This window comes from Bacillus sp. JJ722, from assembly GCF_036963345.1.
GTDB lineage: Bacteria > Bacillota > Bacilli > Bacillales > DSM-1321 > Bacillus_AD.
The window spans coordinates 29158-86080 of the sequence record NZ_JBALMO010000040.1 but is presented as its reverse complement, the minus strand read 5'-3'; the positions used below and the strand labels follow the sequence as shown (position 1 = coordinate 86080).

Here is a 56923-nt window from a genome sequence, read left to right as displayed (position 1 = left end):
TGAGTACCGTTGTTTATATCCTTAATAGCCTTAGCCCATTCTTTTTCGATTGCATCAAGTTGTTTAGCTGTCTCTTTGTGAAGTAAGTCAATTTCTTTCTTGTTCGCTTCACGCAATCCTCGCATTTCCCAAGTAGCTTGGTCTTTAGCAATTTGAGTCTTTTGTTTCCAAAGGTTAGTGAATGTGTTTAATTCGTCCTCTGTCATGTGATTAAGAGCGATAACTTCATTGATAGAGCTAATACCAGCCTGCTCTAATTGGTCAACCAAGCCCTCATCTAGACCTTTTTTAGCTAACATTTGTATACTAGCTGCCCAAGTCTTCATTTCGTCCACTTGGTCTTTTAGGTTTCCTATCATAACTTCACTAGACTTAATCGAGCGATCTGCTACTTCATCGAATAATCCATACGAACTTTCGATAGCTTTGTAACGTGACTCCCAAAGAGATTGGTAGTTGTCGTTAATAGCCTTCTCCTTGTCGTATGCAGATTGAGATAATTGAGCGATTTTATCTGTGTACTCTTGGTTAAGAGCTGTAGATTTGTCATATAGCTCTTTCTTTTTGTTCATGACCTGTTGCTCGAAGTAAATACGTTGCTCGCTACCAGCTTTGTATTTATTCATGTACTCTGTATAAGCTTTAATTTGGCGTTGAAGACCATTCTCGTTATTAGCTACTAACTTATCCATGTACTCTTTTTCTTTTTCGAATTGAATACGAGCCGTTTCTAATTTGACGTTATTTAAACCGTCCATAGCTTCTTTGTACTGTTCAGAGCCTTTCTTGGCTGTTTTAAGCATCTTGTTAAAGTGAGCTATTTGACCTTTTTGTGTTTCTTCAGCAGCCTTCTTGAAATCTGGAACACTAGCAATAGCTAATCGGTTAGCTGCTTTCCTAACTAATCCCATAGTCCAATCAATACCTTTAACGATACCTGTAGGGATGTGTTGACCAACTAATTTCGCTACAACACGAGAAGGTGATTTTATTCCAAGCTTTTTCTGCATCCAATCAGGGATTAAACTAGCTAGTTCTGCTACTTTTGTCTTAACTCCGTCGAACATATCGCCTATTCCACCGATTAGACCTCTAACAATGTCCATACCAATATCTTTAAGGTTGATACCTTCAAGGAAAGATTGAGCATCGTTCCACTTCTCTTCTACAGTAGTGGCCACTTTACCCATCCACTTAGAAACGCTCTCTTTCATTTCTCCGTATTTCTTACTGACAGTAGTAGCTTGTTTACCTGTCCATGTCTTAGCGCTTTCGTATGTGTCTTTGAAGCCTGTTTTAGCTTTCTCATACATTTCTTTAGATTTTGTAGCCACACTATCTTTCATTACCTGCCATTTAGACTTAACTTCGCCTTCAGTCCAATTGACTTCATTAACATGCTCTTTTGCTTGCGCTTTAGCTTCCGAAACTACTTTTTTATGCATATCAGTAGCTTCTTTAACACTGTTATCCTTTGTACGTTTGGCTTCTTTAATCATTGCATCTGCTTGTTCGGCAGTAATTGTTTTAGACTCGTCACGCATACGAATAATCTCAGCGACAGACTTCTTATATTGATCTTCCGCTTCTTTTACTGTCTCTTCTTTCTGCTTCTTAGAGTTTTTAACAGTTGCAGCCGCTTGCTCAGCCGTAATTTTCGTGGCATCTGCTTTCATACCTTCAAATATCGCTTTTTGTTCAGCTGCAGATTTAGACATTGTTTGAACTGCTTGCGTCTTCATTTCTTCGTTAATAACAGCTAATTCGTGTTTTTCAGCTATAGTTAATTCACGTTTTTCTTTTATTGCTTTATCAACAATTTCATTAACACGTTTCATTCCATCTTCGACCGCTTTCTTTTGGTCTTCTTGGAACTTCATTTCGTTTTGTAATATCTGTGCTTCTTCTGTAGCTGATAAGGCTTTACTATTATTAAAGAAGTCCTGAGAGCTTTGTAATTGCTCTGCATGCTTTGTATTCATAGTCTCTAAGATACTAGTACCCATTTGTTCATAAGCTTGTACCATAGCCGCCGTATTCTCTGTAGTAAGTGTTTGCATGCCCCAAGCTAACGTTTGTAATTCTGTAGTAGCTTGTGTACTCAAGTTCATGAAAGCACCAACAGCTTTTTGGGTGTTAGCAGATACTTTTTCCCCGAATATATCACTCTCTATAGCTGGTTTTCGTAAGTCTAACGCTGTTTTAACAGCTAGTGTGCCTAAAGTGGCGATAGCTAGTCCTGCTGCTCCTACTGGCGTAATTAAGAAACCAAGTGCGCTACCTAATAACGGCAGTGCTCTAGTTGCTATTTTCGCTATTGTTCCACCAAAATTAGTAAATAAAGGAGTTACGAATGTGATCGCTTTACCCAAACCATTCATAATCACTCCACCTAAGCCTTTAAACAATGAACCCATAGCAATAATGTTAGGTAGAAAAGCCATTACGATACCACTAAATGTAGTGATGCCAGCTATTACAGTGCCTATCCATCTGTTTGACTCCATAAGTCCGTTGATCCAACTAAAGAAGCTATTAGCTAACTCTAGGATGGTTTTACCCAAAGGAGCCATACCGATACCCAGATTAACTAAGAATTTCGTTAACTCACCAACTAGACTTACAACTGTAGGTGCTGTAGATTGCACATACGCAAGGAAATCTTGGAATCCTTTACTTTGAGCGAATGTTTCTGACCACGCTCGGAATGAAGCTGCCGATTCTTGCATCCAAGTCATTAAGTCCGAAGACATACTTCCGAATGCGGTGAAAAAGTTAACTAGACCTACAGTTACGTCAGCGAATGCAGATTTAAGCTTAGGCATATTAGTTTGAACATAGTCCATGAATGCGGCGAACTTTTTAGATTGGTCTAATCCGTCAGCCCATTTAGCGAAGCTTTCAGTCATTTCTAAAAAACCTTGAGCTGTGCTCTTAGTAAGTGGCGCAAACGCAACGAACATAGAACCCATACCTTGCATTACGTTACCAATTGATTTACCCATTGTTACGAATAGTGGTGCTGCTTCTTTATTCATGTAGTCAAAGAACTCTTGAACTGGTGGCGTGCCTAATGATTTATTAAGCGATGCCATTAATTCGTCCACTGCTTTAGCACTTGCAGTGAATAAAGGTCGTGCCATTTGCATCATCTTTGTAGCTGCTTGCATACCCTTAGTAAATCCTTGTAATACAGGTTTCTCAGTTTCTTTAACTATCTCAGCGTATACATCTTTAAAACCTTCAAATGATTTTTTAGCCGCTTCTTGTTCTTTAGTTAACTTACCTGTTTCCTCAAAAACATTTTTAATGTTAGGTATAGCAACCGCCGCAAACGCACCAGCTGCAACGCCAGCACTTGCAAATGCAAATCCTAACGATAATGTACTAGCTCCAACTGTAGCTATCACAGGCACTAATGAAGCTAATAACGCACCTAAATTTGCAACAACAGGAGCGATTGCAGGGACAAGGGCTACAAATGCACCTTGAATAGTATTGGTAGCTAATTCGGAAAAAGCCCTAATATTGTTTGCTAATCTAGCGATATTCTTTTGGAAGTCTTGAATTCTTGCTTCTATCTGGATAACGACTTTGTTACGAGATAAAGCTAAGTTTTTAGCTTGAACCTGCGCTGTCTTACGTTGATACTCTGTAATATCGGCTTGCACATTAACAGTAGCATCCTTGGCTGTCTTTTCGATTTGGTTATTAACCTGTTTCATCTTTGCCATAAACTCTTTAATACGCGCGCCGATAATAGCCGTAAAGTTATGATTCAAACTATTTTCCCCCTTTCATGCTTAACGCCCATGCTTTCAAATCACTCTGAGCTTTCTCGAATAAAGCTGTATCCATTTCTTTGCTTTCTTTCCAATCGTCTGTACCGTTTTCTATGCGTTTTCTAGCTGTCTCTGCATCGAATAAATCCTTCTGTACATTAAGTTTTTTCTTGTTGTTAGCAACCCTATAAAACAATGCCATTCGAGCCATATTATCGTACTCATCAACTATTCTTAATTGTGCACCTTTGATAAACGCTTTGTACTCATTAGGAGTCCATGAATCAATTAGATCAATATCATAGACATCCAAATATCTAGCACATTGCGTGTAGATTATTCCGTACTGGAGGGAATCGTCTCTCCGAGCATTAACGCTCTTGATTCCTTCGTCATTTCTACCGCTTTTTTGTTCTGCAATTTTTCTTCTTCGTTCTTGCCAACTTCGCCAAAAAGTTCCATGTTCTTCCAGTATTTTTTGACCGTCAGTTTGAAAAAACCCGATTTGTCCAACGCACGGAAAGCTTCCTCAAATAAAGGTGTAATGTCATCTTCCGCTTCAAGCTTAGTCTCAAGTGCCTCTTCGATTTCATCGACGTTTGGACGATTGCCTTTAAGATGGGCAAAAGCGCAATCCCAGAATGCTACTAAGTATTTGTGTTTTGCATCAAGTAATCCCATGTAGATATTAGAGAATCCACCTTGTTCTTCACCTTTTTCATTCTCTTTGCTGTACTTTAAGTCTGCTAATTTATCAAATTTAAAAGTTACTTTCGCTTCGTAGTCCTTGCCGTTGACAGTTAATAATGCCATTTTCCATTCCTCCATATAAAAAGACACCGCCTAATGACGATGTCTTGAGTTTTGTTTTTCGAATTTACTTAAAAATTGCATCTAATTTTCTCAGATAGCCTTCTAGCTACTATTTCACGAGCTTCTAATGTAAAGTGTGCTCCATCAGATAAATATTGAGCCCAATTAGTAGCATTTATACCTCCTTCATAATATAAGTCTAAAACAGGCAACTTAAATTCTTTCCCTAACTCATGAGTTGCATCTATATATTCGGGTAGTGTTTTGTTTACCGGTTTATCGATTTGTAAAGTATCACTTGTCTCAGTAAATGGTGATACAACACCTCTAAATGGAGACGTCATAAGTAATACTTTTATCTTTGGATTCTTTTTCAACAATTTTTCATAGAAGTACCTAAACCCGCCTTTAAAAGCGTTGAAATCCTTTAAGTTATCGGGGTTTTCTATCTTAGTGTCATAGTTTGTCCAATCGTTCGAACCATGACATATTGCTACATAATCAATTTCTTGCCAGTTTATTACTTTTATAGTATTCAAGGATTGTCTAAAAGTTGACGGCAATTCAGGATGTGCAGTAATTTTCGACTCTTGCAATGCCCAATTACCAGTTTCAATACTATCAGCTAATGAGTGCATGCAAAACGCTTCGTATTCAGCGTTAGGGTGTGTACTCATTCTAGATGCACCGAAACCAACATTATAAGCTTTTATACCCAATTCCGAGGATAGTAAAGCTGGAACTCCATCAGATTGAAAGTTCCCTATATTGCTATCTCCGAACACAACAATCTTTTTATCTTTGTAAACATTTGAATCACCCGGTATTTTCAATTTCGGGATAGTGATATAAGTTGCTGTTTCGCTAGGGTCAACCATCTTTTCTGGTTGATTAAAACCCTCTCCACTTGTCATTTTTGCATTAAAAACAATATATGCCGTATTAGGCAATGTTTGAATGTCATAGTTTTGATTATTAGAAACAATACCTAAAGACGTTTGAACCCCAATTTTCTTAGTCGAATCAAACAATATATAGTTTAAGGAACCATACTTCCCAGTTAAAACATATTTCGTATTTGGCTGAACAGGGATGAAAGAAGAGTGTGTCCAATCAACTAAAGTGTTAGGATTCCCATTAACATTCATTGTGTTTCCTTTTTCAGACCAAGTAATTCCACCTAGATAGTTAGTAGGTACAAAATTAGGGTCATGATGTTCTTCAGCGAACGTTGTTTTTTGTGGATTAATCGATAAGTTACTTCCACTAAACCGCGACATAGCTAACACCCTCACCATTTACTGATGCATCAATGTAAATCAAATCAGTATTATTAACAGCAATTGTAATACTTTCATTTTCTAATAATTCAACACCAAAAACAGTAGACGAGACATTAGCCCCGCCTACATAAATAGAACCTGTATTGCCTTTTAGAGCAATTATAGTTACTTCTCTGCATGGATTAGCTGGTAACTTCACTCTAGCACCTGAAGTTGTTACCTTTGCTACGTTACCAGTGAATTTACTTGCACCTTTTACGTGTACATCCGTAATAGGCTTGCTATCTGCATCTTGTCTAGCAGATGTATACACATCGCCATCTTTATTAAGATAAGCCATTCATTTCACTTCCTTATGCTTTAAATGCCCCTCCTAAATCGGCTGAGTAGAGGGGATTATTAGGGTGTAGGAGGTTGTTCTGCACCTAATTCACCTGTTTTTTCACCCGGCTTTTCGAATCCGTAACGAGCAAACTCGATAACACTATCTGGTAATTTAGGCAGTTCACCTTCTTGTGCTTCTCCTAACACTTGTAACGTTGCTGAAATTTCCTGGAATCCATCTTGTGGTGATTCCTTTCCTACTGATTCAACAATGGTATATGCAAATAATGCATGATGCATATCGTTTTCCTTAAGATTTAAATCTACTTCCCATACTTTAAGCTGCTTTTTCTTCCTTATTGCGTTCAAAACTGCAACTTGACCTGGATCACCTGTTTGTCCGTAACAAGTAAGTTCAAATGCTTCACTATTTGGACCATATGCAACAATACGACCAAACTTTGTCTGTTCGTCCACAATCTCGTTCTCGATAGAGTAATTGTTATCTGTTAAGTTACCTATGATAAATCCATCTGTTCCGATTGCTGCATCATGAGGTTGTACTAATAAAATCGTATCTTTACCACTATTCATTATCCATTCACTCCTTCGTCAATATAAAACGCAATGTGACAACACCGTGCTTTTTGACACCATCTATGTCATCAAACACTTTAGCGTTCTCCCATTGCGTTCTTTCAACTTTATAACCTTGTACATCTAATTTATATTTCATAGCATTATGACAAGCATTCAGGATGTCATATGCTTCTTTCTTACCTTCGTATTTGCTCCAAACGTGTATAACTAGTGATATTTCTTCCACATTTAAGATTTTAACCTCAAATGGGTTTCCGATTGGTTCACCTATAACGACATAAGGAAAAGGCGTATCTTCTGGCACATGGTCGTATACGCCTGTTATTAATTCATTCAGTTTAATATCACTTGATAACCTTTGATAAACTGCCGTTTGTAGCGACATAAACGCAAATGCCAAAATATCACCCTCCTAACTTCTTGACCTCTTTACCGAAGTGCTTTCGTCCACTGTCGACAGCTTGCATCCAGAATGGTTGAGCTTTCATTCCTTTTGTAAATACGAATCTACCGTATTTATCGGAATAATAAACCCAAGGATCTTTACGGCCATTTCCTTCAACGGCAAAGACGCCTGTACCATATTCGATGTAGATAGCGTATTCAGCTCCAACAGTGACCTTAGCTGTTAATCCACCGTTTAGTATGTCTACCTCGATAGATTGTCGTAAATACCCACTGTCATGAGGTGCTAACGCCCTTGCTTGTGCTTGTATAAGATAAGCAGTCTCAGCAACTAACGCTTTAGCATCTTCGATAATAGCGTCGCCAAACTTCTTTAAGGCTCTTTGTAGTGCCTTATCTCCAAACCGATTAACGCCCATTATGTCACCAACTTTAAAGCGACACGCATTACCTCATCAGCTCCGCCTTGATCTTCAGGTCTACCAGCTAATTCATACAGGTCGCTATTATGTTTAATACGCATAACAGATGTTAAATCGGCGCCATATTCGAAATACATATATCTATCAAGTGGATTAGATAACTGCTGAGCTTCATAACGTTCTCGGCTTGTTGGTGTATCAACAAAAGCATCTAAATCAGACAATTTAGCCCAATCACTTATATATCCTCCAACACCGTCAGGAATACGTTGTTTGGTATGAATCTCTACTTCATGAGGGAAATCATCTGCCATTAAATTTCAACCTCCTATAAGGAGCTATGAACTTATAAAAGGATTTCGGTACTTCAACTTCATATGCTTCTGATACAGTCCCCATTTTACGACTAGATCGCCCTGCTTTTTGTTCGTTGAATTGGGTTACTTTAGCAATAAAAAGTTTTACTTTCGGTGGAATCATTTCGTGTTCAAAATTCTGATTACAATAGCCACTAGCAATATCAAGTACGATAGGGATCATGCTACGGTAGTAATCATCTTTCTTTGCTGATTTCTCCTGATTAAGCCGTTTATATTCTGCTACTTCTTCATTTGTAGGTACCCACATATTAATCACCTACTTCTTTTGAGTAGCTTTTTCTATTTTAGGTCGTGCTTTTTTAGATTGGTTTTGCTCTACTTCTTTAGCTTCTGATTTTGCTATTTCTCTTCGTCTACGTTGAAAAGCTGTAACCGACATACAATCCCTCCTCGTAAAAAAGAGAGGCAACAGCCCCTCTAATTATCCATTAGTCACCAGAGCGACCATTTTAATATGTTTATCTGAGTATACTTGTTCCCAGTTAGCTGCTATTTCTAATTCAGCGTTTGTTGGAGCTGTTTTAGCTACACTAGCATTTGTGAATTTAATTCCTCTTGGATGGAGAACAAAATGTTTCCGATTAATTAGAATATCTTCACCTGCTAGTGAATCGCGATCTGTTTCTGTTGGTACTTCTGGAGAACCTTCAGCATATCCAATTGCCCCATTACCAAATAGGTAAGTTGTGTATTTCTTAACCCCTGAAGTCACATTCACAACAGGAACGCCATCATCAACAATGATACGTTTGCCGAGATACGCTTTATAGAGTACTTTACCTTCAGAATCACGAACATCTTCAACTAAACCTTGTTTAACAAGATTAAAGTAAGGAACACTATGCATCACAATACCTGTTAACACTTCATGAGCATCTCCAAGTTTAGACATTGTATCAACAATAGCTGAACCAGAAATCTTTGTTGTATCTGTCACAGAAGCAGTATCTTCCACAGCAATTGTATTAACGTGAGTATCAGCTATTGGAGCAAACGCCCCTTTAAGAGTTGAAATTAAGGCGGCTTGCATACGTCTTGTCCAGTAAGCAGCTGTTAAATCACCAATTGCACCGCTAGGATCATCCCCCGACATTGTTGCACTAAGATCAGTAACACTCCATGATTTACCTCTAAATAATTGTGTGGCCATATCTTGACCAGATGTAATTTTGTCAGGTGTTAAAGCGAAATCCTTAGTATCTTCTAACGATTCATCATCGCCCGTTAAATCGTTCCAAAACGGCATGTTGAAATATCGATTTCCTTTTCCTAAAGCCCCTTGCAATTCTCCTACTGATGCAACAATACCTGATTGGTAAAGTGCTGATAATTCCATTGTTCGGTTTACCACATACGGGTTAAATACTTCTGGTACGATAACATCTGCTATGCGAGTAGTCATTTATACATCATCCTTTTCCTTTTTATTTGGCTTGTGTCATTAATGTTTTTGCTAATTCAGGGTTTTCTCGTAAAATACGCCCTTGCTCTGTAAGATTGATAGAGCCTTGTTTCCATGGATTAGCCTTATCATACGAACCAGGTACACGAGGAGGTACTGCTGGTGGTGTACGACCTGATAGATTGTCAGATTCAAAGAGATAATCTTCTGTTTCTTTTAACTTCTCTAGTTGGTCAGATAACCCTAATAGATTCTCACCATCTAAAGTAATAGCTTCAGTATTCAGCAATGCTCGCACAGCTTTCGGATTCTTTGCTTTTGCATCATGTAGCGCGCGTTCAAGAGCAAAATTAAAATCCTTTGCCTGCAGCTTTCCTTCATATTCAATTTTAGTAGTTTCGTTGGTAGATTGAAGTTCATCGATTTTAGTTTTCAATCCATCCACATCAATCTTCTTCAACTCTGCTAACTGGCCATCTCTTTTGTCTAATTCAATCTTCAAATCCTTAGCTTCTTGGATTTTGTCATCAAGACGAGATTTAGGAATCATTGTGCCAAAACCAGCGATTACCTTATCTGCTTGCTCCTCCGTTAATCCAATTGCTACTAACTGTTCCTTATTCATGTAACATCCTCCTATATACGTTTTTAACGCCCAACGAGGCGGTATAGGTAAAACAAAAAAGCCTGTTTAACGTCTATTGCTTAAAGACGAGTGTTAATTAAAAGTATTCCTTATCTAATCGAACATATAGTGCTTTCATCTGCTCTAAAGTCCCTTTAGTTGCGTAATCTAAACCATTAGTCTCTAAATAATTTTCGCCAGCCAATATAGACACCTGTAACGATGCTTGAATTACACTTAATTCATCATCCGTTAAGTCTACTTTATTATCCACATTTTACATCTCCTATTCTTTAGTACAACCTGTTAGATATTTAATCTCATGAGTAGTGGGATAATCAATCCCTGACTCAATAACGACATTCTGCCATCCCGTTACTTCTTTTCCATTTTGATAAAGACGATCCACTTCATTTACACTAGCGTTTTGATTATAGACAAAAACTAAAGATGGAGCCTCATCAAATTCCAATGTGAAACTTTTCTTTTCTAGTATTTCTTTCAAAGCATGTAAATTATGTTGCCTCCCATCCATGTTGCTAGATTTTCCACTTTCTAAAATATCATCGCTTATCGTTCCCTTTAACTTATTTAACATTTCATCATTTTCGTCAAATAGAGCAATAGACTGTCTAAACAGGAAAACAAATATCCGTTCTTTCGCTTCTTCTTTTGTAATATTTCCAGCCCTATACTCCCGAATAGTGTTATTTAATGCGAAATGTTCTATGCTCATAATATATCTCCTATCCTGCTAATTTCTTAAACCACTCATCATAAGTTACATAATCAATCACCTTAGAAGGTGGAAGCACTTCCTTCTCTGCTTGTTTAAGTGCTCGAGCATAATCAAGTCCTTTTCCCATGTACTTCTCAACACGCGCTGTTAGTTTCTTCTGGTATTTAGCATCTGTGTAATCTCTACCTCTTCTGTATTGAGGGAGCATGTTATTAATTGTGTGAATAACAACACACCTACACTGAATATCCATAGCAGCCGTTCCCCACATACGAGGGTATTGTGATTTCATTCCTTCGTAATGGAAGTAACCTTCTTTGTCTGCTTTCTGGCCATCTAGAATTCGATGTGAAGCTCGTACACGTAAATCTAATGAACTCATCCAAACTTTGCCCATTTTCACGTATTTACTGGCTTTATCGTACACAGCTTTATCACTCATAGACATTGAGCGACCGCCTTCAGTACGTGCAACAAGACGCGCCTTCTTATGACTAAACCCTACAGCCTTTTTAATTCTTTCAGTCATCTTCCAGTAACCTTCACCAGCTATAAGCGATTGACTAATCTCAATGTTAATCTTTCGGATGATTTCATTGCGATGACCTTCTAGAATCTTAGGTAATCTTAAAAACTCTATAGGATTAAATAGTGCTGTCTCGATCATTAGCTGAGTTGGAATAGTAAAGCCCATCTTTGTACCGGAAAACATCTCGAATAGATAAGCCTGTTTAAGATAGTTTTCAATATAAATCGTTGCGTTAGCAGCTAGAATAATCATCACTATTTCTTGATAATCCTCATTAAGTGTTTCTGCCATTCTCTCAAACTCTTTCTTGAGACGATTGTACTTATTAAGTTCGGTATAGGATGGATCTTTGCCATTCCCATACTTAATAAACATGACTTCGATTTGCTTTAGGATAGTTTTCAATCGACGAGCAAAAACTACCTCAATATCACTCTCGGCTTTTGCGATTAACTCATCAACTCTTCTTTGGATTTCCCTTTGATTCATCGTGTTATCACACCGTCTCCGCCGCATTTCTTACATTGAATCATGTTATCTGTTACATCACTTCTTACTTTCCCAGAGCCACCACACTCAGGACATATTTCTTCATTTTTACCAGGCTGTTTCTGATTCGCTTTTTTGTTCTTTTTGTTGTATTCCTCTGCATTTCTCTCATATGGGTCTAATGGTTCTAAATCATTTCCATAAAGCAAGTTGTCTTCTTCCAATCTTTCTTTCTCAAGCTTCACATCTTTTACCCATGGATGGTTTTCAAGAATAGTAGTCCTTGAGATAACACCTTCAGAATCTCTTGCCATTTGAACAATTTCAGGTTCATTTGTGAGTATCATCTTATTAAAAGTAAAAGTGATATCTCTATAATCAAAGTCACCTCTCTTACTTAAACGCGCATATTCAGCAATAAACCACATAAACTTTCTCAATGCCAACGTGAATTTACGTTCCATGATACTTGCCTTCATATCTAACAATGAATACAAGTTCTGTAACGATACACCACTCGGGGCATCGCCGATAACTTCTGGTGAAGGATTAACACCTTGACCAAAATCATAAATGTTTTCTTTTAACTTATCTGATTGTGTTTTATAGGCATCAACTGGAACTTCTGCTCTCAGTGTTTTAACGTCTGAACTATCTTCACCATCAAGTTTAATAGCTTTATACCGTTTTAATTGAGTTACGAATTCTGCTAGGTCAGTTCCTTCATAACCTTTTAAAACATAAATAAGAGATTGCATATCTTCCAACGTATTTTGTCCGTCAGAGACTAATCGATCATAAGCATCTATGCTATCCTTAACAAAATGTAAGTCAGATACACGTTCCTCATTGTTAGCATACTCTACAAACGGAACTTCTCCCCAACTTACACCACTATCCCCTTGCCAAAAATGAGGTGAAGGATTAACAAGTTCATTAGCATCTAGAACTAATTCATCTTTAATTAACTCATAGTATGTCACATCTTCATCTGTCCAAACTTCTAATTTGGTTACATCCTCACTTATAGGGTAAAAGCGAATACCAACAGATAGCTTCTTTTTCTTTTTCAAATCATAAATAGGGATAAACTGTTCAGCTGGAATAATCGTATAATGAAATTCTCCATCTTCATCTACATAAGGATGCAACCATTCTAGACCTTTGTTGCTTGCATTTTTAATTAGCTCAGGTAAAACATCTTCAAACTCTTCACCGATTAACTCTTCAACTAATTCTAATGTTTTTTTATTATCACTTTTAGAACTGAATACCAATGGTTCACCAGCTAGATATGCTACCTTCTGATCTACCAAATTTTTATGAAATCCTGATGCGATTTTATTATTTGTAGCTTCATTATCCGGTACAAAACTACCACTTTCATCTACAGTCATAATCTGACGTTGCTTAATTTCAGATTCCTTAAAGTAATAATTCACACCTTCTAAAATAGGCGCTGGATTGAAAGAGTTATAGAGTTCTTTAATAATGTCTTCTTGCTTGGGTGCATTTTGCTCAATCAATTCAATTAACTCTTCACCATGCGTCATACTAAACGGGTCCATGTTTACCCTCCTTTCGCTATTTTAAGATCTCAAAGCTATTTCGTTTCATATCACCCTCACACGCATAACGAGTGGAATCAATTGTATGATTATCTTTATCCTCTAATTTAGGCTTTGGATTCCCATCTTTATCGGTTTGATAGTCAATATTCTCGAACTCTTTCGCAATGTTAGGCGTTCTTTTAGCGTCGATAACTATTTCATCAAGATCATCAAGCCATTTCTCACCATACTCAACTGAACCTGGTCCTTTTTTAGCTCCCTTGATTCGAATTCCATATGATTTCATTTCTGCTATAGACTTTGGTTCAGCACTATCAGCGATTATCATTTCATCTTGATAGTTCTTTTTCTTAATCCATTCAGCAGCCTCGTGGTTACTGATTTTAACACCGTAATATTCATCTATTGCATATAGTCTTTTCCTTGTCTTATCATAGTGCCAACGAACAAAAGAGAATGGGTCTGTAGCGTAACCCCAGTCAATGCCTTGCCTTATGTTATCGAATGATTTGTATTCATCATTTGTAATCCTTCTGAATGATAGATTGTCGAATGGAACGACACCAGAGCCTATTGCTTTTCCTTCATACTCCCATTGATACCTTAATTCATTTCGCTCTTTAGCTGCATTAGCTTCTTCAATGAACTGTTTTGAAATAAAAGGATTATCAAAAAAAGTAGAATGATGTACAAATGTGTTATCTGCAATGAATTGTGTTTCATATTTCTTATTCACCCAAGATTGCTTTCTTTTCGGTGGGTTATATGAATAAAAGAACTTATAAAAAAGACCATCTTCCAACTCTCCACGCAACAATGAGTTAGTGATGATCGTTACTTCATCTTCTGTTTTAAATTCAGCTAGTTCCTCAATCCACGCTATAGTAAATGGGAAATTAGCAGACTTCAATGACTTAATTCGTTCGGGCTCTTGAGCACCACGAAACACCATATAATTCCCTCTAGGGATATACGTTATTCTCATAGGTGATTTATTAACCTTAAACAAATGACCAACACCTTGCTCGCTGATGGCCCATTTAACCTGTTCGAATATCGATAGTTCAATTGTGTTATCTATCTTACGAATACCAACAGCATTCATTGGATAACGCATTAATAACTGAACTATGATATGAGCTATATCAGATGATTTACCAGAACCACGACCACCCTTACAGATGATGTTTAAAATATCAGGGTTGATTGCTGCTCTCCATACAGAATGAAAGGCTTTAGGTATAAACTCTGATAATTTACGTTTCATCATCATCGCCTATGTCATCAAGAAATGTAACAGCTCCTTGAACCTCGATATTTTGTTTATCTGTCCAAATACCATATCTCTTACCAATCAATTCAGCAGCCTTTAGTCGTTCCTTTTCATCTGGAGCTTTATTCATAGTCCTTGCTTCTGACATAAAATCACCTATATTTTCAACAACAACCACTTCTGATTGTGTTTCACCACGCATTACACCCGTTAGATACTTCATTACTTCCTCGGCTGTTGCAATGCGTTCTGAATCCATCTGTTTTAACCGTTCGTCTATATATGTTCTAACACTAAGTTTTTCTAAGTTTTGACTACCTTGGACATGTGGCTTTTTATATCCTGCTTTTCTAGCTGATTCAGTAGCGTTACCAGTCTCAATATAATAATCGGCAAACCGTTTCTGTTTTTCTGTAAGTTTCACTACATCATCACCGCCTCCTGATTTATATTTTCTGAAAATTATAGTATAATCAAATTACCTTAAGAGATTAGCCCAGAGGTTAAAGGGCTCGACCTGAACTTATCGTGCTTGAAACTTAGAGTGCGAGAAGGAGGTACGCGATGGAACAGCGCAAAACCGATTCCCTCATGGTACTGTTAGTGGTCATGAACTACTTAACAGCATACTTTGAGCTAATCACAACCCTAATCTCTTAAGATTTGGGTTTGTGATTTTGATACTTAATCGAATAATGAATATCATATAATTTAAAAACGATAGCTATTAATGCTGTGAATACCGCATTTAACAAATACCCATTTTTAAATAATAATATCGCTGCTATTATCCACATGAAGCCAAACACAGTATTTATACGTTCCAAAACTCTCACCCATTTATCCAATAACAATCCCTCTTTCAATGTTTTCTCTAAACTATCCACAATGTTTAATACGTTCATGAATAGTTTACAAACAACATAAAAAGACGATACCGCATTTCAGGATGAAAGCCTGTTGCAGTACCGCTTTTTTCACTTTATAAACCCAACGAATAAGAACCTAACGAATATATAAATATAGTCACCTGATTTTTTTAGAGCTAATCTATCGTGTGCACCCTTCCAGAAAAACTCTATACTATCATATTAACACGTTTGTATTGTACTGACTCCGCCCAGTTTGTGCCCTCATTTTAACCTAATACCATCGACTCCAAACATCAATACAACTAAGGTTTCACTCGCTTTATCGATATCCTTATAGACTGTGCGTGGATGAATCGATTGTCTTTCAGCTACTTCGTCTATTGTTTTTTTATCACCTGAGATATACATTTCATACACCACTCGGTATCGTCTCATATCTTCTGGATCATCTGACTTCTCACAAATTAGTCTATAAACTTCTAAAGATTTATTAATGTATTTCACCATAGCTAAAGTAAGCTCTTTAGACTTTAAGATACTTCTAATTGCGAACTCATCTGTATCGATTTCATCGAGTTCCAACTTTTGATTTAATTCATTAATGTTTAATTTAATATCTTTACAGTGCACAGCAAATGAACGATAGTTTCTAAGGAGTAATTTTATATTTCTCAATCGACGATTATATTTCTTCGTCTCTTGTTGTTGTCTCTCTTTTTCTAGATGTTCATAGGCTGCTTGTGCTACTGCTTTTGAAATCACTTCTAATTGTTTATCTGATAGATTCATACTTTCGCCCCCCTATAGTTCATCCTGGTATTTACTGATAGTTTGGTATGTTGATTGAATAGCTCTTAATGATCGCGCGCCTTCTTTGGCTGTATCTAATCTCGACTTTGCTAAATCCCTTTCAAATCTTAAGCCTGCTATCTTTTCATCACCTTTAGCTAGTTCTAATATCAATGTCGCTGGATAACCTGCTGTTTTTAGTTCCAATATCTTATGGTGTAATGCTACTTTGTAATTTCGTTCGGCATGAGATAGTAGTGTACCTTGCTTATACATTTCAGCAGCAGTATCACTTATACGTTTGTTAGTCTCTCTCATTTCTCGGATGATTTCAGATAGTTCAATCGAGCGTTTAGGTTGAGCCATTACCTCACCTTCTTCATCCTTTTTGGCTTGGCTTTTCTCTTAGGCTTTATTTTCTGTAGCTCGTGCCAATCCATAAATCCGAGCTTCCAGTCATAACCGAGTAGGATTAATTTATCTAAAAACATTCTTTCGAATAGCTTTCTTTTTATAGCAAACTCTTTTGTGATTGCACCTTTTATGTCAACGATTTCCACTGTGTCATCAAGATTAATAACTTTAAAGTCTGCTATATATTCAATCTTTCTGAATGTCTTACCATTCTTTTTGAAAGCTTCTTGCAATAAAAACTTAGGTTGTAACTCAAAATCTTTTATCTGCTTATTAGCCTTCATCCACTTTAATTGCTCATAGTATTTTGCTTCAGCTTTACTATCAAATATTACTCCGTCTACTGTTGTTTTCTTCGCTCCGTATTTGCTCAATATCCAACATCCTGTCTCTCATGATTGATTTTGTTTTTATCGTAATAGGCTTGTTCGATTTGTTCTTCTGAGAAACCTAACATTTCGCTAAGTCCTAGAAAACTACTCCAAACCTCTTCGAAATCTGCTTCAATTTCTTCATCTTCATAACGAACTGAAGAATTCAGTATACAGACATTATTTAACAACTCCACAAACTGTTTATCGATACTCTCTAGCTTATATTTTGTCTTCCTTATACCGTTTTCCAGATTTAATTCAATTCCTATTTCTAAAACAAAATGTAAGCAATCAACATATTCTTCAAGAAGTGGATTACTTTCACCTAATATTCCTGTTGCATCACAATCGACACATGGTTCAAAATCATCTTCACCGAACACTGAAAAACTTTCATTTCCTGTTCCTTTGCAAGTTGGACAAAGATGTTGAATAAAGTTCCTAGGCTTCTGGTCCTTACTCCAAAACTTAAATCCACGCCATTCATTCGCACATTCACCAAGCTCTACAAGTAAAGCAAGTACTAATTTCTCAAAACGATCTTTTTCGTTGTAATCAATCCGTTCACGCAGCACCTTCTGTGTTTCAAACATCTTTTCTAAATTCATCTAGTCTTACCTCCAATTCAAGTAAAGCTTGGCTTCTATATTCGGTGTATCTAGCCAAGTAAATTAACTCAGCTAGATTACAGTTTGCTAGATTCATACAAAGTCGCTCCAAGACATTCCTACATCATGCATGTGACAGGTACTTGAACAATAAATATATGAATACTTTGTATCTTCATCAGTTAAGTACCTTTTATCCATCAGATACCCACAACTAAAACACTTATATTGCTTACCCTTCGTAAATCTCCATCTTTGCTTTTTCATTGTCTATCCTCCTAGAAAGGTAAATCATCATCATTTATATCTATTGTTTGTCCGTTATTTGCAAACGGATCATCATCAACACGTGTATAACTACCTCTATTTGAGTTATTTTGTCTTTGACCAGTATTTGTATTAGATTCATTGTTTCGTTGCTTATTAGGGAAATCAAAGCTATTTACAACTACTTCTGTCACCCACTGAACTTCGCCGTTATCCTTTTCCCACTTACGAATTTGCAGACGACCAGTAATACCGAACTTATCACCTTTCTTAATATGATTAGCCATTACTTCACTTAACCCACCCAGAGCAACAAAATTAATAAAATCCGTTTCATAATCACCGTTCTGATTTTTAAAATCTCTTCTTACCGCAATAGTTCCACTTGCCACACCCTTACCATTCGGTGTAAATCGAAGCTCAACATCCTTCACTGCATTTCCTGTTAACGTAATTACATTCATGTATTTTCCTCCTGTTCGATTGACTGTTCCCTGTCCTATTGACATATAATTAAAATGTTGTATTTTTGCGTCTATTTTAAATAAGCATAAGAATGTCCGTTAGGCACCAACACTTGATGCTTTTTACTAAAACCATTCTCTTTCTTCACCCGTTCTTTATTGATACCTTCTTCGTATATCGTAATGATGGTTAACCGTTCATGATCTATAGTGTTAAAACCTTGTTCAAGTATCCTTCTTGTCATTTAATTAACTCCTGTAAATCATCACGAACTCGCATTTTATAAGTACGTTCGCCATGTTCGTTCGTTATTCTTCTGACATCACCTAGAGCTTTATTTATGATCTTATCCGAAGGCTTTTGCTGATACTTATTTAACTCCATAATTGGCTTAAGTAATTCAATGTTGTTTTTTATCTCTCTGCGTTGATTTCTGACCCTTTGAAGGTCTTTGCTATACTTATATCCATCTGATGCATTAAAAGCCTTAAATTCAATTAAATGGAGCAAATCTTGCTGTTCCATCTCCAAATTCTTTAAATCACTTTGAAGCTTTTCGTACAATCTTGGAAAATTCACATACACATCTCTAACGTGCTGTATAGCCGCATCTAGATTCACATTATCAACTCCTTTTATTTTTTCTACCTAAACCAAATTCCCTTTCAACACGACAATAATGACTGTAACTGGCGTTAAAATACTCTGCTCTTTCATGCTTATTTAAACCTTTTTCTATCAGTTTTTCGCATTTTTCTTTTGTTATATTGTATTTTTTCATTTTTCTTGTAATACGTAACCCTTTATTTATTTCCCATATCCTTTGAGCGTTTATAGTTTTACCGAAATATTCAGCCTTTTCTCTAAGGGAAAACCCTTTTTCATTTAGTTTTTTGCATTCTTCAACCGTAGCTTTCTTTTTTATCTCTTCTACATCTTCCATTTTTTTAATGTTTAAATATCTCAATATTTCATTTAATTTTTTATTACCTATCCTTAAAGCTTTTGTAATTCTTTGTGCAGAAACGCCATAAGCTATCAATTTTTCTAAATCTTTAGTTGTTATGTCTTCGCCTTTTTTTAATATTTTACTTATTTCTTTTTTGTATTTTGATTTATTTCCATTCTCATAATCTTTAATTTTACTGTGCATTTCCGTACATATTTCGCAACCTTTGCATGTATAAAACGATTCGCCGTGTTTATCAAGGAAATGCATAATCAGTTCGCTGTTATTTGCCACGCTATTTCCTCCCACTTAACTCGTCTAAGTTCTTCGTATTGATTTGTTCTTTTTAGGTAACATATACGATCAACAATTGACCTTTCTGTTTTTCCGATAGACAACGCAATTTCTTTGATGCTGATTTTATCGTGCCAATTGCAAATATAAACCGTTTCTTCAAAAGTAAACCGAACATTCTGGTTGTAATGTATTAATTCGTTATAAAGCAGTTGGTTGTGTGCATTATATTTGTATACATCATTGTTAACAGACCCATTAATGCCGCCTTCACGTTGTTTTAACATTGATTTGCTATCTAAGTCTATCAATATCATTAAAACCTCTTGTTCTCTCATTTCCAACCTATGAGCAATATCACTATATGACCAACCTTTATCCCAATACTTGATTACTTCTTCAAGTTCTTCGCTTGTCCACTCCTGTCTGAACTCTTTGAGGATAGTGATCTTATCCATGTTTATTCCGCCTTTTCTCTAACTATTTTTCAACTGCAACTTCACAACACTTAAATCATAGATAAATCAAATCGTTTGCTAGTTAGATGCTCTTTCAATTTGTTTAGCGCCCCTCTGTAAACCCTACTCACTTGCACTTGAGACAAATTATATAATTTTCCGATTTCTGATTGAGTTTGTCCTAAATTGATAAGTCGGTTCAAGACATCCTTTTCTCTAGCATCTAAAGTAATAAGACTTTCACGAATCATATCTTTTATTTCAAAGTCGTACTTATCTTCAATTCCAATGAAATCCTCTAAAGTTTGAGATTTAGAATCTCCTTCACCGAATTTAACTTCAAAATCCAAACTAACAACATGACCGTTTCTTTTTCCTCTTTTATAATATCTAATTCTTTTAAAAACTCCTGATTTTGCATTTACGACAAACAATGTAGAAAATTTACCTTTTGAAGGATCAAGATTCTTCGCAGTATACATTAAAGCGAATATGCAAATATCATATATATCCTCTTTAGGAATATAAGGAAATTGTTTTTCGAATGAAAGAATATACTTATAGGCTAACTTCATATTATTTTCAACTAATTGTCGTTGTTCAGAGGTTAATTTCTCCATGTTCATCCTCCTAAAATGGTAATTCTATAAACCTACGATCTTTGCTATTTTCAAATTTGATATATCGATAATCCCTAAACATTCTAGAGAAGGTTTTAGCATCGTAAATCTGCTTTAATTGACCTCCAGTGAGGTTTGTTGTGCATATGGTAGTTTTACCTTGCCTACCATTGAAAGTATCCTTCATGACCCTTCCTACGAAGTCTGATGCTTCTTTTTGTGTGTCTATATTCCCAACCTCTGCACCAACATCATCTAGTACAAGTACATCAACACTTGTTAGCTTTTTGATGATTGATTGCTCTGTCTCATCTGATTTGTTATTAAATGTCGCTTTAATACTTTTCATTAACTCGGACATTTCAATAAAGAGAACTTTATATTTACCGACCTCATTTATTCCATAAGCGATTGAATAAGCAAGATGACTTTTCCCTGCACCTGGTTTCCCTTGCATCCAAAGTGTAAATGCTATCTCATTCAAAAAATCTTTTACCGACACCTTCGCTAATTGAAGATTCTGTTTTTCTTCATGCACTTCTTGTTTAAAGTTTTCAAACCTAGCTTTTAAAATGGTTTCATCCGTTACCATTGATTCTCTGAAGAATACTTGTTTATCTGGATGCTCAATAATATCCTTGTGGATCTCATACTGCTTATCCTCTAATTCCTGTTTACGTTTATCCGATTCACATAGGGGACAAATAGCTTGCCCCTCTATGTTCATAAGCTGCACTTTCTTAATGTGTTCTACTCCGTCTTTAACATAACGGTGTTTATCACATGTATCAGAAAGGTAAGTCGTAATCACTGGCATACCTTCTACCTTGATTCGTTCCATTTGTACCTCCCTCTTCATAACCATCGATAAAAGAATCGTTGTTTAAGAATGTTGTAGGATGTTTGATATATTGTTTATCTGTTTTTTGGACTTGCTTTGCATATTTTTCTGTGCCGATTAATATAGTTTCTAAAGAATGATTTTTAATAGCTGTCTTAAATGATTTGAATGCTTTTTTCTTATCTACCTTTCTTGGATAAATAGACCAGAATTGCTCAAATTCATTTGAGTATATATCTTTATTCTCTTTCTTATTCTTATCTATATCTTCTTCTATATCTGTTGCGTTACCATGCGTTACATGTAACGTTACATTTGAGATACTTTTTTGTTGGCGATGTTTAGCGACACGAGTTTTAGTCTGTTCTCTTATTTTTTCAAGCCCAGCAAGGTTTTGGTGCTTATCCCAGTTAGAAATACTTATGAATTTATCCTCTGAAATCTCAATCATCCCGAAGTCTTCAAACGTTCTCAATGCCAATCTCACTGTCGCAATGGGACGATTAAAGATAGTCGCAAGCATCTCATCTGTGTACGGAATATTCTCACTGAGATAAATGTAACCAGTCGCATTTGTCTTACCTGCTTGAGCGAGAAGTTTAATCCAAACTACTAAGATCGTGTCGGCATCGGGCATTGTTTCTATTAATCTAATTTTTTCATCATCAAACATATGAGTGCTTAGTTTGATCCATTTCACATCTGACATACAAAACACTCCTTGGATGTGTTATAATTCTGTTTAATCAATTCTTTTTGGTCCGTTGTTAGAGCAACGGGCTTTTATTTTTCTCCATATACATCAATTGAATGGCTCCAAGCTATTTCCGGACTGTAGCAGAACGGACATCCGTTTGGATCTTTACCTTCTCTAACAGCAAAATCTTCATTACATGTTTCGCAATAATGTATAGCTAACATGGCTTTGATTCCTTAATGACTTGCTTGTACAACACTTGATGCTTATTGCTACGTTCAATTGCAGTTAATTTACCTTCTGGCAGTTCAGTTTCGACAAATATACATTTTTCTAGATTTACAAACCTTACTAAGTATAAATTCATAGTTATCCTCCCTTTTTAGTTGTTTTAAGTGTTGTAGATTATCACCACCTTCCGTTATTCAGGTGTTATTTCATGCCTTTTCCAAAACACTTAGAACAACACACTTTGGATGATTTCTTAAATATGAAACCTTGTCCATTACAATTCTTACACTTACCAACTAAGCCGCGTCTACGAGTGGAATTTTTGCTACTCATGAAAATTCTCCATTTCTAAATTTTCTAAGAGCATCCTTTTTACCTTTGTCGTATGCATTAGCTGAAAACATACACATAATCACTACTCCAATAAATGTTCCAACTATTAAACCAATAAAACAACATACCTTTCACCTCTATTAAATTTGTTTACTCATTAGTTATGCCAAGCCATAATTGCACATATCACCATACAAATCCCAGCAATCTTCGCACATATATTTTTTAAGATTTTCGCTAAACTCTACATCCTTATTGGATTCTCCACAACATTCACATGCTTTCATGTTAACTGAGCACCTCTTTTACTCTTTTGTTTCTTAACGAATTTTAATATTTAACATTCCGGCTATAATACTCAGCTGTTCTAATGATAAATTTGATAGTTCTCCAGCAATTCTTGATCGCAATACTTTTTTATCCTCGGCTCGTTTTACTGCATCCCAATAATCTTGAGGTCTTAACCAAATATATTTTGTATAACCGAATCCCGTTTTATGTTCCCATTTACTTTTGTCAAAGCGATACTCTCTAGAACCATTCTGTCTTCTAGCATAAATACTTTTTGAATTTATTTTAGTGACCTCGTAAGGGACAGGATCACTTGGTTCATCTTTGTAAAAGTCACACGATTCTTCAATATAAACAATCTGACCTACAATTAATTCTGGCTTCTTTTTACTCATAATCTCACCGCCTTTGAAAACTGATTCAGCCTTTTGTTTCCTTAATTCTCGATAAGCCATTTACCTTCAATTAACTCATCTAAATCTATACCATCATCAGCTAATTGTTTAAAATGACCATATTCACCATGTATGAATCTATACTGTAAATCTTCAGTTTGATACAAAACGACTGTCCTCTTTTCTTTTACATGTGCATGTTGAGCTTCTTCAAAACTTACAAAATGATAATTAATTTCCCATATATCTTTATTTACCCACGGAAAATATATAGAGAATTCATTGCTTTCTTTAGAAGTAGGTTTTTCTTCATCTTTATCCCAAGTTAACAAATTCCCTTTATGGTCATAACCGACCATCCATCCCTTTTGATTTACAGCAACATCATTTAGTCCTAAACGGTCAATCATTTGACCTGTTGTAAATTTTCCAGACATTCTTTAACCTCCTTAGGCAACTAAATAATTCTTGTGTTTAGTAATCATCCTCATCTGGAACCTTAATATAAGGTGCTGCACTCTCAATCATTTCCTCAAATACTTGATCAATGCATTCCTGGAAGAACGTTAATCCACTTTCACTATTTTCTGATAATCCATTAATTAATTCTGCAAAACCAGTTGCAAATTGGCGTTTGAACTTTACTTTAATATCATCATGATATTTTTCTGGATAGTGATTAAATGCTGTAACAAGCAAATCAATCGGCAATTTTATTACTACGTTTTGACCACTTACTTTTGCATAATCCACATTTATTCCCCCTCTGTTTGTTCACTCTTACCTTTTAGTCGCTCAATAATCTCAAGATCATCCTCATCAAAGCAAAGTGAACCAGATGGAGAATAATCATCCGAATCCCAATCTTTAATAAACTCCTCATGATCATCTATATAACTACCGAACACCGGATCTTGTTCTGCTAGATAAGTATAATCTCTGATTTTCTCGGCATCTTCCTCATTCCAGCCAATCAATGAATAGCTATCGTCACCGATACCTTCCACGACAATAACTTCTAAACCATCAATTAAGTTATAAGCTTTAATCCATGTTTCAATTTCATCAGTAGTCATTTCAGAATCATCCCATTTTGCCTTTAATTCTTCGACTGTTTTCCCGCCTGTATTTAACTTCGCTCGATATAATCTTAGTATCACACCGGTTCCTCCCCTATAATGATTGAACTGCTGAAGCTATGATATTACTAGCCTTAATAAGCCCGTCGATTTTCCCTTTCTCATACTCTGTATTTTCTTGATGATTCATTGTGCAATGTTCCGTATGGATAGCTCTTTGAATGTTTTCAATAACATTTTTATAATCGTCAATTCCCCCCTGCAATTCCGCCCGTTCATTTTCCCTTTTAATAATTTCTTTACCATTGCGGATTAAACATTGATCCATTTTACTGTTTACATTATTCAAATGTTCAATTACCTGTTGCTGTTCCGATAGATCGACCAGTTGCAAATACTTAGTATGAAAAGAACCACTAAACCCTTCAAGAAAAACAAGCTTTTGCTCATATATGCCTTGACCTTCGAAACTTACATATTCATCATTCTTACAAGTCCAAATCTTACCGTTGTAGTGTTCAGCTTCACCACATGTATGCATAACAACTTTATCGCCCTTCTTTAGCATCTTTCTTCCTCCCCTATTTCAACATCTCACATCGTCTGTGGGCTAACTCTTCGAAATACTCCTTGTCAGTTGTATCAATAGCAAAGTTTATTAATTCTTCCATATCTTCAAATGTTAAAAATGAAATACTCTCGTCTTTGACAATATTTTTAGCTCTAACAACAATATGAAAGCCATCATAAAAACGAATTTTATAAAAATTTCCTTCTTTATCTGTAATCGTTGCTAAAGTTCTGATTCTATTTTCTATATTGCCTCTAATTCCATTAGAGCTAATCAATACAACTTCATCATTTATATTAAAATCTGTTTCTGAAAAGGATTTTTTAATACTTGGTTCTTTTGCCCTCTCTAGGTCATCTTCATAAACCAATAATGACTTACCATCTGGGAAATTTACGATATAGGTACGCTTACCAACATAGATTTCATAATCCTTTACTTTACCTTCAATATTTAAATACTTTTCTAACGCCTTGTTTTTAGTTGTATTTCTAATCAGCTTTACTTTCATTCCTCTTTTAAAGAGATAGCCCATAATGTTTAATCTCCTTTCTTTCTTTACCATAAGGAAACATAATACAAAATATGATTATTAACCTTCTGGCACATGCACCAACTTACCAGTAAGCTCTTGGATCTCTTTCTTAAATAATTCTTCATCACTATTGTTATCGCTAAGATGTAGAAGCCAAATCTCTTGTACTTTCGATAGATCATTAGCTTTAAAGAACTCTTTCAAATTCTCTAAACTAAAATGTGACTTGATTAACCTCTTTTTCATCATCGCTGGTACTCGTCCAGTAACGATATTCGCATCTAATATATCCATTGAATAATTACACTCAATCATGATGTGAGTAAGACCTGTGAACTTGTATTTGATGTAATAGGTGTCAGTGGCGAATAGAAGCTTTTCACCTTCTTGATTTACTAATAAGAAGCCATACGGTTCGCTTACATCGTGGTTTACGTCAAAAGGTAAAATAGTCCACGTACCAATTTGAAATTGTTCTTTGGCTCTTACAGGTTTAATACGATGATGTTTGATGTTTATAGCTTCAGCAGTTCCAGAACTCATGTAACAATCAATTCCTGCCTTTAAAACATCTTTTAAACCTTTGCAATGATCGCCATGCTCATGTGTTACTAAACAACCAGCTATGTTAGATGTTTGAAAGTTAAGTTTGCGTTGGATCTCTTTGAATTTGATTCCTGCTTCCAACAGGAGGGGAGTTTTGCCATCTGTAATGTGATAGCAATTCCCCTTGCTGCTAGATGCTAATGCTGTTATAGTAATCACCAGCTTGGGCCGCCTGTGTTAACAGGTTCTTGTTCTTTTTGCGTTTGTTCAAAATCAGCTACGATTTGTTCTTCGTTATCATCTATTGCTGGTTGTTCTTGGCATTCACTGTATTCAACATCAATTATTTCGGAGTTAGCATTTTCATTTAACTCAGCTTCCAATTGAGCTTCGGTTGATAGATCATCTTCACGATTGATATGCTCCATAATGATACTTCCATCGTCACTTGAGTTTAGGAACTTTTTACAAGCACGTTGTATAACGGTCTTCTTAGCCATCTCCTGTTTAAACTCGTCGTGAGTACTCCCTTTTGCTTCTTCTTTTTGGTCTTTTCCCCAAAATTGAGCTTTACTCCATGCTTTTCGTAATTCATCGATAGTCATTAATTCAGTGTAAATGTCATCGTCATTGATAGTTATAATGCAATAAGCTCCTTGTATTTTTTCTTTATCGATGTTTCCAAATTTTTGTTTATGAGATAGATTCCGAATCCTGCCATTAATCATCTCGTATTCAACTTGATCACCTTCGTAAATAACTGCTGCATCAATTGATTTAGCACCAGTAACACGTTTAGTTACTGCCATTGTTCCAAAATAAGAACGTTGAAAAGTTAATTGTTTACCATAAGTGATAAAGTAGCCTTGTTTCTTCATTGGATTAAGACCTTGCACGACCATATCGAGTAAACTGTTGGCAATACTGTCTTTTGTGCAAACTTCTAATACTGGTTTATAACCATCATTCTTTCCTGTTTTTGTGTTTTGAAGAATTAACCAAGCAGACTTCATAGCGTTTTCTGGACTGTAATTTGCAGGGAAACGGATTTCTCCGTTCTCCTGGAACTCTTTAACTTTCTTAGCTACTACATCAACAGTGTCTTTCTTTACCATAGCCAGTTCATTTTTTTGTTTTTGATTAGTCATTAAACAAGACCTCCTACTAATTCAGATTGTTCCACACGTAATTCCTTATCTGCTTCACTAACGATTAAAGAAATAATCTGTGTATTCGTATCTATTAACTTGGTTACTGCTTCGGCATTGTCCACGAATATCGGTACTGCTATACCGTAATGAGCTGATAAAGTATTAATGATATCTAGACCAACATTTATACGAGCAGCGTTATTCAATCCTCCTGAATAACCAACACCTTCGTAAAGTGTTTCGCATGTTTCTTCTAAGCCACCGTTGATTTGTTGCTTAAATAGCTTAAACTTAGCGTATTTAAAACGATTGTTAATCTTTTCTTCGAGCATATTAACTTGTGCTCTTATAAACTCTTCAGTTAAGTACAACTCTTGTTCTAACTTTTCAAACTCTGCAGCAAGATCACGTTCTTGTTGTTTAAGTTGCTCCATGCGGTCCTTTGATTGTTCGGACTGAGTGAATTTACTAATTTCCTGTTGTAGTTGCTCACGTTTAGATTTAAGTTCAACGATTTCTGTTTGTACTGCCTGGACAGATTGCTCTGCATCATTTCTTAGTTGCTGGATTTCGTTGTTAATGATTTGCTTTTCTTGTAATTTATTTGTGTAATGAATATTTTCTGTAATATCAATGACAGAAGATTCTACTTTAGTTAATTGTTCTTTAAACTTTGTAAGTGCTGCTTGTTTATCTGCGATTTGACCATTTAACTTTTCGTAGTCTTTTGCAAGTGTTTCATTTTGATCCACTATACTTTGTTTAAACTCTTTCGTTTCATGACCTTTAGAATCTATTTCAGCTAAGCGATTAGATTTACTAAGATTAAACTGAGCTAACGCTTTTTCTTTGGCAGCTTCTACTTGCTCTTCTGGAAGAGATTGACCACACGTAGGACATTCACACTCAGATTCATGTTTAAACTCCTGTACATCAATTTCAATCCATTCAGCACGTAGTTTTTTAAGCTTCTCTTCTGCGTTTTTAACGTTTTGGTCGTTTGATCGTTTACGGTCTTTGATGTTTTCTAACTTTGAGTTTAATAGATTAACATTCGACTCTTCTTCTTGGATTTTCGCTTTTAACTGATATACTTGTTCTTTTGATCCAGATTCATGTTCGCGCTTAATATCTATAAGAGCCATTTCAATTTCTTGAATTGCTTTTTGTTTTTCTAATACTGCTGATCCGTTGCGTATGTTGCTAATATCAGTAAGCTTGTTATCAATCATATAATTTAAATCCGTTACTCGAACTTCTAACGATGCTTTATCAAGTCCTTCTGTTTCAGGTAAAGAACGTTGAATCTCGTCAATACGTACCGGAATCTTTTCAAGCTCATTGTTGATTTCGGTACGACGAGCAGCGATGATTTTACGATGGTTTTCGATTGTTCGTCCATTTAGAATGCCTGTTAATGCTGCTAGTTTTTCATCTGAAGCAATTACTTCTTCGTCCGTAATATCTCCAGCGATATCTAATAAGGTTTTACGACGTTCTTTATAATGCAGTTGCTCATTAAAGAAAGATGGATTTGTTAGTAACTTGAAAATATCTTCATCTATGATTGCTGCAACTTCATCCGTGTATTCCTTTTTCTTTACTGGTACATCATCAACATGATAATCGGTTGTATGACCAGTAAATTCAGCAGTTGCAGAACCACGCTTCTTGCTCCATTTTTCCTTAAACAACTTACGGAACTTCTTTTCTTTCCCATCGATTAGAAAGATAACTTCGACCTCATGCTCTAACCCATGAATTTCTTTATTGTTTTTATCAAGAGTTTTAATTGAAAAATCCTTTTTATTTTGACTATCCTTATCAAAAATGGCCCATAAAAAACCATCAAATAGTGTTGTCTTCCTTGTTGCATTGTCACCGTATGCCTTTACGTTATGTCCATCAGCTTTTAATACAAAGTCTTTTAATCCTTTAAAATTGCGGTAAGAGATAGATTGTAAAACTATTTTTTTCATATATATCCTCCTGATATTGTGTTATACTGACGTTACATTTATTTTTTTAAGCGCTCATGTTGGCGCATGAGCTTGTTTTTATGCAATTTTTCGTGGAATCCATCCACTCACATAAGTTATAGCTGCTTCAAGTTCATGAGATTTTATATCTTTGTAACTACTTACAGCAAATCTATTTTTAAGCTCTCTATAAAGCTCCCTGAATAGCTTCGTTGCTTCTTTTTTATCATGAGTGATAGAATAAACCTTCTCTGCTACAGCCAGTTGTAAGCGACGTTGCTCACCACTTTCTAATGTAATCCGTTCCTTAACCTCTGTTTCAAGCTTTTCTACGCGATCTTCTACGTTATTTAATTTCTGTTCATGTTCTAATGAAAGTTTTAACAATTCTACACGTTGCTCATGTTCAGATAACATAGGAGGCTTAGACAACTTTTCTCTCATTCTCTTAAACTCTTGTATAAATTTGATTTTTGTTTGTACGGCTTCTTTTGTGTTATAAGAGAAAACAACTAATGTGAATGCTTCTTCAGTAAGTGATTCTTTTGGTCTTTCTTGATTGTTTTTATCGAGATAAGAGCCGGGCGCAAAATTGCGCTGGGTAAATTCTTCACCTGCATAGCCCATTTGAGTACGAATATCCCTTAATACATCTTTATGATTCTTTCCAAACATTTCGGCAATTGTTAAACTATCTGTAACTGCTTGTCCGTTTTCTACAAAAACTAATTGATTCATCTAAACACCCTTTCTATTTTTAGAACTAAAATCACCCTTAAATTATGCAAATATTACAAAAATAAACAACCTAATCAAGCTCTAAGCTTTTCGTTCCTTGTGAAGGTTCTCTCCTAAGACGCTACCGATAAATAGAGCTAATAAGACTAAACAGTAAATTCCTCCAATCATCCCTATACAATCAACCTTTCTTCACTTTAGAACAATTTTTGTTCTTCAAATTTCGCGAAAGTAGTAAAAGAGAAAGCCTTTTGGGGCTTTTTAAACACAGAAATTCTTTAAATTCTTTTATTTTTATGCACCTTTACTTGCGTTCAAATCAATCTTTTCATTTGAACTCTGACGTTTCTCTGCTGCTATTCGCTTAAAATCTTCTATAAAGAATGATATGAATAAAGTTGCTCGTTCCCCGGTTAACAAGATTTCTTTAACAGCCATGCAATCACCTCATGTTTAATATATGAAAGGGAAGAAAGTGGACAACCCTATTTTTTCGCTTTTTGATCAAGTAGTTTTTCTACGTCTTTTAAATCATGACCATTTTCCTTAATCATATTAAGAAGAATGTTAACTCTTGGATCCATTTCATCACCTCCAATAACCATCGGTTAACAGTAAACCATAGGTTAACACGAATATGGAAAATTACTGGCTCTTTGATAATTCTCGTAAATCTATGTCGAGAATATTGGCCAGTTCTAATAGTTTATCACCAGGTATTTGCTTTTTTCCATTTTCGATATAGTGAATGCTTGTCTTACTTTTATACCCAAGCTTTTCAGCAACTTCAAGTTGAGTTAACTTTTTCTCCTCCCTCCGTTCCTTTAAGTATTGATAGTTTAAGCTCATAAAATCACCTCGCTAACATGATGTGACACCATCATAACACCGCTGTAAACCATAGGTCAACAAAAATCTTAAAAAAATAATAAATATTACATTTTATTACAACGAGGTTGACTGTTGGTTTACTTATATGTATAATTTAATTAAACAATTCTGGAGGTAAAATAATGATTGCTATAACAAGTTCGCGAATAAAGGCGCTACGTGAAGCGAGAAAATTAACTATGCAAGAACTAGCTGATAAAGTTGGTATCTCAAAATCGATGATTTCATATTATGAAAACGGAAAGAAAACTCCCTCAGTAAAAACTATAAACATAATTGCCAGTGTGTTAAATGTTTCTGTTGATTATTTATTAGGAAAAACTGATTCATTTGACGGAAACGAAAACACAAGTAACGATATTAAATTACTGATAGAAAAATATGAACGACTTGATCCATCGAAAAAAGAAGCAATATTAAAAATTCTTGATACGCTAGCTGAGTAAAGAAATCTTGTAAAATTACTATACCACAATAATCGGAACATTTGTTCCTTTTTTTATAAATTTTAGGAAAAACACAGAAATTTAACAAATAAAGGTGTGGAAATATTGATAATAGTTGGCAAATGCCGACTAAATGAGATTCTTAAATCTAAAAAAATGACACAGACTGAATTAGCTATCAAGGTAAATATGAAACGGCAGCAAATAAGCGCATATGCAAATAACGACAGAGAGATGAGTTTAAAGACTGCTGCAAACATCGCATATCAACTTGATGTTGCTATTGAAGATTTATATGATTTCGTTTTGTCGAGAGAGCAGTGAGTTTTCTCACTGGATCCCATTGTCAACTATGTAGTTGCTAACTATATTATTTTCCACATCCAACTAAATGTCAATCTAAGTCTTAATAAAAATATTAAGTGAGGATAATTAATATGAGAACAGGTCTCTATAAAAGGGTTTCAACTGACATGCAAGTAGAAGAAGGGGTATCTCTTGATAATCAAGAAAGTAAATTAAAAGCTTTTTGTGAATCACAAGACTGGGTTATAGTAAAAGAATACGCTGATGAAGGAATTTCTGCTAAAGATATTGAAAATCGACCAGGAATACAACAAATGATTAAAGATATTAAAAATCAAAAAATTGATGTTGTTCTGGTTTATAAGCTAGATCGCTTAGTGAGAAGAGTAAAAGATTTACATGAATTATTGCAAGTAATGGATGAATATGATGTTAAATTCAAATCGGCAACAGAACCGTTTGATACAACAACACCTGCTGGTCGTTTGTTTATAACGATGGTCGCAGCTATTGCAGAATGGGAACGCGAGACTATCGCTGAACGAGTGTACGATAATCTGAAATATAGAGCAGAACAAGGATTGGTAAACGGCGGACCTGCTCCGCTTGGATATGACTGGGAAGAAGGAGATCTCGTTGTTAATCAAGAAGAAGCTAAATATGTTCGATATATATTTAATGCTTATTTAAGTAAGGGGATGACTAGTATTGCTATAGATTTAAATACCAAAGGAGTAAAAACAAAAAACAACAACAGATTTTCCCAAAAAGCAGTTGAACGTATTTTGAAAAACCCTATTTATGTGGGTAATGTGCGCTGGAGTAGTAAATCACGCAAAACAGGTAAATTGATAAAAACTCCAGAACAAGAAATCATTACGCCAATTGGTCAAGAAAACTTTGAACCAATCATAGATGAAAAAACATTTGAACAAGTTCAGTTACTTTCAAAAAAGAGACTTAAAAACAACTTTAAAGGAGATAATGATTATTTGTTTTCAAGGTTACTTGTATGTAACAGATGTAATACGCGATTAATCTCTCACAAGAAAAAAAGAGCTAATGGTAATTATTATAGATACTATACATGTAGAGAAAAAGACCACTTTAAAGGATGTAATTTACCTAGTGTATCTGAAGTATCTGTCGAGAAGAAATTTCTTGAACTACTAACCCTCGGTGAATTTAAAATAGCAGATACCGATAATGAAGATGTTCATGAAGACTTACAAAACGAACTAAAAAAACTTTTAAGAAAGAAAGATCGAATCAAAGAGTTGTACTTTGATGGCGATATTGATAAACAAGAATATACAAAACGCACGCAGCCTATTCTTGAATTAGAAGCAAATATAAAGAATAAATTAGAGTCTAAATCTGTTCGTACCTCTAAACAAGAAATTATCGAAATGGCTGAACATGTAAAAGAATATTGGGATGTACTTTCTCGTGATAATAAAAAGAAAGCATTACAAACAATTATATCCAGTATAAAAATTGAAGTTTTAAAATCCGGCAATCCTAATGCTAAAACAACTGAAGAAAGGTACTCTACAATAGAAATAACCGATATAGAATTCTCTTAATGACTACCGTCCCCTTTGTGTGACGTATGAATGGGGCTATAGCGGTGGACCCGCTCAAGCTGTCTCTCCTATTGGACCTGTGCGCGACGTTCTCACTTATGCAGCTAGTGAAATTCCTTCTCAAAAAATTATGATGGGGCAAAATTTATACGGTTATGATTGGACATTACCATATAGACCAGGTACAACTGCTAAAGCCATAAGTCCGCAGCAGGCAATAGATATCGCTAGACAATTTAAAGTAAATATTGAGTATGACTACACGGCTCAAGCACCTTTCTTTAAATATCGTGATGAATCTGGAAAAGAACATGAAGTATGGTTTGAAGATGCCAGCTCTATCCAAGCTAAATTTGATTTATTAAAAGAACTAAATCTTCGCGGAATGAGCTATTGGAAACTCGGATTAGCTTTCCCACAAAACTGGCTACTTCTAGATGATAATTTCAATACTGTGAAAAAATAGTTCATTTAATATCATAAATTATATTCTTTAGATTATTTTTCAGTTCATACAACAACATAATCGGAACTTCTTTATTTCCATTCCACTCTTTTCTTAGACAAGAGATTGGCGGATTTGTTTCGTCTACTAACTCACACATCTCAATCGTAAATGCAGGCTTATGAAAGGTTGTAATAAACCAGTCCGTATAGCCACCACCTACAGCATTCTCTTCAGGGAGATCCAGTTTATAGCCGGTTGTACGGGCGATTTTCTCTGCTAAATAATAATCTCGTTCAATATCCTCTTTCTTCGTATGATAATACCAAAACACTTGTTGTCCCGACGTATGATAAGACAAAGAAAGAATAGGCTTTCGCTCCATCGTAAAACGAACTAATGATTTTACTTCCTTTGCTTGAACAGGCTTCTTACCACGATAGTGTTTATATGATGGCCAAGCAGGTATCTTCTTCAACTTATGCCAACCAGCAGGATATTGGCGATTTAAGTCCACACCTTTTCCATTCGCCTTCCATCGATTAAACGATGAGTGAAATGAATTCATACTAAGTAACTTCAATGCTTGAGATAGATCATGCCCTGCTAACCCCTTCTGTTGAATAGTAACTCCATCAGGGTTCAACATCGGAATAAAGATTAGTGATATATCATCAAATATCCGAGCTGAATAGCCATTAATAGTAGTATCTGCCGAATAAGCATGAACATACTCCTTCATAAGTTTCATTAGAAATTGACTCGTTATCCATTCACGACCATGATGTGATCCGATAAGGAATATACTCTGTTTCCCTTTACCAATTTGAATATAAGAAAGATCTTTTCCCCACTCACTTTTACCAATTGAACCAATTTGTATTTTTTCACGATAAATATTTTGTAAGTTGAACACTTCTTCTTCCATTTGTTCATATGAATAATAGGAAGCATCTGCCCTTATAACACTCGTGTTCATGAACAAAAATAATAAGCAAAAAGGTATAACTACTTTCATGAATATGCTCCTAACATGTTGGTAATATGTTCTCACGTTTGTCCAAGTTTTTCATAGCAAAGTTTTGATGATACGGTACAAAATAAAGTTAATCTCCTTATAAAGGAGGCAGATGCCATGAACAAAACTGATTATGATCGAGCACTCTATTATACGCATCGTTCCGAGTGGGATAATTTATTGATTCTGATGGTTAGGACAAAAGATCATTTTTTATCCAAGAAGATTGAACACTTCTTACATGCGTATCGTTTTGAACATGACTACACCACTATCCAACGAAATCTCTACACGCTACTTCGATATCTCGAACATGCATCATGCATGACACAACATGATGTACTATATGAATCCTATTCATAGTTTCACGATTATTAATGGAAATATACTTGATTGACCTTTCGGAAATGTTTGGAATGAAGAAATAAGCTAATTTAACGAAACAACATATATGGACTAAAAAGAGCTAGAATTTTCTAGCTCTTTTTTACAATTTAACTGTTTATAGATAGACACACTTTGCCACCCCATACTATAATTTCTTATGACATACTATGGAGGTGTGACAATTTTGAATCATAAACAAAAAGAAAACATTTTGTTTATAGCCTGGGCAGTGTCCGTAATTGCAACTTTCGGGAGCTTATACTTTTCAGAAATAAAACATTTTGAACCTTGTACATTATGTTGGTATCAACGAATTGTTATGTATCCATTTACTGTCATATTAGGTATAGCATATGTTAAGAAAGACTTTCGTATTAGCCTATATACCATGATTTTATCTGGAATTGGAGCAATGATTTCAACTTATCATTATGCGCTTCAGAAAGTTCCTTTTATTTCTGATGCCGCTAATATATGTGGGCGTATACCTTGTACAGGACAATATATTAATTGGGCTGGCTTTATAACCATACCACTCCTAGCACTTACTGCTTTCATTATTATTTTCATTTGTAGTTTTGCTATTTGGAAGAATACTAAGGAGGCTAATTAATGAAGAAAATCATTATTTTTTTAGCAATTATTATTGCACTATTTGCAGGAATCGCTTTTATGAATAGCGTGCAAAATAAAGAAAAAACAGCTGACAATCCATACGGAAAAGAAGATTTGGAACCATTAACAATTGATCTACTCGATGATGAAAATTACCAAAACATTATTACACCAAAAAATCTTGAGAAAAAATTAGAAAATGAAAAACAAACTTTTGTTTATTTCTTTCAACCAGATTGTTCTTTTTGTAAAATAGCTACCCCTAAATTAATGGCAACTGCTAAAGAACAAGGTCTAGATATAAATCAATACAATTTGATGGAATTTGAAGAGGGCTGGGATCAATATGATATTGAGGGCACTCCAACATTAGTTGTATATGAAGATGGCAAAGAAGTGGACAGAAAAGTTGGAGACGATTCAGAAAAAGGCTTCAAAGAATTCTTACATACACACGAAAAATAAAACGACAAAAGCGCCGTAAACGGCGCTTTTTAACATATTATTTGATTTTTAGCTTCTGTAAATGTAACCACGCAATTTTTTGTTTGAATCCCTTTGCGGAAACATTGTAAAGTAAATGGAAAAAGCAAACCAAAATGATTTATAATTTGAGCATTACGTTTAAACAATTCGTCATATTGACTGTAATCTAAAGATTTGCTTACATGTTCAATAATTGTTGTTATAACTTGCAAAGCAGTCATTAGTTGATATGCTTCTTTTAATGTCCCATGGTAATTGTTTTCATAGATCGAAAATTGCAGTAACCCCATCTCATCGTACTTGTTAAGATCTTGGCTAGTAATATAACTTGGAAGAATGGTTGATCGTAGGTGAAACAAGGCTGTTTCTATTTCTCGCTCTTGTTCCTCCGTTGAAGAGAAGACGATTTTCAATTTTACCCCCACCTTTAATTCGTATGTTAAAAAAAAGCATCCCTTGTAAGAATAACATAAATTATCAAAATTTGGGTTAGGAAATAAAACTATTTTTAATTTTAGTAGTACAAAATTCACATTAAATTACTATTGTTTTACAATAATATCAATCGAGAGGTAGGTCTATTCACCATGATACAAACAAAGAAAAAAGGATTATATATAGAAATTCTCATACCTAAAAAGTGGGTAAACAAGTCCATAGATACACTTCTGAAAGATTATTGGAAAGTGCCCAAGAAGCTAATGCATGAGTGGCGCATGAACAAAGATGTATTAATTAATGGGCAAGTTGTTTCATGGAATATCCCATTACCGACAGACACTAAGCTAATGTTGCCCGTATATAAAAGCAACCCTACTTCAATTGAAACAACATATATGGATTTAACGGTTCTGTACGAAGATGATCATCTACTAATTGTTAATAAACCTGCAGGAGTTGAAACTCATCCTTCCAAACCAAATCAAACAGATTCTTTACTAAATGGTGTTGCATATCACCTTTTAGTGGAAGGACATAGTGGTGAGTTTAGACATATTCATCGACTTGATCAAGATACAACAGGAGCGATTGTTTTTTCAAAACATGCTTTATCTGGAGCTATTCTTCAAAGAATGTTGGAAGAAAGACTTATAAAAAGATCTTACAAAGCACTAGTCCATGGCAAAGTCCTAAAGAAAAAAGGCACAATTAACGCTAATATAGGAAGAGATCGTCATCACGCAACTAGAAGACGGGTTTCCCCTTCTGGACAGCACGCAGTAACTCATTACAAAGTTTTACACTATTACCCTAAGAAGGACTTAACACTTATTGAATGTCAGCTAGACACAGGTCGAACACATCAAATTCGTGTCCATTTAAGTCACCTAGGGCACCCACTTGCTGGCGATACGTTGTATGGTGGACAACCTATCTATCATCGACAAGCATTGCACGCATATCAAATAAAACTCACGCATCCGATTACTGAAGAGCCTTTACTAATTGCAGCTCCATTCATTGATGAAAAAAGCATATTTCCTGAATAACTCTTTTATGCAAAAAAGGCATACCGCAATAATGTGGATATGCCTTTCCTTATAACTTTGTTTTCTATCATATGATTAAGCTTTTCGCATGCTTTTCAAAATAAGACTTAAAAGGAATACAAAAATAATGGCGCCAATCAATGCTGGAAAAATTGCAAAACCCCCAATATCTGGCCCAAAGTCTCCTAATAATAATCCACCTAGCCAAGCTCCGATAAACCCTGCAATAATATTGCCAATAATCCCGAATGGAACATCTTTACCAAGAATAGCACCAGCGATCCAACCGATTATACCACCTACGATTAAAGTCCATAATAAGCTTAACATAACATTACCTCCATTTATTTGATGAATAAAGTGAAACTTTAATCGGTGGGGGTGTTCGTCCATCCCCCACCGATTATTAGTTGAACCAATCGGGTTCTTACTGGCGCTTAATCTCCCTCTTAAACGTCTCGCTTTTACTTTCGTTTTGAAGTGGGAGGCTTAGCGCCAGTTTGAACGGGATACGTTTATATGTTTACCACTATCGAAAGATGTGAAACATAAAGTAGAGAACTTTATTCAAGAGCAAATCGGTCTCTGATTTCGGCATAATTATTACAGTTTTATTACAAAATTAGACTGCATCATACAATTTATTACTCAAATACATGCATATTGTGTAAATTTAATGTAAATTTGTTAAATATTCAAACTCTCTTTTGTTAAGATTATGTAAATTTATAATTTATTTCTTTATTCCAAAACGATTTATAAGTAAAATTACTACGGTGAGTTAGTTTTCTAATTTATGTTATAAAACTAATCATCATTTTTTAACGAACTTGGATAGTGGGGGTATTAACAATATGGTTTTCAATTCAAAAAAGGATAAATTTACTACTCTTTTGTTTGAAATTGCAGAGAATTTAAAACAGGGTGCTGATTATTTCGCAGATTACAAGCTACAAAACATTAGCGATTTAAAAGTATTCACTGAGAAGATGAAAGAAATTGAACATAAAGGGGATAGTTTTGTTCATGAAGTAATCATGGAGCTTAACAAAGCATTCATTACTCCAATTGAACGTGAAGATATCCTTCATCTAGCAATGAGTATGGATGATATTCTTGATGGATTAGAACATTGTGCAGCCATCTTTGAAATGTATTCAATCACAACTGCAGATGAATATATGTTGAAATTCGTTGATGCAATCCGCAATAGCACATATGAAATCGAAAAATCCGTAAATTTATTAGCTTCTAAGAAGTTAATGAATATTCGCGATCATGCCATTAAAATTAAAGACTACGAATCCATCTGTGATGGTATCCATCGTCAAAGTATTAAAAACTTATTTGCTGTTGAGAAAGACCCAATTCGCATCATTCAATATAAAGAAATATATGAAAGTCTTGAAGAAATTGCAGATTGTTGCCAAACAGTCGCAAACACTCTTGAAACTATCATTATGAAGAATGCTTAAGGAGACTAATTTACAATGGATACACTACTAGTCTTAACCATTTTAATTGTAATTTTCGCATTAGCATTCGACTTTATCAATGGTTTCCACGATACAGCTAACTCAATTGCAACAGCTGTATCAACAAAAGCATTAACACCAAGAAGAGCCATTATTTTAGCTGCTACAATGAACTTTGTGGGTGCTATGACTTTTACAGGGGTAGCAAAAACGATCACGAAAGATATCGTTGACCCATTTACTTTAGAAAACGGATCTGTTGTTATTCTTGCAGCCTTAATCGCAGGTATCACATGGAATTTAATCACTTGGTATTACGGTATACCAAGTTCTTCTTCTCACGCGATTATCGGAAGTATTGCAGGAGCTGCAATTGCAGCAGCAGGTTTTGAAGCACTTAATTTTCAAGGTTTCTTAAAAATCTTACAAGCATTAATACTATCTCCAATACTTGCATTTACTGTTGGTTTTATCGTATACAGCATTTTCAAAGTAGTATTCAAGAACAATAATCTACCTAAAACGAATAAGCGTTTCCGCTATATTCAAGTTGCTACTGCTGCATTACAGTCATACACACATGGAACAAACGATGCACAAAAAGCAATGGGGATTATTACGATGGCGTTAATCGCTAACGGATATACAGACTCTACAGATATTCAAACTTGGGTCCAAGTATCTTGTGCCCTTGCAATGGGACTTGGAACTGCTGTTGGAGGCTGGAAAATCATTAAAACAGTTGGTGGAAAAATCATGAAAATCCGCCCTATTAATGGGGTTGCAGCTGACTTAACTGGAGCAAGTGTTATCTTCGGTGCAACAGCAATCGGATTACCTGTAAGTACAACGCACGTTATTTCTTCTTCTATTCTAGGTGTAGGCTCTGCCCACCGTTTAAAAGGAGTAAAATGGGGTACTGCTCAACGTATGTTAATTACTTGGGTTATTACATTACCAATTTCAGCAACGCTTGCTGCAATTACCTACTACATTTTAAATATCTTTTTCTAAGAAAAAGATCTGTTTTCGACCTGCCTTGAACCGCTTCAAAAAAGAGCTCGTGAATTACAATCTATGGATTATAATTCACGAACTCTTTTTTTGTGGTCAAAATAGGTAGCTCTTAAATTAGCGATAAAGATGATAAAAACATATGGTATTATATAATTCTCAGGCGTAACAGACTGATTATTATGACAATAACATACATATATATTAAGATACTTACAACGGAATAGGCAAAGGGGGAATAAACGTATGAATAGTCCACACCCAAGCAGTATATTCAAAGGCATCCATGGTGATTTAGTAGAATTCGCCGACAGAATTAGTAATGTTCTCGGCTGCCCCATTACAATTGAAGACGCAAACCATCGAGTATTAGCATATAGCATCCATGATGATTTAAGTGACCCTGTTCGGATAACAACGATTATGAATAGAAGAGTTCCTGAAAAAATCATTAATAGTTTATGGAAAGAAGGCGTAATTCCCTCCCTATTAAAAGATGATTCGCCAATCATCATCCCTTCCATGAGTGAGTTGGGATTTGGTAGACGAGCCGCGGTTTCCATTCGAAAAAACCAAGAAGTAATAGGATTTATATGGGTTTTAGAAATTAATAAAACATTTTCTAAAGATGATTTGCACTTTCTAAAGCTTGCTGCTAAAGAAGGCAAAAATCAACTTCTCCAAGCTTTTGGCAAGAAAAAACGAAATCAAGAAAGTCATCAGGAACTTCTATGGCAATTGCTAACGGGCCATTTTGACACAGAAGTTGAAATTAAGAGTATCTGTTCTGAAAACGCTATCTCGCTACCTGCCAGTTATAGCATCATTGTGTTTACATTTCCAAATACAATTGATGCAACCATCGAACGTAACATTTCATATACATTAGGTACTACCCAAAAAATTAAAATATCTCTATACACAACAGACCAGCAACGATTAATCATCGTCGCTAGCCCGTCCAACCAAAATGATTTTACACAATCTCTTACAGATTTTATTGAATCATTCCTATCTCAAATGAAAGTGCGCTTTGAAATCACAAATATATATGGAGCATGTGGTCCTACATACTCTACGTATACACAAGCGAAAGCTTGCTACCAGGAAGCACTTTATACGTTATCTTTACAACAGGCTTTTCCTAATAAAATAAAGCATTTATTCAATTATGCTACCTTAGGCATCTATCAATATGTACAAACTATCTATCACAGCAGAACAACAAATATATATAAACAAAGCATAGAACAATTGCGTGATTATGATCATAAAAACCATTCAAATTTAGTCGATACACTAAAGACTTATTTAGAACAAGATGCAAATCCATATGATACGGCAATCGAGCTACATTTACATGTTAATACTATTCATTATCGCCTTAAACGAATTAGTAGTATAGCCAAGATCAATCTAAAAGACCCCTTACAAAAAATGGCGTTATACCTAGAATTCATTTTCCAACAATACGAAAATTATATAAATTCAAAAAAAAGCGACACTTTTTCATCTTAAAAACGTACTTGTATCAATAAAGTGAAACTTTAATCGGTGGGGGTGGTCGTCCATCCCCCATCGATTATTAGCTGAACCAATCGGGTTCTCACTGGCGATTCATCTCCCACTTAAACGTCTACTTTCGTTTTAAAGTGGGAGCCTTAGGCCAGTTTTGAACGGGATAAATTTATGATTCCAAATGCAAAGGAAATGATGGTAATGGAGAATAAAGAAACACTCACGGAAGCTTTACAATTCGTTGAAAAATGGGAAAAAGATCAGAAAGGATTGTGGTTCTGGGAACGATTAGGCCGCCTTCCTTTTAAATTACTAGATAAACTTACACCCGCTTTCATCCAAAATAAAATGGGAGTTTTACTTGATGAAATTGGCGGCTATATTCAAAATGGTGGCCGTTATTTAACGCAAGAAAAAACATTATTAAAGAACATAAAAAACGATAACCCTTCCCTACCTATTGAAACGATAGATGATATTAAACATGTACCTATACAACAAATGATTTCAACGAGTGAAGCATTGAAAAACGATAGATCCAAGTTAGCAACCGTTCAAGGAGCATCCACAGGCTTCGGAGGAATCTTCACCTTAGCAATCGACATTCCTGTCATCCTCGGATTATCTCTTAAAACATTACAGGAAATAGCCATCATTCATGGTTATGATCCAAATAAAAAAGAAGAACGTATTTTCATTATTAAATGTCTGCAATTTGCTTCTGCTGATATTGTGGGGAAAGAAGCGATTCTTAACGAATTGTCAACAGCTCATCAAAGAAATACTAAATCACAAGAAATGATCTCTCAATTACAAGGCTGGCGTGAGGTTGTATACACTTATCGCGATCAATTCGGCTGGAAGAAACTCTTCCAAATGGTGCCGATTGCCGGAATGATTTTTGGTGCTTTTACAAACCGTTCTATGATTCAAGATATTAGCGATACAGGAATGATGCTATATCGAAAAAGAAGAATTCTAGAAAAATTAGAACGTGTTGAAACGCTAGAGCAATCAGAAAAATAAAGTCTGGTTAATCTGGTTAATCTCCGTTCTTTCGAAAGTGGTGTTTGTAGAATTCTACAAATACCACTTTTTAATTTTTTCAAAATTCACAAATAAATAACATTAAATAGTGATTATACTTTTATTAAGATTTCTAAACATTAGATGGAGGTTATAGAATCATGCGTATATGTATACCAAAAGAATTAAAAAATAATGAAAATCGTGTGGCAATAACCCCAGCAGGAGTTATCGCTTTAATAAAAAGTGGACATGAAGTATTCATAGAAAAAGGCGCCGGATATGGAAGCGGTTTCAGTAACGATGCATACTTAGCGGCAGGTGCAACTATTATCGAAGAAGCAGCTACATTATGGGAAAAAGCAGATATGATTTTAAAGGTTAAAGAACCGCTTCCAAGCGAATATCAGTACTTCCGACCAAATCTTATTCTTTTCACATATTTACATTTAGCCGCTGAACCAGCATTAACAAAAGCATTGAAAGAAAAAGGTGTTCTAGCCATCGCTTATGAAACAGTATCTCAAGGAGGTACCTTGCCATTATTAACACCTATGAGTGAAGTAGCTGGTCGAATGGCTTCACAAATCGGGGCCCAATTCCTGGAGAAAATGAATGGTGGAAAAGGCATTCTCCTAGGTGGTGTTCCAGGGGTTCGACGCGGTAAAGTGACCATTATTGGAGGTGGAGTTGTTGGAACGAACGCTGCCAAAATAGCTGTTGGTCTTGGTGCAGACGTAACAATGCTTGACCTTAGCCCAGATCGCCTACGTCAATTAGATGATATTTTCGGTAACCAAATTTCAACCGTTATTTCTTCACCTTTCAATATTGCCCAAGCGGTTGCTGAATCAGATCTTGTAATTGGTGCAGTGCTTATTCCAGGTGCTAAAGCACCTAAACTCGTAACAGAAGAAATGGTTAAAACAATGTCTCCTGGATCTGTTGTCATTGATGTTGCAGTTGACCAAGGTGGAATTTTCGAAACGGTTGATCATATTACAACTCACGATAACCCGACTTATGTGAAACATGGTATTGTTCATTATGCAGTTGCCAATATGCCAGGTGCTGTTCCACAAACATCTACAATCGCACTAACAAATGTAACGATTCCATATGCATTACAGATTGCTAATAAAGGTGCATTTTCAGCAATTCTTTCAAATCCATCGCTAGCAAAAGGAGTCAATGTAGCAAATCATCAAATTACCTTTGAAGCTGTTGCTAACGACTTAGGCTATGATTATGTACCTGTGGAAGTAGCGATTCAACAAAACGGAACAAATACTACAGTCAATCATTAAAATCATGATACGAAAAGCAGCCCTAAATATGTATAGGCTGCTTCTTTTTTCACCTCTTCATCTCTCCTCCTAATTTAAATGGTTATTTACTTCCCCTTTTGCACACTATAAAAAAATATGTTACATGTGTAATTTGTTCATAAACTTTTCACAAATATGAATAAATATACAAATTAAGCTTCTTTTATTAATTTTAGTATTTTTTGAAATTAATATATTGTTATAATTATCAGTATTATTACAAGCTGTAATTAATGTGTCAAATTTTCCAATGGTATTATTATTCAATTGACTGAATAAAGAAATTGTCATACAATAACAACATCTTTTAATTTTATTTTAGTATAACTTTAACGTAATAAAATTCTCAAAATTCTTTCAGGAGGCAATATAAATGGGTACAACTACGAATCCACAGAAACACACAAGTAAACACCCACCAGGGTTATACTTGTTGTTCTTCACAGAAATGTGGGAACGATTTAGCTACTATGGAATGAGAGGTATTCTTGTTCTTTATTTAACAAAAGAGTTAATTGAGGGTGGATTAGGTATGAACTCGACCCTTGCATTAACCATTTACGGTTTTTACACTGGTGCTTGTTACCTATCACCATTAGTTGGTGGCTGGCTTTCTGATATGTACTTAGGAAAACGTTTTGCAATCACACTAGGTGGTATTACAATGGCACTTGGTAACTTTGTTATATTCTTAGGCGATGCACAATGGGCTATGTTCACAGGTCTAGTTTTATTAATTATCGGTAACGGATTCTTCAAACCAAATATCTCGACACTTGTTGGTGAGTTATATGAAGAAAATGATCCGAAACGTGATTCAGCTTTCACAATCTTCTACATGGGTATTAACCTCGGAGCGTTCTTCGCACCTTTAATTATTGCACTTGTAACAGATAAAATCATGGGTGGTATGCACGGCGATGTATTTGTACATGGCTACAAGTATGGATTCTTGATTTCATCAATCGGTATGGTTATTGGACAAATTCTATTCAACTTACTTGCTAATAAATACTTAGGAGATCTTGGTAAGAAGCCAAGCCGTAATGAAGTAGTTGGTGATGTTGAAGCGAAAAACAGACCACTTACAGCGGTTGAAAAACAACGTACAGCCGCGATTCTTATTTTAGCAAGTATTGTTATTTTCTTCTGGGCTGGATTTGAACAAGCAGGAAGTTCATTAACACTTTACACAGATAAATTCGTTGATCGTACAATCTTTGGATTTGAAATTCCAACACCTTGGTTCCAATCGGTAAACCCATTGTTTATCATCTTATTAGCACCACTAGTTTCTATGCTTTGGACGAAACTTGCTCGTTCTAAACGTGGTGATTTACCTTCACCAGTTAAAATGGCAATCGGGATGATTCTTCTAGGTGTTGGATACATGGTTCTTTTAATTGCTGTATTGGGCACTGGAAGCAATGAAGAAGAAATTGTTAACAAAGCACATATTATCTTTATCGTATTAACATACTTCTTCCATACACTTGGTGAGCTATTCCTATCACCTGTTGGATTATCTACTGTAAGTCGTATCGCTCCAGTGAAGCTAGCCTCACTATTAATGGGTGTTTGGTTAGCAAGTTCAGGTATCGCAAACATTCTTGCAGGACAACTTGCTTCTGTAACACAATCTTTAGGATACTTAGAAGTATTCGCAGCAATTGGTGCTATGGCGATTTTACTTGGATTAGTTCTTCTAGCATTCTCGAAAAAAATTGCAAAAATGATGCATGTAGATTAATTTCTTATTCTCAAGCTGACTCGAAAATCGAGTCAGCTTTTTTCTTTTTATGTGTAGTATAATAAATTCAATATTATAAAAAATCTTCTTTACATATAAAAGATGAAGGAATTTAAAAACAAAGGGGATTATATGATGAAACGAAAGGATATGATTTTTCAAGCCATTCATGAACATTTCGGTTATATTACCGCGTTTACAACAATCGAATTAGCTGAAAAACTGCAAATCAGCAGGGCAAATGTTAGTAATGATTTGAATGCTTTAGTAAAAGAAAACAAACTAAGTAAAACCACGACACGGCCAGTTCAATTCATACTTAATCAATCATACTCAAAGCTATCTGTACCTGCTGAGCAAAGCATCAAACATATGGGTTTCTTCGACTCTTATTATAAAGAGAATATTAGTCTTCGACCAGCTATCGATCAAGCCAAATCCGCTGTGTTATATCCCCCTAACGGAATGCACACATTAATACTTGGTGAAACAGGTGTAGGTAAATCGCTGTTTGCTTCGATTATGCATGCTTTTGCCATCGATTCTGGAAGATTGAAATCTGACGCTCCTTTTATCGTATTTAACTGTGCGGACTATGCCAACAATCCACAATTGTTACTTGGACAACTGTTCGGTGTAAAAAAAGGTGCTTATACAGGTGCTATAGAGCAAAGAGGATTAATTGAAAAAGCAAACAATGGAATATTATTTCTAGATGAAATCCATCGTTTAACACCTGAAGGTCAAGAAATGTTGTTTACCTTTATTGATCACGGTTACTTCCGAAGATTAGGTGAAACTGAAAATGAGAAAACATCTAATGTACTCATCATATGTGCCACGACAGAAAATCCAGAATCTTCACTTTTAAACACATTCAACCGACGAATTCCTATGCTAATATCTCTGCCACCTTTGCGTGAACGAACATATGAAGAACGCTTTTCTCTCATTAAGCGCTTTTTCTCTGAAGAAAGTAAACGAATTGGCATGAATATAACCGTAAGTGCCAACTCTATTCGTTCATTCTTATTCTATCAATGCCCTAATAATATTGGTCAGTTGAAAACAGATATACAACTCGCTTGTGCGAAAGCATATGCTGAGTACATTACAGGTAAAAGAACCTCAATCAAAATATATAGTACGGATTTACAATGGTACATTAAAGAAGGATTGTTCATAGAGAAGAAAACAAAACACTCGCTAACATTCCACAACAACGAATATGTTTTTAACGTTACTGAAGGTCTAGTCGCAAATGAGACTTCAACATCTACTACAATCTACGACCAAATTGATTATAAATATGAGGAACTAAAAAAACGTGGAATTGAAAATGCTGAGCTAGCCGTGTTAATGGAAAACGACATTCAAAACTACTTTACACATTACTTGAACAAAATTAACCGGAAAGTTTCCAAAGACAATCTTCTTAAAATTGTATCTAGAGAAGTGGTAAATGTCAGTGAAAAAATCATTACCCTCGCTGAATCAACATTACAACGAAACTTTGATGAGAAAATCACGACTGGTCTTTGCTTGCATATCCAAACACTTCTACAAAGAATACAGGCAAATAAACCCATTTATCATCCAAATATTAATGCTATTCGCCAAACATATAAACAACCGTTCACTTTAGCATTAGAATGTATCAAAATAATCGAAGATGCATTCGAGGTCCATATTCCATTTGATGAAGTTGCCTTTATCACAATGTTTTTCGTAACAGAAGGTGAGGAAAGCTTATTTTCCCAACCAAAAATTATCGTATTAGCACATGGAAATGGCATAGCTAAAGAAATGGCATCCGTAACAAATCACTTACTTAATAACGATTCTGTCACCGGGATTGATATGCCATTACATGAATCACCTAAAGACTTTCTCGATCGTGTAAAGAACTTTATTCGGTCCATTCAAACTCCATCAGGTATTTTGTTGTTAATTGATATGGGCTCATTAACCTTTATTGGTGAAATGATTGAAAAGGAATTTCATATCCCTATACGAGTGATTACAATGGTAAGCACACCGCATGTCATAGAGGCTTCACGTAAAGCCCAAATAGGCTATTCGCTAGAAGAACTATATCAAGACGTTAAGAACTTAACACCATTTTATGTTCAAACAAAGAAAGAAGCCGCTAATGAAAAAACGATGCTAAAAAGCGTCATTTTAATAGCATGTTTAACAGGTGAAGGTAGTGCAATTGCAATCAAGAGAATGCTAGAAAATTACTTGCATTACAATAAAGACATGATCGATATTCTTCCTATCAGTATTTATGATAAAAAAGAAATGTACAGCATGATTTCAAAGATTACAAAAGAGCGTAACATTCTTTGTATAGTATGTAATTTCGATCTTCACGTACCGTTCTTAACCTTCCATTTAAAAGATATACTTTCTATGAAAGCGACAAAATCAATTCAAGAACTCATAACAAATGAAGAGGTATATAACCAAATGTCTCATATTCTCGATGAAACCCTTCATATTACTGATGGTAGTCATTTAGTGAATAGCATACGAAAAGCACTATTAGATTTACAAAATAAAACAAATAAAGTTGTAAACTACGAAAGCATGACTGGTATTGTGCTTCATATTAGCTGTATGGTTGACCGTTTACGAAAAAGCCAGCCTCTCACCAACTTTCAAAATAAAGAAGAACATATTCACAACCATTATCGACTGTACATCAAGACGAAAGAATGCTTACAAGCACTCGAGACAAACTACAATATCTCCATACCAGATGATGAAATTTGCTACATCATGGATATCTTTTTAAAGAATGAAGAAACGATACCAAATGCAATTCATGAGTAGATAAGCCAAGTTCATATGAACTTGGCTTATTCCTACTTCTTTATTTTAATTTCAGTGGCTGTAAAAAACCGTTTAGAAATTTATGATAATGATGTCATACGATAAGGATTTAATATCGTGTTGATTTGCTCTTCAGTTAATACTTCATATTTTAAACAAAGTTCTCGAACTGTCATGTTAGTTGTTAATGCTTCACGAGCTATTTTTGAAGCCATTTCATAGCCAACATAAGGAGCAATTGCCGTAACAATACCAATACTACGATCTACATACTGCTTCATTAATTCTTCATTAGCTTTGATATCTTTCAAGCAATACTCTGTAAATGCTTCAAATCCATTTGTCATAATACGAATAGATTGTAATAAATTATGTACAAGTACTGGTTCCATAACATTTAACTCAAATTGACCAGCTTCAGAAGCCATGCAAATTGTTGTGTCATTTCCAACAACTTGGAACGCAATTTGATTAATAACTTCTAACATAACTGGATTTACTTTACCTGGCATAATTGAAGAACCTGGCTGTCTTTCAGGTAAAAGGATTTCTGCTAAACCAGCTTTTGGTCCAGAAGCCATTAGACGTAAGTCGTTACAAATTTTTGAAAGGTTTAGCATCGTTATTTTTAATGTACTAGATACTTCTGTATAGAAATCTGTGTTTTGTGTTCCGTCTATATAGTTATCGCATTGGATGAATGGCTGTTTTGTAAAACGTGCAATTGCTTCTGTAACGATTTCAATATATTCTGCATTTGCATTTAAGCAAGTACCAATTGCAGTTGCACCAATATTAATTTCATATAAATGTTCTTTTGCTTGTGAAATTCTGTTGTAATCTCGTTCTATTACTTTTGCATATGCAGCAAATTCTTGCCCTAAACGAATAGGTACTGCATCTTGTAGGTGAGTTCGCCCCATTTTAATTACTTTGTCAAATTGCTTTGATTTTTCTTTAAAAGTATCAATCATGCCCTCCATAACGGTTAATAATTGGTCTAGTAATGTTATGGTTGCTATATGAATCGCTGTAGGAAAAGCATCATTTGTTGATTGTGACATATTGACATGAGAGTTCGGGCTGATTTTTTGATAGTCACCTTTATTATATCCTAGCAATTCAAGCGTTCGGTTTGCAATTACTTCGTTCATATTCATATTAAGAGAAGTACCAGCCCCACCTTGAATCGGGTCAACGATGAACTGATCAAACCATTTTCCTGCGACGATTTCATCTGCTGCTTGCATGATAGAAGTAGCTATTTTTTCGTCTAACTGATTTGTTTGGAAATTTGCATACGCCGCAGCTTTTTTAACAATCGCTAATGCGCAGATTAAATATTCATCGCATCTTTGACCAGTTATCGGAAAGTTTTCTTTAGCTCGAACGGTTTGAATACCATAATAGACATCAGTTGGGATTTCTAAAGTACCTAGAAAGTCTTTTTCAATACGCATTTTGCACCTCATAGAAGTTTTAATGGATGTAATTGTTTTGCAGCAATTAACACGGCAAGTTTAATTCGAGCTTTTTTGCTGTCATAATCTTTTCCAAGCATTGCACCTAACTGCTAAAGTTCATATGCACCGCCGCTATCTTGGTTTGTAGGGTAAACTTGTCCGCTTTGTGCACTTGTTATGACAACGAAAGGAATTCCTTTTGCAATCCCTTCTTTAATTGCATCGACCATAAAAGGTGATACTTGACCACGACCAACACCCTTTAAAATTATTCCATCTACGCCAAGTTCAATAGCACATCGAATATATTTATCATCTGCATCTAAATAAGATTTGATGATATCAATTTTAGGAAGGGGGGTTATTAAAGTATATGTTTCATGATGAACAGGGAGTTGATATAAAATGATTTCTTGTCCATCGATAAAACCCAATGGTCTAGTAATCGATTGGAAGCCGTGAATATTAGATGAATGTACTTTTTTCACATAAAGTGCAGTCCAAATGTAATCATTAAATACTACAATAACACCGGCATTTTTTTACGGTTCATAGCAAGCGGCAATCATTGCATGTTTTAAATTTGTATGTGCATCTGAACCAGCATTTTGAATAGAGCGTTGTGAGCCTGAAATCACAATAGGATTATTCATTTGTACAGTCAAATCTTAAAAAATATGCTGTTTCTTCTAAAGTGTATGTACCGTGTGTTACAACAATTCCAGTATAACGATTTTCTTCTATTAGTAAACTAATTTGATTTTGAATGTATAGAACATATCAAAACTCATTGTAGCACTAGATACTTGAAATAAATCATACACATCAATTTCAAAATTCTAAGAATAATAGATAAAAATCCATATCAAATTCAATTCATGAGTAAATAAGCCAAGTTCATATTGAACTTGGCTTATTTACTCATTCTCTTAATTCACAGTGGATAAAAACAATTTTACTCTTTTCTAGATAGAGATTGGTTTATCGGTGTTATTTGCTACTTTTTCGATATATGCATAATATTCCTGCTTTATTCCTGCTTACTTATGTCCATATGTTTTTGTTCCGCATCTAAAAGATAACCTATGAGATCAGTAATCAAATAGTACCCCTCTTCATCTCTATTTCCTTCTATTTCAAAAACACTCCATGCAAATCCTCTAAACTCATCTTTATCCCCTGATTGTAAGCAAGATATACAACTCTATACTAAGTTGGATTAATTTTAAATCTTCTGTTGTGAAATTAGGATTTTTAAAGAATTCTATTTTCTTCAATTCTAGAAACACCCTTGTTCTTGATTCGATCATTCCACGAGTTAATAAGTGTAACCCGTATGTAATATACAAAAAAAAACAGATTGCCTAAGCAATCTTTTTAAACGAATGGATTACACGACTAACTCACAGCCATGAGGTAACCTCGCTTTCATTAATATTTCAAGCTCCTTCAAACGAGGCAAGAAATATGATGTTCCTTTTTGTAGGTCAATATCTAAATAAGCAGGATGACACATCACTTCCACCGTCTGCCCTTCATCTACTTTGGAAGTCAAATTTGCAAAATAATCTTCACATACTCCCTCATCATAAAAATCAAATAATGCAACATCACTATACATTTCTACACCTTCCATCGTATCTTTACCATTTCTTCTAACCGGAACATTGTATTTTTGGGCAAGCTTACGGGTAACGTCTTGCAACTTTGGATGCATATGCATATGATGATGACTATCAAAATGATTAGGCTTTTTCCCAAACGAAAGAAATCGCTGAATTTGAGCTTCCCACTCTTTCTCTACTTCATCCAAATCAAGATCGAAATTCTCCTTTAACATGGAGAATGTTTTAAAGTTTCCATTACTTTCAATAAGTGAGTCCACCCCTTCTTTCAATATTGGGGCACCCGCAGTTAACACAAGGTGAATACCAATCGTTAATTGACGGTATGGAGCCGCTAATCGAAAAGCATGTTCAACAGCATTCATATTCATCATCATTGTTGTTGAATTAACAAGGCCAAACTGATGAGCGTCGATAACACCAAAATTCAATCCCCTTGAATAACCAAAATCATCCGCATTTACAATAACACGAATCATACTAACATCACCGATCCTTTAATATAGCCTTCTAATTAAACTGAGGTAAATGTGGTTTATGTGCTTCTAGCATTTCATCAAGTATTTGCTTTGCAATAATATCTGATGGAACGAGTGGATTAATTGTCATCGCTAATAGTGCTGTTCGATAATCACCTGTTACAGCCGCCTCGCAAGATACTCGTTCGAATGATTTGATTTGTTGTACAAGTCCTCTAACTGCAACTGGTAAATCTCCCATCGCAATAGGTTTAGGGCCATCTTTCGTAATCACACAATTTATTTCTACTGCAGAATCATTTGGTAAACTCGCAATCGCTCCATTGTTTCGAGTATTTACTGGCTGAATATCTCCTTTATTATTGTAAATAGAAGCTATTAAACTACAGGCTGCATCACTATAGTAAGCTCCTCCTCTTTTTTCTAATTGTGGTGGTTTAATATCTAGATTAGGGTCTTTATACAATTCAAACAACTCTGCTTCTAGCTTTTTAACAACTTCTCCACGACAGCCACTTTCCAACGCTTGTTCTTTTTCCTGCTGTAACATTTCTTTCGTCTTATAATAATAGCGGTGATATGGACAAGGAATGGCTTGTAGAGCTTGTATGAATTCAGGTTCCCAATCCAATGCCGCAATGTTTTTCATAGACATCGTACTGTCTTTATTCGTTAATTGGTTAATAACTTCTTCCGTCACTTCTTTTCCATCTACATAGACATGTAGGCCAAACACCATATGATTAAGTCCAGCAAAATCAATATGGACCCGCTCTGCTTCTATACCTAACATTTCCGCTACTTGCATGCGAATATGTATAGGAACATTGCACAGTCCTACTACTCTCTTAAAGTTCGTATAGCGAAGAACAGCTTCTGTTACCATTCCAGCTGGATTCGTAAAATTAACGAGCCAAGCATTTGGACATAACTCTTCTATATCTTTGACGATATCTAGAACAACAGGAATCGTACGTAACGCTTTAAATAAACCACCTGGCCCATTCGTTTCTTGCCCAATAACTTCATACTTTAACGGGATTTTCTCATCCAAAATTCGTGCATCAATCTGACCAATACGCATTTGTGTTGTAACAAAATCGGCATCAATCAATGCTTCTCGACGATTCAAAGAAAGATGAATTGTAATTGGCACATCCGCTTTTTCAACCATTCGTTTTGCTAGATTTCCCACAATTTCTAATTTTTCTTTGCCTTCTTCAATATCTACAAGCCAAAGCTCACTAATCGGAAATTCATGGTAGCGTTTAATAAAACCTTCTACTAGCTCTGGCGTATAGCTTGAACCTCCACCAATGGTAACAACCTTAACTCCTTCTTTCATCATTTCATCTACCCTTTCGATTCATTTTTACAATCGGAAAGAAGAGAATCTAATTGAGATTCTCCTCTTCACTTTGTGTTTAGCTCTTTCTAAAAAAATTCTTATAGAGCTAAGGGCCTGCTGCTCTTCATTATTTATCTTCTGCCATTTTCTCATGTAAGAAAATAATTTCTTCTGCTAATTCCTTCACTGTAATAGATGTCATTAAATGATCTTGCGCGTGTACCATGAGTATTGTTACGTCATTCTTAATACCCTTTGCTTCCGCTTGAATAAGTGATGTTTGTGTACGATGCGCTTCATTTAGCTCTTGTTTTGCAGCTTCAACCTTTTGCTTCGCTTCTTCAAACTTACCTTCTCGTGCTAGATACATAGCTTCCATAATATCGCTGCGGGCATTACCGCTGTGAAGTATAAGTTGAAAAGCGATCTGGTCGACTGATAAAGATGCTGTCATGATGCTTCCTCCTTTTTTGACAAAAACTTGCTACATAGAATGTGTAATATTTGCTTCTTCTTTTGCTTCATTAACCTTCTTCTGATCCATGCGCTCTTGAACCATTACAAATGGTAAATAAATAACTACCGAAATGACAAGATTAATAGCAGCAAGCACAGCGCCAGATACATGGGCTCCCGTTGCTAAATAACCACCAAAGACTGCTGGCGTTACCCACGGAATGGTAGTTACAACTGGATGAACAAATCCTAAATCTATCGCCAAGTAAGAAATAATTGTTAGGATAATAGGCGTTAAAACGAATGGTACTAACCAAATAGGATTTAATACAATTGGCATCCCAAATAGAACAGGTTCATTAATTTGGAAAATACCCGGCGGCATTCCCAGTGCCACCATTTGTTTTCGTTTTCTTGAAGCAATCCATAATGCAATCAATAAACCTAAGGTTGCTCCTGATCCTCCTAAGAAAACAAAAGCGTCGAAGAAAGGTCCAGCCATAATAGCATATTGTTTTAAATCCGTTACACCTTGTGCATATAAATCAATGTTTTCATTACCTAATTTAGTGAATAATGGTGTCGTGATTCCACCAAGAATATTTGGTCCATGTAAGCCCAGTGCCCAGAATCCATGAATAAGAAGTGCTAAAATGACAGCGAACGGAAGTGAGTCTGCTGAATTTGTAAGTGGAGCTACCAACACTTTGTTAATCCAGTCATGGAAATATTCCCCGTTTGTTGCCATACGGAATAACAAACTTACAAGCCCGAATAAAAAGATTGTTAGCATTCCAGGAAATAATTTCGCAAACGATCTTGATACTGCAGGCGGAACTCCCTCTGGGAGTCTAATAACTAAATATTTAACTTTAGCAAGTCTTACAAAAACTTCAGTTGCTAGCAACGCAATTATAATACCGGTGAATAAGGCCGTTGAATTAAAATATGATAAACCAATAAAACTACCTGAAGTACCTGTCACATCTTTTCCGTCAATATTTAATGTAATAGTCGCTACACTAGGGGATATAACAAAGAAGCACGATAAAGAAACCAGCATCGCTTCAAAACCATCATCGCCGTATGATCTAGCTAACTTATAAGCGATACCAACAACTGCAAAAATCGTCATAAATGCAAACGTTCCAAACCAAATGTCACCGCCTAGCTGGCGATAATTCTCACCAAACAGCGCCAACATCATGCGATCGTAAGGCTTAATCGCTTGCCCTAAATTATTTACTAGCACTGCAAGTGCTCCTACCATCGTAATTGCTAATATACCAATAAGTGCATCCCTAACAGCTAATAAATGCCGTTGATTTCCAAGCTTAGTTGCACCAGGAAGAATATATTTTTCCATAAACTTCATCATAACCATTCATCCCCTTTCTCAAATCATCACCTTTGGACTTATGCTTTACTTCCCGCCAAACTAATGGCTTGATTCAATACTTTCTCACCATTCATCATGCCGTAATCCATCGGGTTTATAACTTCCACTTTTACTCCTTTTGGTTCTGCAAGTGCTTTCATTTGATTCAATAGAAATCTCACTTGAGGTCCTAACAAAAGAACATCCGCTTTTTGAATGTGATCTCTAGCTGCCTCTCCAGAAACTGCCCAGATTTTTGCTGAAATTCCTTTTTCCTCTGCTGCCTTCTCCATTTTTGACACGAGCATACTCGTCGACATTCCAGCAGAGCAAACTAATAAAATGTTCATATATGATTCCTCCTTTTTTGATTATTTCTCAGCATGTCTGGCTGATTTGGCTTTTACACTTACTTAATATGCAAATACCATGCCATTATTTAAGTGGCATTTGTAAAAACCGAGCTATTAACACAAACTACACAGAGTATAAATAAAGCGCTTTCTTTTTGAATTCATTATTTTTTCGTAGTGTTTTGTTACAATATCGTTAGTGTTTCATTAACAATAATTAGTGTTTTATTTTTAATGTATAGGAGGTTTGAAGCATGAAAAATAATGCTCACACACTTTCTCTGGACTTGTTACCAGAGAGTTTCTATGAGCAGCCAACATTGCAATTAGCTAAAAATTTATTAGGTTGCTTACTGGTGAAAGAAAGTGAAGATGGCATTACCTCTGGCTTCATCGTCGAAACAGAAGCTTATCTTGGTCCAGAAGACCGAGCGTCACATAGCTTTAATAACCGTCGAACAAAACGAACAGAAATCATGTTCTCTAGTCCAGGTCACATTTATACATATCTAATGCACACTCACTGTTTAGTCAATGTCGTGTGCGCGCCTGTTGAAACACCAAATGCCATCTTAATTCGTGCCATCGAACCTTTCACAGGCAAAGAAATCATGCTGCAACGCAGAGGCCTACAAGATCTAAAGAAAACAACCAATGGACCTGGAAAATTAACAAAAGCTATGAATATCACCATGGAAGATTACGGAAAAACATATTATTCTTCTTCATTATATATAGCAGCTGGTTTTACCCCTACACATATATCTGAAGGCAAACGAATTGGCATTCAAAATTCCGGTGAAGCAGTAGATTATCCATACCGTTTTTGGGTGACGAGTAATACATTTGTTTCGAGGTAATTGTACTGAAGTATTTTTGAGTGGTGGGTACTTGATTTATGAGTTGTCATATTCATATTTGAGCCGCCATTCTATTTTATGAGCTGTCGTTTTGATTTTTGAGCCGTCATCTTAGTTTATGAGTTGTCGTTTCGATTTTTGAGCCGTCATCCTATTTTACGTGCTGTCGTTCCGATATTTGAGCCGTCTTCCCATTTTATGAGCTGTC

At 35.4% G+C, this 56923-nt stretch carries 73 protein-coding genes and 2 pseudogenes (1 of these 75 cut by a window edge); 16 read left to right on the top strand and 59 right to left on the bottom strand.

The window, feature by feature from the left end; all coding sequences use genetic code 11:
- The 47 genes from V7014_RS06635 to V7014_RS06405 form a co-directional block, all read right to left on the bottom strand.
- A protein-coding gene (locus V7014_RS06635) for a hypothetical protein (RefSeq protein WP_335505395.1) crosses the window boundary here: on the bottom strand, window positions 1-3782 show its 5' portion. 520 nt of this gene lie to the left of the window's left edge; only the first 3782 of its 4302 coding nucleotides appear in the window; the start codon lies at window positions 3780-3782; the stop codon falls past the left edge of the window.
- A gap of 1 nt (window position 3783) precedes the next feature.
- Window positions 3784-4095, bottom strand: a complete 312-nt coding sequence (locus V7014_RS06630; protein ID WP_335505394.1) for a hypothetical protein — start codon at window positions 4093-4095, stop codon at window positions 3784-3786.
- Between the two features lie 23 nt (window positions 4096-4118).
- The gene (locus V7014_RS06625) at window positions 4119-4595 is read right to left on the bottom strand and encodes a tail assembly chaperone (RefSeq protein ID WP_335505392.1); all 477 of its coding nucleotides are present in this window, start codon (window positions 4593-4595) and stop codon (window positions 4119-4121) included.
- Between the two features lie 68 nt (window positions 4596-4663).
- Window positions 4664-5875: an SGNH/GDSL hydrolase family protein gene (locus V7014_RS06620; protein WP_335505390.1), complete on the bottom strand. Its 1212-nt coding sequence runs from the start codon at window positions 5873-5875 to the stop codon at window positions 4664-4666.
- Window positions 5862-6218, bottom strand: a complete 357-nt coding sequence (locus V7014_RS06615) for a hypothetical protein (protein ID WP_335505388.1) — start codon at window positions 6216-6218, stop codon at window positions 5862-5864. The genes V7014_RS06620 and V7014_RS06615 overlap by 14 nt, the downstream gene beginning before the upstream one ends.
- Before the next feature lie 59 nt (window positions 6219-6277).
- Window positions 6278-6796, bottom strand: a complete 519-nt coding sequence (locus tag V7014_RS06610) for a phage major tail protein, TP901-1 family (RefSeq protein ID WP_335505386.1) — start codon at window positions 6794-6796, stop codon at window positions 6278-6280.
- A 7-nt stretch (window positions 6797-6803) separates the two neighbouring features.
- Window positions 6804-7202 (bottom strand): DUF3168 domain-containing protein, encoded by a 399-nt coding sequence (locus V7014_RS06605; protein WP_335505384.1) that lies wholly within the window; start codon window positions 7200-7202, stop codon window positions 6804-6806.
- Between the two features lie 4 nt (window positions 7203-7206).
- The gene (locus V7014_RS06600; protein ID WP_335505382.1) at window positions 7207-7626 is read right to left on the bottom strand and encodes an HK97-gp10 family putative phage morphogenesis protein; all 420 of its coding nucleotides are present in this window, start codon (window positions 7624-7626) and stop codon (window positions 7207-7209) included.
- Window positions 7626-7943 (bottom strand): phage head closure protein, encoded by a 318-nt coding sequence (locus tag V7014_RS06595; RefSeq protein ID WP_335505380.1) that lies wholly within the window; start codon window positions 7941-7943, stop codon window positions 7626-7628. The genes V7014_RS06600 and V7014_RS06595 overlap by 1 nt, the downstream gene beginning before the upstream one ends.
- Window positions 7933-8256: a phage head-tail connector protein gene (locus V7014_RS06590; RefSeq protein WP_335505453.1), complete on the bottom strand. Its 324-nt coding sequence runs from the start codon at window positions 8254-8256 to the stop codon at window positions 7933-7935. The genes V7014_RS06595 and V7014_RS06590 overlap by 11 nt, the downstream gene beginning before the upstream one ends.
- A 9-nt stretch (window positions 8257-8265) precedes the next feature.
- The gene (locus V7014_RS06585) at window positions 8266-8388 is read right to left on the bottom strand and encodes a hypothetical protein (RefSeq protein ID WP_335505379.1); all 123 of its coding nucleotides are present in this window, start codon (window positions 8386-8388) and stop codon (window positions 8266-8268) included.
- Window positions 8389-8430: 42 nt separating this feature from the next.
- Window positions 8431-9411 (bottom strand): major capsid protein, encoded by a 981-nt coding sequence (locus tag V7014_RS06580; protein WP_335505377.1) that lies wholly within the window; start codon window positions 9409-9411, stop codon window positions 8431-8433.
- Between the two features lie 22 nt (window positions 9412-9433).
- The gene (locus tag V7014_RS06575) at window positions 9434-10036 is read right to left on the bottom strand and encodes a phage scaffolding protein (protein ID WP_335505375.1); all 603 of its coding nucleotides are present in this window, start codon (window positions 10034-10036) and stop codon (window positions 9434-9436) included.
- A gap of 97 nt (window positions 10037-10133) precedes the next feature.
- Window positions 10134-10310: a hypothetical protein gene (locus V7014_RS06570; RefSeq protein WP_335505373.1), complete on the bottom strand. Its 177-nt coding sequence runs from the start codon at window positions 10308-10310 to the stop codon at window positions 10134-10136.
- 12 nt (window positions 10311-10322) lie between these two features.
- Window positions 10323-10772, bottom strand: coding sequence for a hypothetical protein (locus V7014_RS06565; RefSeq protein WP_335505371.1), 450 nt, complete (start codon window positions 10770-10772; stop codon window positions 10323-10325).
- A gap of 10 nt (window positions 10773-10782) precedes the next feature.
- Complete coding sequence (locus tag V7014_RS06560) at window positions 10783-11793, bottom strand: phage minor head protein (protein WP_335505369.1); 1011 nt, start codon at window positions 11791-11793, stop codon at window positions 10783-10785.
- Window positions 11790-13361 (bottom strand): phage portal protein, encoded by a 1572-nt coding sequence (locus tag V7014_RS06555; RefSeq protein WP_335505366.1) that lies wholly within the window; start codon window positions 13359-13361, stop codon window positions 11790-11792. The genes V7014_RS06560 and V7014_RS06555 overlap by 4 nt, the downstream gene beginning before the upstream one ends.
- Before the next feature lie 16 nt (window positions 13362-13377).
- A complete protein-coding gene (locus V7014_RS06550; protein WP_438824881.1) occupies window positions 13378-14637 on the bottom strand; it encodes a PBSX family phage terminase large subunit in 1260 nt (419 codons plus the stop codon).
- On the bottom strand, window positions 14621-15061 hold the full coding sequence (locus tag V7014_RS06545; protein ID WP_335505363.1) for a terminase small subunit: 441 nt from the start codon (window positions 15059-15061) through the stop codon (window positions 14621-14623). Before V7014_RS06545 ends, V7014_RS06550 begins: the two co-directional genes overlap by 17 nt.
- Window positions 15062-15293: 232 nt before the next feature.
- A complete protein-coding gene (locus V7014_RS06540) occupies window positions 15294-15542 on the bottom strand; it encodes a hypothetical protein (protein ID WP_335505361.1) in 249 nt (82 codons plus the stop codon).
- 228 nt (window positions 15543-15770) lie between these two features.
- Window positions 15771-16298 (bottom strand): hypothetical protein, encoded by a 528-nt coding sequence (locus V7014_RS06535; protein ID WP_335505359.1) that lies wholly within the window; start codon window positions 16296-16298, stop codon window positions 15771-15773.
- 12 nt (window positions 16299-16310) lie between these two features.
- Window positions 16311-16664 carry a hypothetical protein gene (locus tag V7014_RS06530; protein ID WP_335505357.1) on the bottom strand — a complete coding sequence of 118 codons (354 nt, stop codon included), beginning with the start codon at window positions 16662-16664 and terminating at the stop codon, window positions 16311-16313.
- Window positions 16664-17089 carry a DUF1064 domain-containing protein gene (locus V7014_RS06525; RefSeq protein ID WP_335505451.1) on the bottom strand — a complete coding sequence of 142 codons (426 nt, stop codon included), beginning with the start codon at window positions 17087-17089 and terminating at the stop codon, window positions 16664-16666. Before V7014_RS06525 ends, V7014_RS06530 begins: the two co-directional genes overlap by 1 nt.
- Window positions 17083-17694 carry a dUTP diphosphatase gene (locus tag V7014_RS06520; protein ID WP_335505355.1) on the bottom strand — a complete coding sequence of 204 codons (612 nt, stop codon included), beginning with the start codon at window positions 17692-17694 and terminating at the stop codon, window positions 17083-17085. The genes V7014_RS06525 and V7014_RS06520 overlap by 7 nt, the downstream gene beginning before the upstream one ends.
- 93 nt (window positions 17695-17787) lie before the next feature.
- Entirely contained in the window at window positions 17788-17961 is a 174-nt protein-coding gene (locus V7014_RS06515; protein ID WP_335505353.1) for a hypothetical protein, read from the bottom strand.
- A gap of 11 nt (window positions 17962-17972) precedes the next feature.
- Complete coding sequence (locus V7014_RS06510) at window positions 17973-18425, bottom strand: single-stranded DNA-binding protein (RefSeq protein WP_335505351.1); 453 nt, start codon at window positions 18423-18425, stop codon at window positions 17973-17975.
- 71 nt (window positions 18426-18496) lie between these two features.
- Window positions 18497-18670 carry a hypothetical protein gene (locus tag V7014_RS06505; protein ID WP_335505349.1) on the bottom strand — a complete coding sequence of 58 codons (174 nt, stop codon included), beginning with the start codon at window positions 18668-18670 and terminating at the stop codon, window positions 18497-18499.
- Complete coding sequence (locus tag V7014_RS06500) at window positions 18667-19047, bottom strand: hypothetical protein (RefSeq protein ID WP_335505347.1); 381 nt, start codon at window positions 19045-19047, stop codon at window positions 18667-18669. Before V7014_RS06500 ends, V7014_RS06505 begins: the two co-directional genes overlap by 4 nt.
- Before the next feature lie 4 nt (window positions 19048-19051).
- Window positions 19052-19669, bottom strand: a complete 618-nt coding sequence (locus tag V7014_RS06495; RefSeq protein ID WP_335505345.1) for a hypothetical protein — start codon at window positions 19667-19669, stop codon at window positions 19052-19054.
- Complete coding sequence (locus V7014_RS06490; protein ID WP_335505343.1) at window positions 19648-20127, bottom strand: hypothetical protein; 480 nt, start codon at window positions 20125-20127, stop codon at window positions 19648-19650. Before V7014_RS06490 ends, V7014_RS06495 begins: the two co-directional genes overlap by 22 nt.
- 50 nt (window positions 20128-20177) lie before the next feature.
- On the bottom strand, window positions 20178-20747 hold the full coding sequence (locus V7014_RS06485; protein WP_335505341.1) for a sigma-70 family RNA polymerase sigma factor: 570 nt from the start codon (window positions 20745-20747) through the stop codon (window positions 20178-20180).
- 10 nt (window positions 20748-20757) lie between these two features.
- A complete protein-coding gene (locus V7014_RS06480) occupies window positions 20758-21588 on the bottom strand; it encodes an ATP-binding protein (RefSeq protein WP_335505339.1) in 831 nt (276 codons plus the stop codon).
- Window positions 21536-22297 carry a phage replisome organizer N-terminal domain-containing protein gene (locus V7014_RS06475; protein ID WP_335505337.1) on the bottom strand — a complete coding sequence of 254 codons (762 nt, stop codon included), beginning with the start codon at window positions 22295-22297 and terminating at the stop codon, window positions 21536-21538. The genes V7014_RS06480 and V7014_RS06475 overlap by 53 nt, the downstream gene beginning before the upstream one ends.
- Before the next feature lie 74 nt (window positions 22298-22371).
- A complete protein-coding gene (locus V7014_RS06470) occupies window positions 22372-22509 on the bottom strand; it encodes a hypothetical protein (RefSeq protein WP_335505335.1) in 138 nt (45 codons plus the stop codon).
- The gene (locus tag V7014_RS06465; protein ID WP_335505333.1) at window positions 22503-22652 is read right to left on the bottom strand and encodes a hypothetical protein; all 150 of its coding nucleotides are present in this window, start codon (window positions 22650-22652) and stop codon (window positions 22503-22505) included. The genes V7014_RS06470 and V7014_RS06465 overlap by 7 nt, the downstream gene beginning before the upstream one ends.
- Window positions 22653-23169: 517 nt before the next feature.
- The gene (locus V7014_RS06460; protein ID WP_335505331.1) at window positions 23170-23535 is read right to left on the bottom strand and encodes a beta barrel domain-containing protein; all 366 of its coding nucleotides are present in this window, start codon (window positions 23533-23535) and stop codon (window positions 23170-23172) included.
- 41 nt (window positions 23536-23576) lie between these two features.
- Window positions 23577-23972: a hypothetical protein gene (locus V7014_RS06455; RefSeq protein ID WP_335505330.1), complete on the bottom strand. Its 396-nt coding sequence runs from the start codon at window positions 23970-23972 to the stop codon at window positions 23577-23579.
- 37 nt (window positions 23973-24009) lie between these two features.
- Window positions 24010-24288: a hypothetical protein gene (locus V7014_RS06450; protein ID WP_335505329.1), complete on the bottom strand. Its 279-nt coding sequence runs from the start codon at window positions 24286-24288 to the stop codon at window positions 24010-24012.
- 2 nt (window positions 24289-24290) lie between these two features.
- Complete coding sequence (locus tag V7014_RS06445; protein ID WP_335505327.1) at window positions 24291-24695, bottom strand: hypothetical protein; 405 nt, start codon at window positions 24693-24695, stop codon at window positions 24291-24293.
- Window positions 24696-24708: 13 nt separating this feature from the next.
- A complete protein-coding gene (locus V7014_RS06440) occupies window positions 24709-25182 on the bottom strand; it encodes a hypothetical protein (RefSeq protein ID WP_335505324.1) in 474 nt (157 codons plus the stop codon).
- A gap of 13 nt (window positions 25183-25195) precedes the next feature.
- A complete protein-coding gene (locus V7014_RS06435; protein WP_335505322.1) occupies window positions 25196-25750 on the bottom strand; it encodes a hypothetical protein in 555 nt (184 codons plus the stop codon).
- 27 nt (window positions 25751-25777) lie between these two features.
- On the bottom strand, window positions 25778-26485 hold the full coding sequence (locus V7014_RS06430) for an MBL fold metallo-hydrolase (RefSeq protein ID WP_335505320.1): 708 nt from the start codon (window positions 26483-26485) through the stop codon (window positions 25778-25780).
- Window positions 26482-27414, bottom strand: a complete 933-nt coding sequence (locus tag V7014_RS06425) for a recombinase RecT (RefSeq protein WP_335505318.1) — start codon at window positions 27412-27414, stop codon at window positions 26482-26484. The genes V7014_RS06430 and V7014_RS06425 overlap by 4 nt, the downstream gene beginning before the upstream one ends.
- Window positions 27414-29396: a hypothetical protein gene (locus V7014_RS06420; protein WP_335505316.1), complete on the bottom strand. Its 1983-nt coding sequence runs from the start codon at window positions 29394-29396 to the stop codon at window positions 27414-27416. Before V7014_RS06420 ends, V7014_RS06425 begins: the two co-directional genes overlap by 1 nt.
- Window positions 29397-29474: 78 nt before the next feature.
- Window positions 29475-30134, bottom strand: a complete 660-nt coding sequence (locus tag V7014_RS06415; protein ID WP_335505314.1) for a Rha family transcriptional regulator — start codon at window positions 30132-30134, stop codon at window positions 29475-29477.
- Window positions 30135-30428: 294 nt separating this feature from the next.
- On the bottom strand, window positions 30429-30572 hold the full coding sequence (locus V7014_RS06410; protein WP_335505312.1) for a hypothetical protein: 144 nt from the start codon (window positions 30570-30572) through the stop codon (window positions 30429-30431).
- A gap of 207 nt (window positions 30573-30779) precedes the next feature.
- Window positions 30780-30983 (bottom strand): helix-turn-helix domain-containing protein, encoded by a 204-nt coding sequence (locus V7014_RS06405; protein ID WP_335505310.1) that lies wholly within the window; start codon window positions 30981-30983, stop codon window positions 30780-30782.
- Between the two features lie 164 nt (window positions 30984-31147).
- Here V7014_RS06405 and V7014_RS06400 point away from each other — a divergent pair, with 164 nt between their 5' ends.
- From V7014_RS06400 to V7014_RS06385, 4 genes and pseudogenes are all read left to right on the top strand, one after another.
- The gene (locus tag V7014_RS06400) at window positions 31148-31471 is read left to right on the top strand and encodes a helix-turn-helix domain-containing protein (RefSeq protein ID WP_335505308.1); all 324 of its coding nucleotides are present in this window, start codon (window positions 31148-31150) and stop codon (window positions 31469-31471) included.
- Window positions 31472-31567: 96 nt separating this feature from the next.
- A complete protein-coding gene (locus tag V7014_RS06395; protein WP_335505306.1) occupies window positions 31568-31795 on the top strand; it encodes a helix-turn-helix transcriptional regulator in 228 nt (75 codons plus the stop codon).
- A gap of 113 nt (window positions 31796-31908) precedes the next feature.
- Window positions 31909-33363: a recombinase family protein gene (locus V7014_RS06390; protein WP_335505449.1), complete on the top strand. Its 1455-nt coding sequence runs from the start codon at window positions 31909-31911 to the stop codon at window positions 33361-33363.
- A 19-nt stretch (window positions 33364-33382) separates the two neighbouring features.
- Window positions 33383-33829, top strand: a pseudogene (locus tag V7014_RS06385) (glycosyl hydrolase family 18 protein); the annotation flags it as partial.
- Between the two features lies 1 nt (window position 33830).
- On the opposite strand, the gene V7014_RS06380 reads toward V7014_RS06385, so the two are convergent.
- Window positions 33831-34826 carry a M14 family zinc carboxypeptidase gene (locus V7014_RS06380; protein WP_335505304.1) on the bottom strand — a complete coding sequence of 332 codons (996 nt, stop codon included), beginning with the start codon at window positions 34824-34826 and terminating at the stop codon, window positions 33831-33833.
- 117 nt (window positions 34827-34943) lie between these two features.
- Here V7014_RS06380 and V7014_RS06375 point away from each other — a divergent pair, with 117 nt between their 5' ends.
- The 3 genes from V7014_RS06375 (at window position 34944) to V7014_RS06365 (ending at window position 36293) form a co-directional block, all read left to right on the top strand.
- Window positions 34944-35189 (top strand): YhdB family protein, encoded by a 246-nt coding sequence (locus tag V7014_RS06375; protein WP_335505302.1) that lies wholly within the window; start codon window positions 34944-34946, stop codon window positions 35187-35189.
- 208 nt (window positions 35190-35397) lie between these two features.
- Entirely contained in the window at window positions 35398-35826 is a 429-nt protein-coding gene (locus tag V7014_RS06370) for a disulfide oxidoreductase (RefSeq protein WP_438824880.1), read from the top strand.
- Entirely contained in the window at window positions 35826-36293 is a 468-nt protein-coding gene (locus V7014_RS06365) for a thioredoxin family protein (protein ID WP_335505298.1), read from the top strand. Before V7014_RS06370 ends, V7014_RS06365 begins: the two co-directional genes overlap by 1 nt.
- Before the next feature lie 29 nt (window positions 36294-36322).
- Here the strand turns inward: V7014_RS06365 and V7014_RS06360 are convergent, their stop codons facing one another.
- Entirely contained in the window at window positions 36323-36727 is a 405-nt protein-coding gene (locus tag V7014_RS06360; RefSeq protein WP_335505297.1) for a DUF5365 family protein, read from the bottom strand.
- 174 nt (window positions 36728-36901) lie between these two features.
- Between V7014_RS06360 and V7014_RS06355 the strand changes: the two genes are divergently transcribed.
- A complete protein-coding gene (locus V7014_RS06355; protein ID WP_335505295.1) occupies window positions 36902-37804 on the top strand; it encodes an RluA family pseudouridine synthase in 903 nt (300 codons plus the stop codon).
- Window positions 37805-37879: 75 nt separating this feature from the next.
- Here the strand turns inward: V7014_RS06355 and V7014_RS06350 are convergent, their stop codons facing one another.
- Window positions 37880-38134, bottom strand: coding sequence for a GlsB/YeaQ/YmgE family stress response membrane protein (locus tag V7014_RS06350; RefSeq protein WP_335505294.1), 255 nt, complete (start codon window positions 38132-38134; stop codon window positions 37880-37882).
- Between the two features lie 524 nt (window positions 38135-38658).
- On the opposite strand from V7014_RS06350, the gene V7014_RS06345 reads away from it, so the two are divergent.
- From V7014_RS06345 to V7014_RS06315, 7 genes are all read left to right on the top strand, one after another.
- On the top strand, window positions 38659-39279 hold the full coding sequence (locus tag V7014_RS06345; protein ID WP_335505292.1) for a DUF47 domain-containing protein: 621 nt from the start codon (window positions 38659-38661) through the stop codon (window positions 39277-39279).
- Window positions 39280-39294: 15 nt separating this feature from the next.
- Window positions 39295-40293, top strand: coding sequence for an inorganic phosphate transporter (locus V7014_RS06340; RefSeq protein ID WP_335505290.1), 999 nt, complete (start codon window positions 39295-39297; stop codon window positions 40291-40293).
- A 246-nt stretch (window positions 40294-40539) separates the two neighbouring features.
- A complete protein-coding gene (locus V7014_RS06335) occupies window positions 40540-41811 on the top strand; it encodes a PucR family transcriptional regulator (RefSeq protein WP_335505288.1) in 1272 nt (423 codons plus the stop codon).
- 201 nt (window positions 41812-42012) lie between these two features.
- Window positions 42013-42837 carry an EcsC family protein gene (locus V7014_RS06330; protein WP_335505447.1) on the top strand — a complete coding sequence of 275 codons (825 nt, stop codon included), beginning with the start codon at window positions 42013-42015 and terminating at the stop codon, window positions 42835-42837.
- 161 nt (window positions 42838-42998) lie between these two features.
- Window positions 42999-44144: an alanine dehydrogenase gene (gene ald, locus V7014_RS06325; protein WP_335505287.1), complete on the top strand. Its 1146-nt coding sequence runs from the start codon at window positions 42999-43001 to the stop codon at window positions 44142-44144.
- A 394-nt stretch (window positions 44145-44538) separates the two neighbouring features.
- Complete coding sequence (locus V7014_RS06320; protein ID WP_335505285.1) at window positions 44539-45915, top strand: peptide MFS transporter; 1377 nt, start codon at window positions 44539-44541, stop codon at window positions 45913-45915.
- Window positions 45916-46050: 135 nt separating this feature from the next.
- Complete coding sequence (locus tag V7014_RS06315; RefSeq protein WP_335505282.1) at window positions 46051-48753, top strand: sigma 54-interacting transcriptional regulator; 2703 nt, start codon at window positions 46051-46053, stop codon at window positions 48751-48753.
- A gap of 80 nt (window positions 48754-48833) precedes the next feature.
- On the opposite strand, the gene aspA is transcribed toward V7014_RS06315, so the two are convergent.
- The 9 genes and pseudogenes from aspA to V7014_RS06275 all read right to left on the bottom strand — a co-directional run bounded on the left by aspA (window position 48834) and on the right by V7014_RS06275 (window position 55852).
- Entirely contained in the window at window positions 48834-50213 is a 1380-nt protein-coding gene (gene aspA / locus V7014_RS06310) for an aspartate ammonia-lyase (RefSeq protein WP_438824879.1), read from the bottom strand.
- A gap of 113 nt (window positions 50214-50326) precedes the next feature.
- Window positions 50327-50650: a hypothetical protein gene (locus V7014_RS06305; RefSeq protein ID WP_438824884.1), complete on the bottom strand. Its 324-nt coding sequence runs from the start codon at window positions 50648-50650 to the stop codon at window positions 50327-50329.
- Window positions 50624-50869 (bottom strand): annotated as a pseudogene (locus tag V7014_RS06300) (asparaginase domain-containing protein); the annotation flags it as partial. The pseudogene V7014_RS06300 and the gene V7014_RS06305, both read right to left, overlap by 27 nt.
- Window positions 50862-50984, bottom strand: coding sequence for an asparaginase domain-containing protein (locus tag V7014_RS27200; RefSeq protein ID WP_438824883.1), 123 nt, complete (start codon window positions 50982-50984; stop codon window positions 50862-50864). The pseudogene V7014_RS06300 and the gene V7014_RS27200, both read right to left, overlap by 8 nt.
- Before the next feature lie 622 nt (window positions 50985-51606).
- A complete protein-coding gene (chbG, locus tag V7014_RS06295; RefSeq protein ID WP_335505277.1) occupies window positions 51607-52320 on the bottom strand; it encodes a chitin disaccharide deacetylase in 714 nt (237 codons plus the stop codon).
- A 31-nt stretch (window positions 52321-52351) separates the two neighbouring features.
- Window positions 52352-53665: a 6-phospho-beta-glucosidase gene (locus tag V7014_RS06290; RefSeq protein ID WP_335505443.1), complete on the bottom strand. Its 1314-nt coding sequence runs from the start codon at window positions 53663-53665 to the stop codon at window positions 52352-52354.
- A gap of 130 nt (window positions 53666-53795) precedes the next feature.
- Window positions 53796-54122 (bottom strand): PTS lactose/cellobiose transporter subunit IIA, encoded by a 327-nt coding sequence (locus V7014_RS06285; RefSeq protein WP_335505275.1) that lies wholly within the window; start codon window positions 54120-54122, stop codon window positions 53796-53798.
- Between the two features lie 30 nt (window positions 54123-54152).
- Window positions 54153-55502 carry a PTS sugar transporter subunit IIC gene (locus V7014_RS06280; protein WP_335505273.1) on the bottom strand — a complete coding sequence of 450 codons (1350 nt, stop codon included), beginning with the start codon at window positions 55500-55502 and terminating at the stop codon, window positions 54153-54155.
- 38 nt (window positions 55503-55540) lie between these two features.
- Window positions 55541-55852 carry a PTS sugar transporter subunit IIB gene (locus V7014_RS06275; protein ID WP_335505271.1) on the bottom strand — a complete coding sequence of 104 codons (312 nt, stop codon included), beginning with the start codon at window positions 55850-55852 and terminating at the stop codon, window positions 55541-55543.
- A gap of 257 nt (window positions 55853-56109) precedes the next feature.
- On the opposite strand from V7014_RS06275, the gene V7014_RS06270 reads away from it, so the two are divergent.
- Window positions 56110-56715, top strand: coding sequence for a DNA-3-methyladenine glycosylase (locus V7014_RS06270; RefSeq protein WP_335505269.1), 606 nt, complete (start codon window positions 56110-56112; stop codon window positions 56713-56715).
- Window positions 56716-56923: the final 208 nt, after the last annotated feature.

Coding starts and splice junctions, on each gene's coding strand:
- V7014_RS06625 (WP_335505392.1), bottom strand. CDS start 4,595: ATGGCATTATTAACTGTCAACGGCAAGGACTACGAAGCGAAAGTAACT.
- V7014_RS06620 (WP_335505390.1), bottom strand. CDS start 5,875: ATGTCGCGGTTTAGTGGAAGTAACTTATCGATTAATCCACAAAAAACA.
- V7014_RS06615 (WP_335505388.1), bottom strand. CDS start 6,218: ATGGCTTATCTTAATAAAGATGGCGATGTGTATACATCTGCTAGACAA.
- V7014_RS06610 (WP_335505386.1), bottom strand. CDS start 6,796: ATGAATAGTGGTAAAGATACGATTTTATTAGTACAACCTCATGATGCA.
- V7014_RS06600 (WP_335505382.1), bottom strand. CDS start 7,626: ATGGGCGTTAATCGGTTTGGAGATAAGGCACTACAAAGAGCCTTAAAG.
- V7014_RS06595 (WP_335505380.1), bottom strand. CDS start 7,943: ATGGCAGATGATTTCCCTCATGAAGTAGAGATTCATACCAAACAACGT.
- V7014_RS06590 (WP_335505453.1), bottom strand. CDS start 8,256: ATGTGGGTACCTACAAATGAAGAAGTAGCAGAATATAAACGGCTTAAT.
- V7014_RS06585 (WP_335505379.1), bottom strand. CDS start 8,388: ATGTCGGTTACAGCTTTTCAACGTAGACGAAGAGAAATAGCAAAATCA.
- V7014_RS06580 (WP_335505377.1), bottom strand. CDS start 9,411: ATGACTACTCGCATAGCAGATGTTATCGTACCAGAAGTATTTAACCCG.
- V7014_RS06575 (WP_335505375.1), bottom strand. CDS start 10,036: ATGAATAAGGAACAGTTAGTAGCAATTGGATTAACGGAGGAGCAAGCA.
- V7014_RS06565 (WP_335505371.1), bottom strand. CDS start 10,772: ATGAGCATAGAACATTTCGCATTAAATAACACTATTCGGGAGTATAGG.
- V7014_RS06560 (WP_335505369.1), bottom strand. CDS start 11,793: ATGAATCAAAGGGAAATCCAAAGAAGAGTTGATGAGTTAATCGCAAAA.
- V7014_RS06555 (WP_335505366.1), bottom strand. CDS start 13,361: ATGGACCCGTTTAGTATGACGCATGGTGAAGAGTTAATTGAATTGATT.
- V7014_RS06550 (WP_438824881.1), bottom strand. CDS start 14,637: ATGATGATGAAACGTAAATTATCAGAGTTTATACCTAAAGCCTTTCAT.
- V7014_RS06540 (WP_335505361.1), bottom strand. CDS start 15,542: ATGAACGTATTAAACATTGTGGATAGTTTAGAGAAAACATTGAAAGAG.
- V7014_RS06535 (WP_335505359.1), bottom strand. CDS start 16,298: ATGAATCTATCAGATAAACAATTAGAAGTGATTTCAAAAGCAGTAGCA.
- V7014_RS06530 (WP_335505357.1), bottom strand. CDS start 16,664: ATGGCTCAACCTAAACGCTCGATTGAACTATCTGAAATCATCCGAGAA.
- V7014_RS06520 (WP_335505355.1), bottom strand. CDS start 17,694: ATGAATTTAGAAAAGATGTTTGAAACACAGAAGGTGCTGCGTGAACGG.
- V7014_RS06515 (WP_335505353.1), bottom strand. CDS start 17,961: ATGAAAAAGCAAAGATGGAGATTTACGAAGGGTAAGCAATATAAGTGT.
- V7014_RS06510 (WP_335505351.1), bottom strand. CDS start 18,425: ATGAATGTAATTACGTTAACAGGAAATGCAGTGAAGGATGTTGAGCTT.
- V7014_RS06505 (WP_335505349.1), bottom strand. CDS start 18,670: ATGACAAGAAGGATACTTGAACAAGGTTTTAACACTATAGATCATGAA.
- V7014_RS06490 (WP_335505343.1), bottom strand. CDS start 20,127: ATGGATAAGATCACTATCCTCAAAGAGTTCAGACAGGAGTGGACAAGC.
- V7014_RS06485 (WP_335505341.1), bottom strand. CDS start 20,747: ATGGAGAAATTAACCTCTGAACAACGACAATTAGTTGAAAATAATATG.
- V7014_RS06480 (WP_335505339.1), bottom strand. CDS start 21,588: ATGGAACGAATCAAGGTAGAAGGTATGCCAGTGATTACGACTTACCTT.
- V7014_RS06475 (WP_335505337.1), bottom strand. CDS start 22,297: ATGTCAGATGTGAAATGGATCAAACTAAGCACTCATATGTTTGATGAT.
- V7014_RS06470 (WP_335505335.1), bottom strand. CDS start 22,509: ATGTTAGCTATACATTATTGCGAAACATGTAATGAAGATTTTGCTGTT.
- V7014_RS06465 (WP_335505333.1), bottom strand. CDS start 22,652: ATGAATTTATACTTAGTAAGGTTTGTAAATCTAGAAAAATGTATATTT.
- V7014_RS06460 (WP_335505331.1), bottom strand. CDS start 23,535: ATGAGTAAAAAGAAGCCAGAATTAATTGTAGGTCAGATTGTTTATATT.
- V7014_RS06455 (WP_335505330.1), bottom strand. CDS start 23,972: ATGTCTGGAAAATTTACAACAGGTCAAATGATTGACCGTTTAGGACTA.
- V7014_RS06440 (WP_335505324.1), bottom strand. CDS start 25,182: ATGCTAAAGAAGGGCGATAAAGTTGTTATGCATACATGTGGTGAAGCT.
- V7014_RS06435 (WP_335505322.1), bottom strand. CDS start 25,750: ATGGTAAAGAAAGAAAGGAGATTAAACATTATGGGCTATCTCTTTAAA.
- V7014_RS06425 (WP_335505318.1), bottom strand. CDS start 27,414: ATGACTAATCAAAAACAAAAAAATGAACTGGCTATGGTAAAGAAAGAC.
- V7014_RS06420 (WP_335505316.1), bottom strand. CDS start 29,396: ATGAAAAAAATAGTTTTACAATCTATCTCTTACCGCAATTTTAAAGGA.
- V7014_RS06415 (WP_335505314.1), bottom strand. CDS start 30,134: ATGAATCAATTAGTTTTTGTAGAAAACGGACAAGCAGTTACAGATAGT.
- V7014_RS06410 (WP_335505312.1), bottom strand. CDS start 30,572: ATGGCTGTTAAAGAAATCTTGTTAACCGGGGAACGAGCAACTTTATTC.
- V7014_RS06405 (WP_335505310.1), bottom strand. CDS start 30,983: ATGAGCTTAAACTATCAATACTTAAAGGAACGGAGGGAGGAGAAAAAG.
- V7014_RS06400 (WP_335505308.1), top strand. CDS start 31,148: ATGATTGCTATAACAAGTTCGCGAATAAAGGCGCTACGTGAAGCGAGA.
- V7014_RS06390 (WP_335505449.1), top strand. CDS start 31,909: ATGAGAACAGGTCTCTATAAAAGGGTTTCAACTGACATGCAAGTAGAA.
- V7014_RS06380 (WP_335505304.1), bottom strand. CDS start 34,826: ATGAAAGTAGTTATACCTTTTTGCTTATTATTTTTGTTCATGAACACG.
- V7014_RS06375 (WP_335505302.1), top strand. CDS start 34,944: ATGAACAAAACTGATTATGATCGAGCACTCTATTATACGCATCGTTCC.
- V7014_RS06365 (WP_335505298.1), top strand. CDS start 35,826: ATGAAGAAAATCATTATTTTTTTAGCAATTATTATTGCACTATTTGCA.
- V7014_RS06355 (WP_335505295.1), top strand. CDS start 36,902: ATGATACAAACAAAGAAAAAAGGATTATATATAGAAATTCTCATACCT.
- V7014_RS06350 (WP_335505294.1), bottom strand. CDS start 38,134: ATGTTAAGCTTATTATGGACTTTAATCGTAGGTGGTATAATCGGTTGG.
- V7014_RS06345 (WP_335505292.1), top strand. CDS start 38,659: ATGGTTTTCAATTCAAAAAAGGATAAATTTACTACTCTTTTGTTTGAA.
- V7014_RS06340 (WP_335505290.1), top strand. CDS start 39,295: ATGGATACACTACTAGTCTTAACCATTTTAATTGTAATTTTCGCATTA.
- V7014_RS06335 (WP_335505288.1), top strand. CDS start 40,540: ATGAATAGTCCACACCCAAGCAGTATATTCAAAGGCATCCATGGTGAT.
- V7014_RS06330 (WP_335505447.1), top strand. CDS start 42,013: ATGGAGAATAAAGAAACACTCACGGAAGCTTTACAATTCGTTGAAAAA.
- ald (WP_335505287.1), top strand. CDS start 42,999: ATGCGTATATGTATACCAAAAGAATTAAAAAATAATGAAAATCGTGTG.
- V7014_RS06320 (WP_335505285.1), top strand. CDS start 44,539: ATGGGTACAACTACGAATCCACAGAAACACACAAGTAAACACCCACCA.
- V7014_RS06315 (WP_335505282.1), top strand. CDS start 46,051: ATGAAACGAAAGGATATGATTTTTCAAGCCATTCATGAACATTTCGGT.
- aspA (WP_438824879.1), bottom strand. CDS start 50,213: ATGCGTATTGAAAAAGACTTTCTAGGTACTTTAGAAATCCCAACTGAT.
- chbG (WP_335505277.1), bottom strand. CDS start 52,320: ATGATTCGTGTTATTGTAAATGCGGATGATTTTGGTTATTCAAGGGGA.
- V7014_RS06290 (WP_335505443.1), bottom strand. CDS start 53,665: ATGAAAGAAGGAGTTAAGGTTGTTACCATTGGTGGAGGTTCAAGCTAT.
- V7014_RS06285 (WP_335505275.1), bottom strand. CDS start 54,122: ATGACAGCATCTTTATCAGTCGACCAGATCGCTTTTCAACTTATACTT.
- V7014_RS06280 (WP_335505273.1), bottom strand. CDS start 55,502: ATGATGAAGTTTATGGAAAAATATATTCTTCCTGGTGCAACTAAGCTT.
- V7014_RS06275 (WP_335505271.1), bottom strand. CDS start 55,852: ATGAACATTTTATTAGTTTGCTCTGCTGGAATGTCGACGAGTATGCTC.
- V7014_RS06270 (WP_335505269.1), top strand. CDS start 56,110: ATGAAAAATAATGCTCACACACTTTCTCTGGACTTGTTACCAGAGAGT.